At 70.7% G+C, this 57,671-nt stretch carries 38 protein-coding genes, 1 pseudogene and 1 riboswitch (1 of these 40 running past the window's edge); of the genes and pseudogenes, 23 read left to right on the top strand and 16 right to left on the bottom strand.

What is annotated here, in order from left to right:
- On the bottom strand, positions 1 to 360 hold the 5' end (the start) of the coding sequence (locus CFN78_RS17210; RefSeq protein ID WP_205660546.1) for a zinc-dependent alcohol dehydrogenase family protein. It extends 645 nt beyond the left edge of the window; only the first 360 of its 1,005 coding nucleotides appear in the window; the start codon lies at positions 358 to 360; the stop codon falls past the left edge of the window.
- Positions 361 to 678: 318 nt separating this feature from the next.
- Between CFN78_RS17210 and CFN78_RS17205 the strand changes: the two genes are divergently transcribed.
- The 5 genes from CFN78_RS17205 (at position 679) to CFN78_RS17185 (ending at position 6,458) form a co-directional block, all read left to right on the top strand.
- The gene (locus CFN78_RS17205) at positions 679 to 2,064 is read left to right on the top strand and encodes a nucleotide disphospho-sugar-binding domain-containing protein (protein WP_094863846.1); all 1,386 of its coding nucleotides are present in this window, start codon (positions 679 to 681) and stop codon (positions 2,062 to 2,064) included.
- Between the two features lie 57 nt (positions 2,065 to 2,121).
- On the top strand, positions 2,122 to 3,117 hold the full coding sequence (gene rfbB / locus CFN78_RS17200) for a dTDP-glucose 4,6-dehydratase (protein WP_094863845.1): 996 nt from the start codon (positions 2,122 to 2,124) through the stop codon (positions 3,115 to 3,117).
- Positions 3,118 to 3,211: 94 nt separating this feature from the next.
- Complete coding sequence (locus CFN78_RS17195) at positions 3,212 to 4,483, top strand: class I SAM-dependent methyltransferase (protein ID WP_094863844.1); 1,272 nt, start codon at positions 3,212 to 3,214, stop codon at positions 4,481 to 4,483.
- A gap of 51 nt (positions 4,484 to 4,534) precedes the next feature.
- Positions 4,535 to 5,698, top strand: a complete 1,164-nt coding sequence (locus tag CFN78_RS17190; protein WP_094863843.1) for a DegT/DnrJ/EryC1/StrS family aminotransferase — start codon at positions 4,535 to 4,537, stop codon at positions 5,696 to 5,698.
- A gap of 25 nt (positions 5,699 to 5,723) precedes the next feature.
- Complete coding sequence (locus tag CFN78_RS17185) at positions 5,724 to 6,458, top strand: class I SAM-dependent methyltransferase (protein ID WP_094863842.1); 735 nt, start codon at positions 5,724 to 5,726, stop codon at positions 6,456 to 6,458.
- 122 nt (positions 6,459 to 6,580) lie between these two features.
- On the opposite strand, the gene CFN78_RS17180 is transcribed toward CFN78_RS17185, so the two are convergent.
- The gene (locus CFN78_RS17180) at positions 6,581 to 7,732 is read right to left on the bottom strand and encodes a nucleotide disphospho-sugar-binding domain-containing protein (RefSeq protein WP_165777592.1); all 1,152 of its coding nucleotides are present in this window, start codon (positions 7,730 to 7,732) and stop codon (positions 6,581 to 6,583) included.
- A 320-nt stretch (positions 7,733 to 8,052) separates the two neighbouring features.
- Between CFN78_RS17180 and CFN78_RS17175 the strand changes: the two genes are divergently transcribed.
- From CFN78_RS17175 to CFN78_RS17125, 11 genes are all read left to right on the top strand, one after another.
- The gene (locus CFN78_RS17175; protein WP_094863840.1) at positions 8,053 to 8,805 is read left to right on the top strand and encodes a helix-turn-helix transcriptional regulator; all 753 of its coding nucleotides are present in this window, start codon (positions 8,053 to 8,055) and stop codon (positions 8,803 to 8,805) included.
- 499 nt (positions 8,806 to 9,304) lie between these two features.
- Positions 9,305 to 15,190 (top strand): type I polyketide synthase, encoded by a 5,886-nt coding sequence (locus CFN78_RS17170; protein WP_094863988.1) that lies wholly within the window; start codon positions 9,305 to 9,307, stop codon positions 15,188 to 15,190.
- 1 nt (position 15,191) lies between these two features.
- Positions 15,192 to 15,668, top strand: coding sequence for an acyl-CoA thioesterase (locus tag CFN78_RS17165; RefSeq protein ID WP_094863839.1), 477 nt, complete (start codon positions 15,192 to 15,194; stop codon positions 15,666 to 15,668).
- A gap of 106 nt (positions 15,669 to 15,774) precedes the next feature.
- On the top strand, positions 15,775 to 16,248 hold the full coding sequence (locus CFN78_RS17160) for a flavin reductase family protein (protein WP_240519523.1): 474 nt from the start codon (positions 15,775 to 15,777) through the stop codon (positions 16,246 to 16,248).
- 130 nt (positions 16,249 to 16,378) lie between these two features.
- The gene (locus CFN78_RS17155) at positions 16,379 to 16,651 is read left to right on the top strand and encodes a DUF6222 family protein (RefSeq protein WP_094863837.1); all 273 of its coding nucleotides are present in this window, start codon (positions 16,379 to 16,381) and stop codon (positions 16,649 to 16,651) included.
- A 509-nt stretch (positions 16,652 to 17,160) separates the two neighbouring features.
- Positions 17,161 to 17,967 (top strand): SGNH/GDSL hydrolase family protein, encoded by an 807-nt coding sequence (locus CFN78_RS17150; RefSeq protein WP_094863836.1) that lies wholly within the window; start codon positions 17,161 to 17,163, stop codon positions 17,965 to 17,967.
- A gap of 259 nt (positions 17,968 to 18,226) precedes the next feature.
- Complete coding sequence (locus CFN78_RS17145; protein ID WP_165777591.1) at positions 18,227 to 20,281, top strand: DNA gyrase/topoisomerase IV subunit B; 2,055 nt, start codon at positions 18,227 to 18,229, stop codon at positions 20,279 to 20,281.
- 46 nt (positions 20,282 to 20,327) lie between these two features.
- Positions 20,328 to 22,814 (top strand): DNA gyrase/topoisomerase IV subunit A, encoded by a 2,487-nt coding sequence (locus CFN78_RS17140; RefSeq protein ID WP_094863834.1) that lies wholly within the window; start codon positions 20,328 to 20,330, stop codon positions 22,812 to 22,814.
- A gap of 715 nt (positions 22,815 to 23,529) precedes the next feature.
- A complete protein-coding gene (locus CFN78_RS17135) occupies positions 23,530 to 24,708 on the top strand; it encodes an HNH endonuclease signature motif containing protein (protein WP_420807898.1) in 1,179 nt (392 codons plus the stop codon).
- Between the two features lie 461 nt (positions 24,709 to 25,169).
- A riboswitch (cobalamin riboswitch) is annotated at positions 25,170 to 25,408 on the top strand.
- A gap of 124 nt (positions 25,409 to 25,532) precedes the next feature.
- Positions 25,533 to 27,812 (top strand): 5-methyltetrahydropteroyltriglutamate--homocysteine S-methyltransferase, encoded by a 2,280-nt coding sequence (gene metE / locus CFN78_RS17130; RefSeq protein ID WP_094863832.1) that lies wholly within the window; start codon positions 25,533 to 25,535, stop codon positions 27,810 to 27,812.
- Between the two features lie 65 nt (positions 27,813 to 27,877).
- Positions 27,878 to 28,708: an alpha/beta fold hydrolase gene (locus CFN78_RS17125; protein WP_094863987.1), complete on the top strand. Its 831-nt coding sequence runs from the start codon at positions 27,878 to 27,880 to the stop codon at positions 28,706 to 28,708.
- A gap of 24 nt (positions 28,709 to 28,732) precedes the next feature.
- Here the strand turns inward: CFN78_RS17125 and CFN78_RS17120 are convergent, their stop codons facing one another.
- The 3 genes from CFN78_RS17120 to CFN78_RS17110 form a co-directional block, all read right to left on the bottom strand.
- Complete coding sequence (locus tag CFN78_RS17120) at positions 28,733 to 29,323, bottom strand: pentapeptide repeat-containing protein (protein ID WP_240519510.1); 591 nt, start codon at positions 29,321 to 29,323, stop codon at positions 28,733 to 28,735.
- Positions 29,324 to 29,334: 11 nt separating this feature from the next.
- Positions 29,335 to 29,748, bottom strand: coding sequence for a cold-shock protein (locus tag CFN78_RS17115; RefSeq protein WP_094863830.1), 414 nt, complete (start codon positions 29,746 to 29,748; stop codon positions 29,335 to 29,337).
- 105 nt (positions 29,749 to 29,853) lie between these two features.
- Entirely contained in the window at positions 29,854 to 30,585 is a 732-nt protein-coding gene (locus tag CFN78_RS17110; protein ID WP_094863829.1) for an ArsR/SmtB family transcription factor, read from the bottom strand.
- 65 nt (positions 30,586 to 30,650) lie between these two features.
- Between CFN78_RS17110 and CFN78_RS17105 the strand changes: the two genes are divergently transcribed.
- Complete coding sequence (locus tag CFN78_RS17105) at positions 30,651 to 31,349, top strand: hypothetical protein (protein ID WP_240519509.1); 699 nt, start codon at positions 30,651 to 30,653, stop codon at positions 31,347 to 31,349.
- Positions 31,346 to 32,122 carry an isocitrate lyase/PEP mutase family protein gene (locus CFN78_RS17100; RefSeq protein WP_094863828.1) on the top strand — a complete coding sequence of 259 codons (777 nt, stop codon included), beginning with the start codon at positions 31,346 to 31,348 and terminating at the stop codon, positions 32,120 to 32,122. Before CFN78_RS17105 ends, CFN78_RS17100 begins: the two co-directional genes overlap by 4 nt.
- Before the next feature lie 96 nt (positions 32,123 to 32,218).
- Here the strand turns inward: CFN78_RS17100 and CFN78_RS17095 are convergent, their stop codons facing one another.
- Both CFN78_RS17095 and CFN78_RS17090 read right to left on the bottom strand, forming a co-directional pair.
- Positions 32,219 to 32,680, bottom strand: a complete 462-nt coding sequence (locus tag CFN78_RS17095) for a GreA/GreB family elongation factor (RefSeq protein ID WP_094863827.1) — start codon at positions 32,678 to 32,680, stop codon at positions 32,219 to 32,221.
- A 45-nt stretch (positions 32,681 to 32,725) separates the two neighbouring features.
- A complete protein-coding gene (locus CFN78_RS17090) occupies positions 32,726 to 35,191 on the bottom strand; it encodes a Tex family protein (RefSeq protein ID WP_420807897.1) in 2,466 nt (821 codons plus the stop codon).
- Positions 35,192 to 35,341: 150 nt separating this feature from the next.
- On the opposite strand from CFN78_RS17090, the gene ilvD reads away from it, so the two are divergent.
- Entirely contained in the window at positions 35,342 to 37,039 is a 1,698-nt protein-coding gene (gene ilvD, locus CFN78_RS17085) for a dihydroxy-acid dehydratase (protein WP_094863825.1), read from the top strand.
- A 120-nt stretch (positions 37,040 to 37,159) separates the two neighbouring features.
- Positions 37,160 to 37,606 carry an SRPBCC family protein gene (locus CFN78_RS17080; protein ID WP_094863824.1) on the top strand — a complete coding sequence of 149 codons (447 nt, stop codon included), beginning with the start codon at positions 37,160 to 37,162 and terminating at the stop codon, positions 37,604 to 37,606.
- Positions 37,607 to 37,625: 19 nt separating this feature from the next.
- On the opposite strand, the gene CFN78_RS17075 is transcribed toward CFN78_RS17080, so the two are convergent.
- The 5 genes from CFN78_RS17075 to CFN78_RS17055 form a co-directional block, all read right to left on the bottom strand.
- Positions 37,626 to 37,835, bottom strand: a complete 210-nt coding sequence (locus CFN78_RS17075; RefSeq protein WP_094863985.1) for a helix-turn-helix transcriptional regulator — start codon at positions 37,833 to 37,835, stop codon at positions 37,626 to 37,628.
- A 22-nt stretch (positions 37,836 to 37,857) separates the two neighbouring features.
- Positions 37,858 to 38,709 (bottom strand): ABC transporter permease, encoded by an 852-nt coding sequence (locus tag CFN78_RS17070; RefSeq protein ID WP_094863823.1) that lies wholly within the window; start codon positions 38,707 to 38,709, stop codon positions 37,858 to 37,860.
- Entirely contained in the window at positions 38,706 to 39,587 is an 882-nt protein-coding gene (locus tag CFN78_RS17065) for an ABC transporter ATP-binding protein (RefSeq protein ID WP_205660552.1), read from the bottom strand. The genes CFN78_RS17070 and CFN78_RS17065 overlap by 4 nt, the downstream gene beginning before the upstream one ends.
- A 424-nt stretch (positions 39,588 to 40,011) precedes the next feature.
- Positions 40,012 to 43,137, bottom strand: a complete 3,126-nt coding sequence (locus tag CFN78_RS17060) for an arabinosyltransferase domain-containing protein (RefSeq protein ID WP_094863821.1) — start codon at positions 43,135 to 43,137, stop codon at positions 40,012 to 40,014.
- Between the two features lie 198 nt (positions 43,138 to 43,335).
- Positions 43,336 to 43,953, bottom strand: a complete 618-nt coding sequence (locus CFN78_RS17055; RefSeq protein ID WP_094863820.1) for a bifunctional adenosylcobinamide kinase/adenosylcobinamide-phosphate guanylyltransferase — start codon at positions 43,951 to 43,953, stop codon at positions 43,336 to 43,338.
- A gap of 220 nt (positions 43,954 to 44,173) precedes the next feature.
- Between CFN78_RS17055 and CFN78_RS17050 the strand changes: the two genes are divergently transcribed.
- Positions 44,174 to 44,674 (top strand): PASTA domain-containing protein, encoded by a 501-nt coding sequence (locus tag CFN78_RS17050; protein ID WP_094863819.1) that lies wholly within the window; start codon positions 44,174 to 44,176, stop codon positions 44,672 to 44,674.
- Between the two features lie 140 nt (positions 44,675 to 44,814).
- Here the strand turns inward: CFN78_RS17050 and CFN78_RS17045 are convergent, their stop codons facing one another.
- Both CFN78_RS17045 and gltB read right to left on the bottom strand, forming a co-directional pair.
- The gene (locus tag CFN78_RS17045) at positions 44,815 to 46,266 is read right to left on the bottom strand and encodes a glutamate synthase subunit beta (protein WP_094863818.1); all 1,452 of its coding nucleotides are present in this window, start codon (positions 46,264 to 46,266) and stop codon (positions 44,815 to 44,817) included.
- On the bottom strand, positions 46,259 to 50,794 hold the full coding sequence (gene gltB, locus CFN78_RS17040; RefSeq protein WP_165777590.1) for a glutamate synthase large subunit: 4,536 nt from the start codon (positions 50,792 to 50,794) through the stop codon (positions 46,259 to 46,261). The genes CFN78_RS17045 and gltB overlap by 8 nt, the downstream gene beginning before the upstream one ends.
- Positions 50,795 to 51,509: 715 nt before the next feature.
- On the opposite strand from gltB, the gene CFN78_RS17035 reads away from it, so the two are divergent.
- Positions 51,510 to 54,365: an FAD-binding and (Fe-S)-binding domain-containing protein gene (locus tag CFN78_RS17035; protein WP_420807900.1), complete on the top strand. Its 2,856-nt coding sequence runs from the start codon at positions 51,510 to 51,512 to the stop codon at positions 54,363 to 54,365.
- Between the two features lie 317 nt (positions 54,366 to 54,682).
- Here CFN78_RS17035 and CFN78_RS17030 read toward each other — a convergent pair whose 3' ends face one another.
- Positions 54,683 to 55,645, bottom strand: coding sequence for a phosphotransferase family protein (locus tag CFN78_RS17030; protein WP_240519507.1), 963 nt, complete (start codon positions 55,643 to 55,645; stop codon positions 54,683 to 54,685).
- 127 nt (positions 55,646 to 55,772) lie between these two features.
- On the opposite strand from CFN78_RS17030, the gene CFN78_RS17025 reads away from it, so the two are divergent.
- A complete protein-coding gene (locus CFN78_RS17025) occupies positions 55,773 to 57,521 on the top strand; it encodes a pyruvate dehydrogenase (RefSeq protein WP_094863816.1) in 1,749 nt (582 codons plus the stop codon).
- A gap of 48 nt (positions 57,522 to 57,569) precedes the next feature.
- Here the strand turns inward: CFN78_RS17025 and CFN78_RS17020 are convergent.
- Positions 57,570 to 57,671, bottom strand: a pseudogene (locus CFN78_RS17020) (IS5/IS1182 family transposase); the annotation flags it as partial.

Genomic DNA, 57,671 nt, shown 5'->3' with positions numbered 1-57,671 from the left:
CACGACGTACTCCGCGAGCACCCCGTCGACCGGCCCGCCGAGCGCTCCCGCGGCGCTGCGCTCGTCGATCGGGCCGCTCTGCCAGTTCGGCATGAACACGCTCAGCACCCGGTCACCGGTGGTCCACCGGGTCGTCCCCTGCCCCGTCGCGACGACCTCGCCCGCGCCGTCGGACAGCGGGACCACGTTCGCCCGCATGCCGCGCCCGTAGCGGCCGCTCGCGATCAGCAGATCGCGGTGGTTGACCGACCAGGCGCGCATCCGCACCAGGATCTGCCCCGGGCCGGGTGCGGGCTCGTCCCGTTCGGCGACCCGCAGCGCGTCGGCACCGGTGAAGCTCGGCAGGTGGTGGTACCTCACGGCGTCCCCGTCTCTCGTCGCGGGCGTCTGCGTCCCCGCCGGAAGGCGGAAAGTGTTTCCCCGCGCGACGTTCGCACGGATTCGCCGGGCCGCTCGTCTCCCCGCGTGCGCCGTGCCCCGTCCGCGAACGTGCTGGTGTGCGGAGCCTCGCACGCTGGGAGATGTGCCCCGGCGACCGGGAGCCGAGCATGGACGGCGGTGGTGCCGGGGCCGGCGCGGTCGCGGCCACCCGGCCATCCCGGCGAACGACAACCAGACGTCACGTCCCGGCGGATCCCCGCGAGGCGCGGAGTGCGACGAGACGCGGAAGGAGCGTCCATGCGGGTCCTGTTCACCGTTTTCCCCGCCCCCGCGCACTTCCTGCCGCTCGTGCCCTATGCCTGGGCACTGCAGGCGGCGGGTCACGAGGTCTGCGTCGCCGCACCGGCCGGAATCGGCACCGGCATCGCGGACCCGGATTTCCAGCGGTCGGTACGGGCCGCCGGGCTCAGCGGCGTGTCCTGTGGCGAGCCCGAACTCCTGGCGGTGCACGACCGCGGCTACCCGGAGTTCGAATCACTGCTCCCGACGGCCGCCGAGACCGGCGTCTTCTCCCGGGCGCTGGGATTCGGCAGGGACGAACTCGCCACCTGGGAGATGTTCCACTGTTTCCAGGTGCTCGCCGCCAGGGACTTCCACCCGCCCAAACCACGGCAGGACATCGACGCGCTCATCGACTTCGCCCGGCGCTGGCGACCCGACCTGGTCGTCTGGGACCCGTGGTTGCCCAGCGGTGCCGTAGCGGCGCGGGCGTGCGGGGCGGCGCACGCCAGGGCGCTGAACGCACCCGACTACTCGGGCTGGGTGCACGAACGCCTCGCGGCGGCGCCCGCGGACGTGCTCGCCGCGCTGCCGGAGGACCCACTGACGCGGACCGTGCGCCCCCTCGCCGAACGGTACGGACTGGACGTCGACACCGAACTGCTGCTCGGCCAGTGGACCATCGATCCGTTCCCGGCGGACCTGCGGCTCACCGGCGGCCTGCCGACCGTCGACGTGCGATACGTGCCATACAACGGATCCGGGGAGATTCCCGAGTGGCTGCACGGCACGCCGGACATTCCGCGCGTCGCCGTCTCACTCGGGGTCTCGGCCCGCAACTTCCTCACCGGCGACTGGGGCCGCACCGCCACCCTGATCGAGGCGGTGGCAGACCTGGACATCGAGGTCGTCGCCACCCTGAACGCCAATCAGCTGATGGATGTCGAGGGCGCGCTGCCGCCGAACGTGCGCGCCGTCGACTACATCCCGCTCACGCAGTTGCTGCCGACCTGCTCGGCCCTGATCCACCACGGATCTATCGGCACCTTCGGCGCCGCCTCCGCGATGGGCGTGCCCCAGCTCGTCTGCGACACCGACGAGGCCGTGCACTGCTACGGAACGGTGCGCGGAGACGGAATCGACTGGAACTTCGACTGCCAGAAACAGGTGACGGCCACGGAGACCTCGCGGATGGTCGTCCGCCGCGGGGCCGGGGTACGGCTCGACCACCAGACGCAGCCGGTGAAACACATCCGTGAGCAGATCGTCCGAGTGCTCGGTGAGCCCTCGTTCCGCGAGGGCGCCGCCGCGATCCGGCGGGAATGGGCGGCGACACCGAGCCCCGCGGACATCGTCGGCGAACTGGAAACCCTGACGGAGCTGCACCGCGACCGTCACCGATGACCCAGCCGCCCCGGTCGTGCGCCGGGGATGGGACCGGGGTCGTGGAAGGAGAAGCAGATGAGGGTTCTGGTGACCGGCGGCGCCGGGTTCATCGGTTCGGAGTTCGTCCGGGCGACGCTGGAAGGGCGGCTGCCCGGGGCGTCCGGCGCGAGCGTCACGGTGCTCGACAAACTGACCTACTCCGGCAACCCGATGAACCTGGCACCGGTCGCGGACCATCCGGGTTTCCGGTTCGTGCGGGGCGACACCTGCGACCCGCACCTGGTGGACGAGGTCGTCGCCGGGCACGACGTGATCGTGCACTTCGCCGCCGAGACCCATGTGGACAGATCGATCGTGAGTGCCGCGCAGTTCGTGAAGACGAACGTGGTGGGCACCCAGGTTCTGCTGGAGGCCGCGGACCGGCACCGGGTGGGCCGCTTCGTGCACGTCTCCACCGACGAGGTCTACGGCTCCATCGACACGGGTTCGTGGACCGAGGAGACACCACTGGACCCCAACGTGCCCTACGCGGCGGCGAAGGCGGGATCCGACCTGATCGTGCAGGCTTTCCACCGCACCCGCGGCCTGGACGTGGTGATCACCCGCTGTACCAACAACTACGGTCACTACCAGTACCCGGAGAAGGTCATCCCGTTGTTCGTGACGAACCTGCTCGACGGCCGGCGGGTGCCGCTGTACGGCGACGGGCGCAACGTGCGCGACTGGCTGCACGTCTCCGATCACTGCCGCGCGATCCAGCTCGTGCTCGACGGCGGGCGGGCCGGCGAGGTCTACCACATCGGTGGCGGCACCGAGCTGACCAACAACGAGCTCACCGGCCGCCTCCTGGACGCCTGCGGGGCGGATTGGAGCGTGGTCGACCACGTACCGGACCGGCTCGGCCACGACCGCCGCTACTCGCTCGACATCACCAAGATCCGTGCGGAACTCGGCTACACACCACGGGTCCGGCTGGAGGACGGGCTCGCCGCGACGGTCGACTGGTACCGCGCCAACCGCGCGTGGTGGGAACCGCTGAGTTCCCCGGCCGCCGTCGCCGAGGCCGCGTGAGACCGCCCCGTTCCTTCCCGTGGTACCCCGTTCCGCTCCTGAAGTGCTCCGTATCTCTCGTGCTCCGTCCCTTTCGTGAATGCAAGGAGGCGTCATGAACGACATCGTCCGGCGGGTCGACCACTGCCGGGTCTGCGACGCGGACGACTGGATCGAGGTCATCTCGTTCGGGTCGCATCCGCTCGCCAACGGCTTCCAGCCGCCCGCGGACTCCTACGAGGAGACCGCCTACCCGCTCGACGTCATCGTGTGCCGCCGGTGCCGGCTCATGTCGATCCGGCACGTCATCGACCCCGAGGTGCTGTTCGGGCACTACGTCTACCTCACCTCCGACTCGGCGCAGATCACCGGCCACATGCGACACGTCGCCGAGGTCGCCGCGGAACGGTCCGGGATGGCTCCGGGTGACCTGGTCGTCGAACTGGGCAGCAACATCGGTACACAGCTCGGGATCTTCCAGGAGGCCGGAATGCGCGCCGTGGGCGTCGACCCGGCGAGGAACCTGGCGGAGGTCGCGAACCGCAACGGCGTCCCGACCTTCGCCACGTTCTTCGGTGCCGAGGTGGCCCTGCGCATCGAGGAGGAACACGGGCGGGCGAAGTTCGTGTTGGGGCGGCAGTGTTTCGCGCACATCGACGACGTACAGGGGGTGCTCGACGGCGTCAACGCGGTGATCGCCCCGGACGGCGTGCTGGCCATCGAGGTGCCGTACCTGCTCGACCTGCTCGACGACAACCAGTTCGACACGATCTTCCACGAGCACCTGTCGTACTACTCGCTGTCCACTCTGACCACCCTGTTCGCCCGCAAGGGACTGCGGGTCATCGACGTGGAACGCGCGCCGGTGCACGGTGGCTCGATCATCGTCTTCGCCACCCCGGAGTCCTCCCCGCACGGGGTCCGGCCGTCGGTGGCGGAACTGCGTGCGCTGGAGACCACGCGGGGTATCGGCACCGACGCGCCGTACCTCGCGTTCGCCGAGCGCACCGAGCGGGCGATCGGCCGGATCCGTTCCACCGTCCGGGAACTCGTCGGCGAGGGAAAGCGGGTGGCGGGTTACGGCGCGCCTTCCAAGGGCTGCGCACTGCTGCAGTTCTGCGGCCTCACCGCCGCCGACATCGACTTCTGCACCGACACGACCGTACGCAAGCAGGGCACGGTGACCCCCGGTACGCACATTCCGGTGCTCTCGCCCGCCGACGCGCGCCGGGACCCGCCGGACTACTACCTGTTGCTGGCGTGGAACTACGCCGAGGAGATCCTCGCTAAGGAGAGCGAGTTCCTGCGCGCGGGCGGCGGTTTCATCGTGCCGATCCCGCTGCCTGCCGTGGTGACCGCGGAAACGGTGAACGATGCCGCCGCCTGAGACCCGGCACGCGCCGGCACCGCCGAACCCCTTCACGGCCGGGAGGCTGACGTGATCAACGTATTCCAGCCGAGTCTCGGGGACGAGGAACTGGCCGCCGTCCAGGAGGTGTTCCAGACCTCCTGGGTGGGCAGGGGCAGCAAAGTGGACGCCTTCGAGCGGACGTTCGCCGAGCACCTGGGCGTGGACCGGAAACAGGTGACGTCGAGCAACTCCTGCACCGAGGCGACGTTCCTGGCGATGGAACTGATCGGACTCGGCCCCGGCGACGAGGTCGTGCTGCCCTCGGTGAGCTTCGTCGGCGCCGCGAACGCCGTCGCCGCCCGTGGAGCGCGGCCGGTGTTCTGCGATGTCGACCCGCGGACCCTCAATCCCACGGTCGCCGACGTCGAGGCCTGCCTGACGCCGTCGACGAAAGCCGTGCTGCCCCTGCACTACGGCGGCAGGCCCGGGCAGATCGCCGGGATCGCCGAGCTGTGCCGTGACCGCGGCGTCTGGCTGGTCGAGGACGCCGCGAACGCGCAAGCGTCCAGTGTGGACGGCCGAGCGTGCGGAACGTTCGGCGACATCGGACTGTGGAGCTTCGACTGGGGCAAGATCGCGGTCGCCGTGGACGGTGGAATCCTGTACGCCCGCGATCCCGAACTGGCCGCGCGAGCGGTGCAGCTCGCGTACTTCGGCATGGAGCAGACGAGCGGGTACTCCGAGGCGTTCAAGGCGCACACGCGGTGGTGGGAGTTCGAGGTGAACTCGTTCTCCCGGCGGTCGATCATGAACGACATGCAGGCCGCCGTCGGGGTGGTGCAGCTCGGCAGGCTCGGCGACTTCCTCCGCCGCCGCGCCCGGATCGCCGAACTGTACGAGGAGGCGCTCGGCACCGTCGCCGGGATCGGCACACCGCCGCCGCTGCCCGCGGGACACGAGAGCTCCCACTACATGTACTGGGTGCAGCTCGACCCTGCGATCCGCGACCTGGTCGCCAGGGACATGTTCGACCGCGGCATCTACACGACGTTCCGCTACCCGTTGCTGCACCAGGTCGTGGCGTACGGGTCGAGCGCCAGGCTGCCGGGCGCCGAGCGGGCGGCGGCCAGGACGCTGCTGCTGCCGATGCACCAGGCGCTCACCGACGACGACGTCGCGTTCGTCGCCGCCGCGCTGGAGAAGTCCGTGACGTCACGTACCGCCCAGAGCTCGGCCCCGGCCAGGGGCTGACGCCGAAGCACCACGAGGAGATCCCATGGAGTACGGGCATGACCACGCCGAGCTGTACGACCTCGTCTTCCGCGGCCGCGGCAAGGATTTCGGCGCGGAGGCCGAGGACATCGCCTCGATGATCACCGCGCGCAGGCCCGGTGCGAGGACGCTGGTGGACCTCGCGTGCGGCACGGGCGCGCACCTGGAGCGGTTCGCGGACCTGTTCGACCACGTCGAGGGGGTGGAGATCGCCCCGGCGATGCGTGCGGTGGCGCAGCGGCGCCTGCCGTCGGTTCCGGTGCGTCCCGGTGACATGCGGGACTTCGACCTCGGCCGGACCTTCGACGCGCTGGTCTGCATCGGCAACGCGGTGGCCTGCATGGGTTCCAGCACGGATCTCGACCTGGCCGTCTCCCGGATGGCCGCGCACGTGGAGCCCGGCGGGGTGCTGGTCGTCGAACCGTGGTGGTTCCCGCACAACTTCATCGACGGCTACGTCGGCGGGCACATGCTGAAGGAGGACGGCCGGGTCGTCTCCCGGATCACCCGTTCGGTCCGGCAGGGCCTCACCACCCGGATGGAGATCAAGTTCGTGGTGGCGGAGGCAGGTGGGATCACCGAGTTCACCGACGTTCTCGTCACCAGTCTGTTCACCCCGGACGAGTACGTGGCCGCCTTCGAACAGGCCGACTGCACGGTCGAGTTCATCGAGGAGCCGTTGCGGCTCGCCGACGGTAGGCACAACGCGCCTGGTATGTACGTCGGCGTCCGCAAGTAACCCGAACCCGCAGACCGCAATACGTCGACATATTGCGCCGCGACAGGCCGCAATTCGTCGACGTATTGCGGTCTGGGTAGGCCGTTCGAGTGGTTGCCGGGGGTGATGGGCCGGGTGGAGAGTCAGGCGACGAGGGTTTCGAGCCGCCGGCAGGCGACGACCGGAGAGGGCTGTGCGGCGATCTCGGCGGCGATGCCGCGCGCGGCCGTGCGATACGCCTCGTCCTCCAGCAGTTCCGCGCACCGCCGCGCCACGATGGTCGCGGTGATCTCCTCGGGCAGCAGCCGCAGCCCGGCACCGGACTTCACCACGGCGTCGGCGTTGTCGAACTGGTCGTCGAACCGGGGGAGCAGGAGCTGCGGCGTGCCCGCGGCGAGCGAGGTGAGCGCGGTGCCCTGCCCACCGTGGTTGATCGAGAGCGCGCACGTGCTCAGCGCGTGCGACATCGGCAGCCTTCCTGCGAAGCGAACCGCGTCCGGCAGCCGGGGCCAGGTCGCGGCGATCTCGTCGTCGACGGCGATCACGATCTCCAGGCCGAGCCCGGCAAGCCGGTCCAGCAGCGGCAGCAGGAACTCGGCGCCGCCGTGCCTGCCGAGCCGGGGCAGCACCGTGCCCAGGGTCAGGCACACCCGGGGCCGGTCCGCCGCCGACAGCATCCACGCCGGGACACGGGCCTCGCCGTTGTACGGGACGGCGCGCAGCGTGTAGTGCCGGTCGGCATAGGTACCGCGCACGCTCGGCGGCCACGGGTTGAGCAGCAGTCCCGGGTCCGGCAGGTCGTCGAGTCCCAGATCGCCGAGTTCTCCAGCCAGCTCGGCCGCCGCCGCCGAGCGGTACTCGGGCAGCGGCGCCGCACCCCAGTGCAGTTCGGCGGACGGCACGCCGAGGGCCGCGGCCGCGATCGGCCCCGCCAGCTCGGCACGTTCACTGACGACGACGTCCGGCCGCCAGGTCCCGGTCAGCGCGCGCAGACCGTCGAGGCTCCGCCGGGCGATCCGGGCGAAGGCGAGTCCGTGCGCGTATCGCTGATCCGACATGGACAGAGCGGGGTGACGGTCACCGTCGAGGGCGACCGCGGCGGCGGATCGCAGGTCCCGCAGGCCCGACTCCGGTCCGCAGGACGTGACGGGCAGTCCGGCGCGTGCCACCTCGGCCAGGAAGTTGTCCGTGGTGGCGACCATGACCTCGTGCCCGAGCGCACGGCAGGCCCAGGCGAGCGGAACCAGCGGGAACAGATGGCCGGGCAGCGCCACGGTGGTGAACAGGATCCGCACGTGCCCTCCAAGATCGGCTGCGCAGTCGGTGCGGGCCCGCGTCCCGCGCACGTGACCCATCCGGGCAGTCAGCATCCATCGCGGCCGCCTCCGGCGTCTTCTTCCCGCATGCCAAGGAGAACCTGGTGGACGACCGGGTCCGCCGGAGATGCGCACGGTGCGCGTATGAGTTTTTCATACGGTGCACCGGAGAATGTTCACGTCAATCGGTGACGGCGGCACTTACGCCCCTTCCCGCTCGCGAATGAGAATGCGGGGAAACAAATTCCATCGGCAGGCGCGTCTCGATCACGACGCTCTTCCGGCGAAAGGAATGGGCGATGGACACGATGCTCGTACGGGCCGTCGAGCGGTCGATCGGCACCATGCGCCTGTCACTGGCCGACAAGATAACCATGGACGATCTCGCCCAGTCGGCGATGTTCAGTAAGTTCCACTTCTCCCGAGTCTTCCGGCAGGTCACCGGTATCTCCCCGGGCAGATACCTGTCGGCGATGCGCATCGAGGAGGCGAAACGGCTGCTCACCTCGACCTCGCTGAGCATCGTCGACATCAGTCACCAGGTGGGCTACAACAGCGTCGGCACGTTCAGCTCCCGCTTCCACAACGGCGTGGGCGTATCACCGAGTACCTATCGCCGCCGCGAGGGTGCCGCCCCGGACGAGCACGGCGGGACGGAACCGCGACGGGCGGCGACGGTGGTGCGCGGCCAGGTCGTCGTGCCCTCCGGGGAGTCCGTCGAACGGATCTTCGTGGGCCTGTTCGGCACGCCGATGCTGCATGGCTCTCCGGTCCGCCGCACGGTGCTGGAACGGCCCGGCCAGTACAGCCTGCAGGACGTTCCTCCCGGAACCTGGTACGTGGCCGCCTGTTCCGGCCCTCCGCGGCCGGCGGACGCCGACGCTCCGGCGCGCCACATCGGCCTGCACGGTCCGGTCGGCATCCAGGACGGACTGGCCGCGCGCATCGCCGACGTGCGGCTGCGCCCGATGCGCACCGTCGACCCGCCCGTGCTCACGGCGCTGCCCTCGTTCCGCCCGGTGGCCGACGCTCCCGCGCGCCGGGCGGGCTGATCCCGGCACGGCCGGATTTCCTGTTTCCGTTGCCGCGGGCGAATATCACCGCGCCCGATTCGAGGTGTTCCCTTCTTTTCCGGCGTGCATCGGAGAATCGCTCGAACAATGGCCGGTTTCTCCTCCGGCCCGTCGTCTTCCGACCTCGGGTACCGCCCCGCGACCGTTGCCCGGGTGAGCCCCGATCCGGCAGGCATGATGGAAGAAGACACAGGTACGCCACGGGGGCAAGCTGGAGTCGGCCGCGGAGAACGCCACTTTCCCAGTTCACCAGCGATGTCCACAGTCGTCGGCCCATCGGACCAACGGCCGATCGGTGATCGGCCTGCAGATGGAAGGCAGCCATGAGCGACCTCGACGTTACCGAGAAATCGGAAACTGCCGCCGAATCCGGTACGGCGGGAAGCGTCCCGTCACTGCCGGGAATTCGCCGGAATGGGGAAAACGTGATCGCGAACGAGTCTGGTCCAGTGTCTATCCGTGGATTGTGGTGGTCGATGTGAACAACGAGCGGATCGCGATCGTCGGTATCGGGCTCAGCTACCCGGACGCCGGATCACCGGACGAGCTCTGGGACAACGTGCTCGCTGGCCGCCGCGCCTTCCGGCAGCTCCCCGACGTCCGGATGAACCGCGAGGACTACTTCTCGGCGGACCCCAAGGCGCCGGACCGCTTCTACTCGGCCAAGGCGGCCGTGCTGCGGGACTTCGAGTTCGACCGGGTCAAGTACAAGGTCGCCGGCAGCACGTTCCGCTCGACCGACATGACCCACTGGCTGGCGCTCGACGTGGCCACCCGCGCCCTCGCCGACGCCGGCTTCGCCGAGGGCGAGGGCCTGCCGAGGGAGACCACGGGCGTGGTTCTCGGCAACAGCCTCACCGGGGAGTTCTCCCGCGCCAACGTGCTGCGCCTGCGCTGGCCGTACGTGCGCCGCACCGTCGCCGCCGCCTTGACGGGCAAGGGCTGGGGCGAGGAGGAGACGGCAGGGTTCCTCGCCGAACTGGAGACCCAGTACAAGGCGCCGTTCCCGGAGATCAACGAGGACACCCTCGCCGGCGGCCTGGCCAACACGATCGCCGGCCGGATCTGCAACTACTTCGACCTCGCCGGTGGTGGCTACACCGTCGACGGCGCCTGCTCGTCCTCGCTGCTCTCGGTCGTCACCGCGGCCAACGCGCTCGCCGAGGGTGACCTCGACGTCGCCATCGCCGGTGGCGTCGACCTCTCCATCGACCCCTTCGAGGTCATCGGTTTCGCGAAGACCGGGGCGCTGGCGACCGGCGAGATGAAGGTCTACGACAAGGACTCCAACGGTTTCTGGCCCGGCGAGGGGTCCGGCGTGATCGTGCTGATGCGCGAGAGCGACGCGGTGGCCAGGGGCGCCCGTATCTACGCCTCGATCACCGGCTGGGGCGTGTCCTCCGACGGCAAGGGCGGCATCACCCGGCCGGAGGCGGGCGGGCACCGGCTCGCCCTGCGGCGCGCGTACGGACGTGCGGGTTACGGCGTGGAGACCGTGTCCTACTTCGAGGGGCACGGCACCGGCACGGCGCTCGGCGACGCCACGGAGATCGAGGCGCTGTCCACCGCGCGCCGATCGGCGGACGCCACCGCCGGACCCGCCGCGCTGAGCACCATCAAGGGCAACTTCGGGCACACCAAGGCAGCGGCGGGGGTCGCCGGGTTGATCAAGGCGGCCCTCGCCGTGCACCACCAGGTGATCCCGCCCGGCACCGGGCATCGGGACCCGCATCCGCTGCTCACCGGGGAATCCGCGGCGCTGTACGTGCCCGGCGAGGCGGAGCTCTGGCCAGCAGGCCAGCAGGTCCGGGCCGGGGTGTCGGCGATGGGTTTCGGCGGCATCAACTCGCACATCGCCGTCGAGCAGGCCCCCGACGTCGAACGCCGCACCGAACTGGACGAACGCACCCGCGCGCTCGTCTCCGGCAGGCAGGACGCCGAGCTCCTGGTCGTCGACGCCGCCGATCCGGCGGCACTGCGGGTCCGGATCGCGCGGCTCGCCGCGGTCACGCCGACGCTGTCGACGGCCGAGCTCACCGACCTCGCCGCGACCCTCGCCGGGGAACGCACCGGTGGGCAGGCGCGGGCCGCTGTCGTCGCCGCGGACCCGGACGAGGCGGCCCGCAAACTGGCCCGGCTGCTCGAACTCGTCGACGGAGGGCAGGACTCCGTGTTCGCGGCCACCGAGGGCATCTTCCTCGACCACCGCGGTGCGGCCCCGCGAATAGCATTCCTGTTCCCCGGCCAGGGTTCCGGGCGCGGCGCCGCGGGTGCGCTGCGCCGCCGCTTCGCCACCGCCGAGGACGTCTTCGACACGGCCGGACTGCCGGCGGGCGGCGACCAGGTCGCCACCGAGGTCGCGCAGCCGCGCATCGTCACCGGGTCACTGGCCGCCCTGCGGGTGCTGCGGGACCTCGGTATCGACGCGGACACCGCCGTCGGGCACAGCCTGGGCGAACTGACCGCCCTGCACTGGGGCGGGGCGCTGGACGAGGCCGAGCTCCTGCGGCTGGCCGCCGTCCGCGGCACCGTGATGGCCACCGCGAGCGACGGCGGCGGGGCGATGGCCGGACTCGCCGCCGACCCGAACCGCGTGGAACAGCTCGCCGCGGGCGAGGACGTGGTGATCGCCGGATACAACGCCCCGGGCCAGACGGTGATCTCCGGGCCAGCGGACGCGGTGGACCGGGTCTGCGAACGGTCCCGGGCCCAGGGCGTCACGGCCACCCGGCTGAACGTCTCGCACGCCTTCCACTCGCCCTCGGTCGAGCCCGCGGCCGAGGCGATGACCGAACGGCTCGGCGAGTTCGACTTCGCCCGGCTCACCCGGCCGGTGGTCTCCACGGTCACCGGCGACGTGCTGCACGGCGCCGAGGACCTGCGGACGCTGCTGCGCGACCAGGTCGTGCTCCCGGTGCGTTTCCGCGAGGCCGCCGCCAAGGTCGCGGAACGCTGCGACCTCGCCGTCGAGGTCGGCCCCGGCCGCGTGCTGGCCGGCCTCCTCGGCGAGATCGCCCCCACCACCCCCGTGCTCTCCGTCGACACCGACAGCGGTTCCCTCGGCGCGCTGCTGCGCGTGGTCGGTGCGGCCTTCGTGCTCGGTGCCCCGGTGGACGTCGCCCCGCTGTTCGCCGGCCGGGCCGTGCGCCCGCTCGCCGTCGACGGTGAGATGACCTTCCTGGAGAGCCCGTGTGAGGCGGCTCCCGCCATCGACGCCGACCTGGCCCGGTACGGCGTCGACGGCGGTATCGCCGCGACCGCGGGGGGCGCATCCCCTCGCCACCCCGCGGTCGCGGCACCCCCTGCGGAGGTCACGGGGGAGGGCCAGGGGGACGGCGCCGACAGTGGCGGCACGACGTTCGAACTGCTGCGCGCGCTCGCGGCCGAGCGTGTCGAACTGCCGCTGGAGACCGTCACCCCGGACACGCACCCGCTCGACGACCTGCACCTGAGCTCCATCACCGTGGGCCAGATCGTCAACGACGTCACCCGCGCCCTGGGACGCCCCGCGCTGGAGGGGATGCCCAACTTCGCCACCGTCTGCCTCGGCGACCTGGCCGAGATGATCGACGAGCTGGCGGAGACCGCGCAGCCCGCGGACAACACCGCCGACGGCGAGGTCCAGGGCGTCGCGCCCTGGGTGCGCCCGTTCGCGGTTCAGTACCTGCCCGCGGAGCGGCCCATCGTCGACACCGGGCGCGGCGACTCGACCAGCCAGTGGGCGGTGTACGCCCCGGGAGGCCACCCGCTGGCCGACCGGCTCCAGCTCGGGCTGTCCAGGGCGGGCGTCGGTGACGGCGTCCTGCTGTGCCTGCCCGCGGACTGCGACGAGACCCACTTCGGCCTGTTCCTCGACGCGGGACGGGCCGTCATGGCCGCGCCGAACGGCACCCGCTTCGTCGTCGTCCAGCACGGGCTCGGTGCCTCCGGGCTGGCGAAGACCCTGCGCCTGGAGGACCCGTCGGCGCGGACCACCATCGTCGATCTCGCCGACGTCACCCCCGACGACGAGGAGGCAATCGATCAGGCGGTGGCCAGGGTCGTCATCGAGACCGCCGCGACCACCGACTTCGCCGAGGTGCGCTACGACGCCGCAGGCACCCGGACGGTGCCGGCGCTGCGCCCGGTCCCCGCGGCCTCGGGCGAGCACGGACCGGTACCGCTGGGCCGCGAGGACGTCCTGCTGGTGACCGGCGGTGGCAAGGGCATCACCGCCGAGAGCGCGCTGGCGATGGCACGTGACTCGCACGCCTCGCTCGCTCTGCTCGGCCGCAGCGATCCCGCCGAGGACACCGAACTCGCGGAGAACCTGGCCCGGATGGACGCGTCCGGGGTGACCTACCGGTACGAGCGTGCCGACGTCACCTCCGCCGAGCAGGTCCGCGCCGCCGTGGAACGGTTCCAGGCCGCACTCGGCCCGGTGACCGCGGTGCTGCACGGCGCGGGACGCAACGAGCCGGCCGCCCTGTTCAGCCTCACCGAGGACGCGTTCCGGCAGACCGTGGCGCCGAAGATCACCGGCCTGCGGGCCGTGCTCGGCGCCGTCGACGAGAGCCGGGTCAAGCTACTGGTCACCTTCGGCAGCATCATCGGCCGCGCCGGCCTGCGCGGCGAGGCGCACTACGCCACCGCCAACGACTGGATGACCGAGGAGACGCTGCGGTTCGGTGCCCGCAACCCGCAGGCGCGGGTGCTCGCCCTGGAATGGTCCGTCTGGTCCGGCGCGGGCATGGGCGAACGCCTCGGCGTGGTCGGGGCACTGATGCGCGACGGCATCACGCCAATCCCCACCGAGGACGGCATCGACGTACTGCGTCAGGTGCTCGCCGATCCGGCCGCGCCACCGGTACTCGTCGTCTGCGGCCGCACGGCCGGGCTGGCCACCCTGCCGGTGCAGCGAAGGGAACTGCCGCTCACCCGTTTCGTCGACCGGGCCGTCGTGCACTACCCGGGCATCGAACTGGTCACCGAGGCCGACCTGTCCGCGGGCAGTGACCCGTACCTCGGCGACCACCTGCTCGACGGCGACCTGCTCTTCCCCGCGGTGATGGGCATGGAGGCGATGACGCAGGTCGCCGCCGCGGTCACCGGGCAGGACGGGGTGCCGCTGCTGGAGAACGTCGAGTTCCTGCGGCCGATCGTCGTCTCGCCGGGCGGATCCACGACGATCCGGCTGGCCGCGCTCGCCCGGGACACCGGGACGGTGGACGTGGTGCTGCGCAGCGGGGAGACGGCCTTCAGTGCCGACCACTTCCGGGCCAGGCTGCGGTTCCCGCGCGGCGCCGTTCCCGGTGGCAGCGTCCCAGCCGCCCCGGAGATTCCCGTGGTGCCGGTCGACCCGGTCACCGAGTTGTACGGCAGCGTTCTGTTCCAGGGCAAGCGGTTCCAGCAGCTCACCGGTTACCGGCGGGCCTCCGCCCGGCACGCCGTCGCCGAGGTCGCCGCCGGTTCGGACTCGACCTGGTTCGCACCTTTCCTTCCGCAGCAACGGATTCTGGCCGACCCGGGAACGCGGGACACGATGATGCACGCGATCCAGTGCTGTGTCCCGGACGCGATCCTGCTGCCACAGGGGATCGAGCGGCTGTACCTGTCCGACTCGCCCTCGGGCGCCGCGGAGTACGTGGTGCTCGACGCGCGGGAACGGTCGCAGGACGGGGACAGCTACGTCTACGACCTGGAGATCCGCGATCCGGACGGCGCGATGGTCGAGCGCTGGGAGGGTCTCGCCCTGCGAGCGGTCCGTACCCGGCGCGGCGCGGGCCCATGGGTGCCCTCGATGCTCGGCTCCTACCTGGAACGTGCGCTCGAGCGGGTACTCGGCGGAAACCGTGCCGTGGTGGTGGAACCCGACCCGGCCGGTGTGGAGGTCGCGACCACGGCGCAGCGCCGCGCCCAGACGCGGCTCGCCGCGAGCCGCGCACTGGACCGGCCGGTGCTGGTGCGTTACCGGGCGGACGGCAAGCCGGAGATCGGCGGCGCCGAGGTGTCCGCCTCGCACACCGCGGGCCTCACCCTCGTCGTCGCCGGTGCCGGGGCACTGGCCTGCGATGCGGAGACGGCGGTGGAACGGACGGAGGAGGACTGGGCGGGACTGCTCGGCGCGGACCTGCTCGCCGTGCGCGACCTGCTCGTAGCCGACACCGGCGAATCGGTGACCGTGGCCGGAACCCGGATCTGGAGCGCGATCGAGTGCATCCGCAAGACCGGCCTGATGACGCAGGCACTGACCGTGCACGGGGTACACGACGACGGCTGGGTGCTGCTCTCCGGCGGCCGGGCGCGGATCGCGACCTGGGCGACCACGGTCGACGACCGACCCGATCCCGTGGTGTTCGCCGTACTCGAGGGAGATGAGGACTGACATGTCGGGCTACTACGAGATCCGCCACACCGTGGGCTTCGAGGAGACCAACCTCGTCGGGAACGTCTACTACGTCAACTACCTGCGCTGGCAGGGCCGTTGCCGGGAGATGTTCCTCAAGGAGAAGGCTCCGGCCGTGCTGGAGGAGGTGCGCGCGGACCTGAAACTGTTCACGCTGAAGGTCGACTGCGAGTTCTTCGCCGAGATCACCGCCTTCGACGAACTGTCCATCCGGATGCGGCTGGAGGAGCTGACCCAGACGCAGATCCAGTTCACCTTCGACTACGTCCAGGTGACCGACGGCCGGGAGAACCTGGTCGCCAGGGGCAGGCAGCGGATCGCGTGCATGCGCGGGCCGAACACCGCCACGGTGCCCGCACGGGTGCCCGAACAGCTCCGGTCGGCGCTGGCCCCCTATGCCGAAGGCGCGAAGGGTTTCGCCGCCGACACCGTCGCCGCCTCGGCCAAGGCGGTGTGACGTGCGCGCTGTCGGCCAGCCGTCGTCCGGGCAGAGGCCCCGTGGCCTGCCCGCACCGGTACAGCGACGCCCCCGGCTGTCGGAGCAGTCCACGCTGCGGGAGGTGATGTCGCAGTTCGCCACCGGCATCACCGTTCTCACCGCGGGAGGGGAGAACGGGCACGGGATGACGGCGAACGCGTTCAGCTCGGTGTCGCTGGACCCGCCGATGGTGCTGTGCTGCGTGTCGAGGGCGGCCCGGATGCACGAGGCGATCGTCTCCGCACAGTCGTTCGCCGTCTCCATCCTCGGCGCGGGACAACGGGAACAGGCCCGCTACTTCGCCGACTGGCGCAGGCCCCGCGGGCTCGCCCAGTTCGACGAGGTCGACTGGACACCGGGGCCGTCCACCGGCGCGCCCCTGCTGACAGGTTCGCTGGCCTGGCTGGAATGCCGCCTCGCGCAGACTCACGAGGGCGGGGACCACTCGATCTTCGTCGGCGAGGTACTCGGTTCCGGCCGAGGCACCAGCCGGCAGGCGCTGTTGTTCTACGGCGGCGGTTACCACCAGGTCGGTGCCCCCACGAAAGCGACGGCCTGAGCGCGATGGTTCAGGCACAGCGGCCCCGGCATACCCGCGCCGGCACAGCGATTCCGGTACAGCGGTTTCGGTACAGCGGTCCCGGTACAGCGGTCCCGGTACACCACGGATACGAACAGGCAGGACGGTCATGACGGACGACCCCGACCCCCAGCACCCCGCTTCCCCGTACTCCGTGCGCCCGGCCGCGAGCAGGCGGCTCGGCCTCGTCCCGGACGCCACCCCCGTCCCGGAAACCGCCCCTGGTGCCGAGTCCCGGCTCGACGCGCGAGCCGGTACGCCGGTCGCCGAGGTGACCGAACTGCCGATGCGCCCCACGCCCCGGCTCGGCCGGGGTATCCGGTGGAGTGACCTGGTCGCGGAGATGCACCGGGAACGGGTCGACCGGGAAGCGGCCGCCTGACCGAACCGTCCACAAAGGACCGTCCCGTCACCCCACCCGTGTCGCGCGCCCGGGCACCCCGTGCGTGCGCTCCGGCACGCCGTGTCGCGCGCCCGGGCACCCCGTGTCGCGCGCTCCGGCACGCCGTGTCGCGCGTTCAAGACGCATACGTCGGCGCTCCCGCGTGTCCGGACATGATCGATCCGTACGCGATACGGTCAACGATTCCGGAGGGTTCGTTTTCCCGTCCGTCGATCAATTCCGGCGGAATGTTCATCCGCGACGCCCCCCACGGTTTCCCGGCGTTCGGGAATCACGGCACCGCCCCGACGGCACCCGGGCCCATCGCCGCGCAGCCGCCGACTCCGGGAATGCCGCGGTACTCCGGTGGACGCGCCGACCCGCGATTGTGATTAACCCAGATGGCCGCAGTTTCGGGAATTTTTCGCGCCCGTACTTCCGGTCGCGGGCGGAGATTGCTATTCCTAAGTGCGTTCATCCTCCCCTGCGTCCCCCCGCGGAGAACCAACATGCGCGTGAAACGCGTTCTCGCTCCCGTCCTCCTCATGCTCGCCGTCGTCGCGAGCGGCGCCGTCGCTGCTCCCGGCGCGACCGCGGCCGAAGGCAAGTACGTCGCGCTCGGTGACTCCTACACCGTGGCGGTCGGCACCCGGACCTACGACGACCCGAACGACGACTGCCGCCGCGGTCCGCTCGCGTACCCGCGTCTGTGGGCCGAGGCGCACCCGTCGACGACCTTCGTCGAGGCCTCGTGCTCCGGCGCGATCACCGACGACATCATCAACTCCCAGGTCCCGCAGATCACCGCGGACACCACGCTGGTGACCGTTCAGGTCGGCGGCAACGACGCCGGCTTCGTCGACGTCCTCAAGGACTGCATCCTCAGCCTCGACGACGCCGCCTGCGTGGCCCGCGCCGAGGAGGCGAAGGCGCTGGCCCAGGGCACCGTCGCCGGGAAGCTCGCCTCGACGTACTCCGCGGTCAAGGCCGCCGCGCCCTCGGCGAAGGTGGTCTCCATCGGTTACCCGCGGTTGTACAAGGTCGGCGGCGACTGCGGCATCCTCGGGCTCAGCGACACCGAGCGCGCCGCGCTGAACTCGGCCGCCGACGTGCTCGCCGAGGTCACCGCCGCCCAGTCGTCGGCGGCGGGCGTCACCTTCCTCGACGCGCGCACGGTCTTCGACGGCCACGGCATCTGCTCCGGCAGCGAGTGGGTCACCAGCCTGGAGTGGGACAAGCTCGACGAGTCGTACCACCCGAACACGACCGGTCACCGGGACGGTTACCTCGCGGCGCTGAACGCCATCGCCGGCTGACGGCCGCACCGCCTGCCCGAGCAGGGGAGGGTTCCGTACGGAACCCTCCCCTTTCTCGTGCGCGGATTCGGCGCAGGTTGCTGACTCTTCGTGTTCCTTCGGACTCAGGGTGCGGCGTAGCCTGCCCCGGACCGTCATACGGCGCACGATGTGTCGTGGGCGGGTTATACGGTTCCAGTACGGTAGGTCGCCGCCTCGGCGACGCACCGGGCACGCGCCCGGCGCCTGTCCGCACGTCACTATCTGGGAGAGCGACCCTGTGCCTGCTTCTGCTGAACCCCTGTACGGGGCGGACGACCTCACGCACCTGGAGGGTCTGGAAGCGGTCCGCAAACGACCCGGGATGTACATCGGTTCCACCGACAGCCGGGGTATCAACCACCTGTTCACCGAGGTCGTGGACAACTCGACGGACGAGGGTGTCGCAGGTCACGCCACCCGGGTCGTGGTGACCCTGCACGCCGACAGCAGCGTGCAGGTGGACGACGACGGCCGTGGCATCCCCACCGGACTGCACGCGAAGTCCGGGATCTCCGGCGTCGAACTGGTGCTCACCAGGCTGCACGCCGGCGGCAAGTTCGGCGGGTCCGGCTACAAGACCTCCGGTGGCCTGCACGGGGTCGGCGCCTCGGCGGTGAACGCGCTCTCGCACCGTTTCGACGTCACGGTGAAGCGGGATCGCGCCGTGCACGAGATGTCGTTCGCCCACGGCGTCCCCGGCACCTTCGACGGCCCGGGTCCCAAGGCGCGGTTCACCCCAGCCTCCGGGCTGACCGTCGCCAGGAAGATGAAGCGCGGCGAGTCGACCGGCACCTCGATCCGTTACTGGTACGACAGTCGCTACTTCGAGTCCGGCGCGGCGCTCGACGTCGAAGCCGTGCGGGCGAAGTTGCGGCACACCGCGTTCCTGGTGCCCGGCGTGACCTACGTGCTCCGGACGGCGACCGAGGGAGCGATCGAGGAGGAGACATTCCACTACCCGAACGGGCTGGCCGACATGGTCGACTTCCTCGCCCCGTCCAGTGAGAAAGCGGTCTCCGGCATCATCTCCATCACCGGTGACGGCACGTACAAGGAGAACGCCGCCGACGAGAACGGCGTGATGAAGTCCAATGTGGAGCGTCGCGCCGAGGTGGAGATCTCGATGCGCTGGGGCACCGGGTACGAGCGCACCGTCGAGTCCTTCACCAACACGATTCGCAACGTGCACGGCGGAACACACCGCAAGGGTTTCGACCGGGCCGCGCTGAAAGCCTTACAGGAAGCCATTTCCAAGTCGCGGGGCCTGCTCAAGCCCAAGGAGGACCCGCCCACCCTGGACGACGTGCTGGAGGGGATGACCGCCGTCATCCACGTCCGCATCCCGGAGCCGCAGTTCACCTCGCAGACCAAGGACGAACTCTCCACGGCCGGCATCACCAAGGTGATCGGCGGGATCGTCGAACGTCAGCTCAAGGCCTGGACCGAGGACCGCAGGACCAAGTCCGAAGCGAAAACGGTGCTGCAGAAGATCGTCGACGCCGGGCGTGTCCGGATCGCGCAGAAGCAGCAGAAGGACGCCGCCCGGCGCAAGACGGCACTCGAAGGTGCCGCCATGCCACCGAAACTCGTCGACTGCCGGGCCACCGGAGTGGCCCGTAGCGAACTGTTCCTCGTCGAGGGGGACAGCGCGCTCGGTTCCGCGCGAATGGCCAGAGTCTCCGAGTATCAGGCGCTGCTGCCCCTGCGCGGCAAGATCCTGAACGTGCAGAAGGCCAGTCTCGGCGACACGCTGAAGAACGCCGAGATCGCCTCCATCGTGCAGGTGCTCGGCGCGGGCACCGGACGCACCTTCGACATGAGCACCATGCGCTACGGCAGGGTGATCCTGATGGCGGACGCGGACGTCGACGGCTCGCACATCCGGACACTGCTGATCACCCTGTTCGCCAAGTACATGCGGCCCGTCATCGAGCACGGCAGGCTGTACGCGGCCATGCCGCCCCTGCACAAGGTCACCACCAAGGGGCGCAACCCGGAGACCAGGTTCACCTTTAACCAGCGGGAAATGGAGAACACGGTCGCCGAGTTCGAGAAGGCGGGCAAGAGCGTGGCACCGGTCTCCCGCTTCAAGGGGCTCGGCGAGATGAACGCCGAGGAACTGTGGGACACCACGATGAACCCGGCCAGCCGTTCGGTCCGCCGGATCACCCTGGACGACGCCGAGGCCGCCGAAGGGGCGCTCGAACTCCTGATGGGGGAGAAGGTCGAGCCGCGCCGCCGCTGGCTGGTGTCCTCGTCCGAGCGCGTGGATCGCGCCGCCATCGACATCTAGGCCGCACCACCGTCGATTTCCGTTACACCCGAGGAGATTGCTCGCAATGGCACGCCGAAAAGGCACGCAGACCAAGGTCGACCCGTCCGCCTTCGACCAGGCTGGGGCGCACGTCTTCGACAATCCCGTGAAGACCGAGATCGAGGACTCGTATCTCGAGTACGCCTACTCGGTCATCCACTCCCGCGCGCTGCCCGACGCCCGGGACGGGCTCAAGCCGGTGCACCGCCGGATCCTGTACTCGATGAACGAGCAGGGCTACCGGCCCACCCACGCCTATGTGAAGTCCTCCCGGGTCGTCGGCGACGTGATGGGCAAGTACCACCCGCACGGCGACTCCGCGATCTACGACGCGATGGTCCGCCTGGCGCAGGACTTCTCGATGAACGTGCCGCTGGTGGACGGGCACGGCAACTTCGGCTCGCCCGACGACGGCCCGGCCGCCTCCCGGTACACCGAGGCGCGGATGTCGCCGGAGGCGATGCAACTCGTCGGCGAACTCGGTGAGGAGACCGTCGACTTTCGGCCCAACTACGACGGTTCCGAGCAGGAGCCGACAGTGCTGCCCGCCGCGTTCCCGAACCTGCTCGTCAACGGGACGTCCGGCATCGCGGTCGGCATGGCCACCAACATGATCCCGCACAACCTCAGCGAGGTCGTCGGTGCGGCGCGGTGGCTCATCAATCATCCGAACGCCTCGCTGGACAAGTTGATGGAGTTCGTGCCCGGCCCGGACCTGCCCACCGGCGGCATACTGCTCGGCCTGGACGAGGTGCGCCGGGCGTACGAGACCGGTCGCGGAGTCGTGCGGATGCGGGCGAAGGTGGAGACCGGTCCACTGGAGGGAAGCCGGGGGCGGCAGGCGATCACCGTCACCGAGCTGCCCTACGGTGTCGGTCCGGAGAAGATCATCGAGAAGATCACCGACGAGGTGAACAAGTCCAAGCGCCTCACCGGGATCGCCGACGTCAAGGACCTCACCGACCGGGAGAACGGCACCCGCCTGGTCATCGAGTGCAAGGTCGGGGTGAACCCGCAGGCACTGCTCGCCGACCTGTACCGGCTGACACCGCTGGAGCAGTCCTTCGGCATCAACAACCTCGTCCTGGTCGACGGCCAGCCGCAGACGCTCGGACTCAAGGCGCTGCTGGACGTCTTCCTCGCCCACCGCTACGAGGTGGTCACCCGCCGGACCCGCTACCGCAGGCGCAAGCGCGAGGAACGCCTGCACTTGGTCGAGGGCCTGCTCAAGGCGCTGCTGGACATCGACAAGGTGATCAAGCTGATCCGCGGCAGCGACAACGCCCAGGCCGCGAAGGACGGCCTGATGAAGCAGTTCGCGCTCTCGGAGATCCAGGCCACCTACATCCTGGACACGCCGCTGCGCCGCCTCACCAAGTTCGACAAGATCGAACTGGAAGCCGAGCAGGACCGGCTGCGCGAGGAGATCGCGGAACTGTCGAAGATCCTCGACGACGAGTCCGTGCTGAAGAAGCTGGTGTCCGCCGAACTCGCCAAGATCGTCAAGGACTTCCCCACGGAACGCCGTACCGCGCTCGTCGACGGTGACCTCAAAGAGGTGCTGGCGGCCTCGAAACCGTCCGGTCCGCTGGAGATCGCCGACGACCCCTGCCAGGTGATCCTCTCCGCGACCGGGCTGGTCGCCCGCACCGCCGCCGAGTCGGAGGAGGCATCCGAGGTACGGCGGCGCAACGGCCGGGTCAAGCACGACGCCGTGTCGGCCGTGGTGCACTCGACCGCGCGCGGGCAGGTCCTGCTGGTGACCAGTGCCGGACGGGCGTTCAAGACCGATGTGCTGCCGCTACCGGTATTGCCGGAGCAGGCGGGCACCGTCTCCCTGCGTGGCGGCATGGCGGCACGGGAACTCGTGCCGCTCGCGAAGGGGGAGCGGGTGGTCGGGATCGCCCCGCTCGGCGACAAGGCCGCGGGCTCACCCGGTCTTGCGCTGGGTACCCGTCGCGGGGTGGTCAAGGTCTGCGCCCCGGACTGGCCGGTGCGCGCCGACGAGTTCGAGGTCATCTCGCTCAAGGACGGTGACGAGGTGGTCGGCGCGACCTGGCTCACCGACGGGGCCGAGACCCTGGCCTTCGTCTCCACGGAAGCGACCCTGCTGCGATACGCCGCCTCGCTCGTCCGTCCGCAGGGACTGCGCAGCGGTGGAATGGCGGGGATGAACGTCGGAGCCGGCGGGCACGTGGTGTTCTTCGGCGCCGTCCGCACCGACGACACAGAGCACGGCGAGCCGATGGTGGTGACCTGCTCCGGGGAGAGCGTGAAGGTGACCCCCTTCGCGGAGTACCCGGCGAAGGGACGCAACACCGGAGGGGTCCGGGCACAGCGTTTCCTCAAGGGGGAGAACGCGCTGTCCGTCGCCTGGATCGGACCGCGTCCGGCGGGCGCGACGCGGACCGGGGAACCGGTGGAACTGCCGGAGATCGTGCTGCGGCGCGACGGCTCCGGTTCCGCGCATCCCGGTCCGGACGTGATCGGCCACGTGATCGAACGCGACTGATCGGTCTGGCCTTTGTGGAGGGTTGGCTCGGCCGAGTCAGGTCGGCCTGGTCGGTCTGACTCGTGTGGCCGGGGCTGGCGGGCTCGGATCGGTTTGCCTTGTCGGGCTGTCGCGTACGGTGCGGGGGGGGGGCGTATCGGGGTGGGTTTCTCGGGTTTACGGCACGCCTTCGGTGGGCCGTGTGAAACTGTCGCTCCTCGGGGCGTTTGCCGTTGTTGGTCGCTAGCGACAGTTCCCCACGGGACGGGTTTCTCGGTGTCGTTTTTTCTCGGTGCGGGTTGGTTGTCGCGTTTGTTTAGTGCGTCGCGTTCGGGCTTTTTCCCCTGCTGTTGCGTTCGGTTGTCCTTCGGTGAGTGCATTGGTGGCGTGGGTGGCTTGGGCGGCATTGGCCGTCCGGGTTTCTGACTGCACAGCGGCGCTGGTCGCGTTCGGGTGTTGTGAGGTCGGCGAAGGCCTGGCGCTGGGGGATTCGTCGACGTGTTGATATTGCGTCGCGCGCGTAGTGGCTCGATCTGTCGACTCCTCGTGGATACGACGTCAATACCGGAAGCGTTTCTCTGGTTCTCCTCGTTTCGGTCGACGGGTCTACGTATGAATGGACCGTTCGTTGTTAGGGGTGCTCGATGGTGTGATGGGAATTGTTCGTGGGTGTCGGTAGAATGGGTTCATGATCGATGGGGGATCTGTTGAGGTTCGGTTGGCTGCGATTCTTGATATGGATTCGCGGGAAACGGTGCGGGTTGATCACGGGGGTCTGACTGGTGTTGGGTTGCCGTCGTCGCTGCGTGGGCTTCTTCGGGTGATGCGCGATGCCGAGGTCGCCCGATCGCGTGCCGAGGCTGTGCAGGTGCGGGCGGTGGCTCGGTTCGCCGCGTTGTCGGAGGATGCTCGCGGTGTGGCGGCGGAGGTCGCGTTGACCCTGGCCACCACCGAGCACCGTGCACAGCGGATGGTGGCGCACGCCCAGGCGTTGACTTCTCGACTACCGGAAACGTTGGCCGCTCTGGACACCGGCGTCGTCGACAGCTACAAGGCATCCAAGATCGTCGATGCCACCAACCCGCTATCGGACGAGCACGCCACTGCCGTGGACGCGGCGATGGTGGGTCGGCTCGACGGGCGGAATCCGTCCAGCATTCGCCGCGCCGCCGTGCGGCAAGTCGTGGCCGTCGATCCGGACGGGCATGCTGAGCGGGCGCGGAAACGGCGTCTGGAACGCAGCGTGCAGTTGGTGCACCAGGACGACGCCATGAGCACCCTGATCGCCGATCTGCCTGCCGACACCGCCACGGCGGTCTACGCACGCGTGGACCGGATCGCGAAGACCCTGCGTGGTGGTGGCGAAACCCGCACCCTGGAACAGCTACGTGCCGATGTGTTCGCCGAACTCTGCCTCGGCCACCGCACCGCCGAGACACGTACCGAAGTGTTCGTGCACGTCGCCGCGACCACCCTGGCCGGGGTCGACGACCATCCCGCCGAGCTGCCTGGTCATGGGCCGGTACCGGCCTGGCTGGCCCGCCACCTCGCCACCAACTCGGGTTCGGTGCTGCGCAAGGTGGTCACCGGGACGGTGCGCGACCTCGGACGTACCCGCTACCGGCCGCCCGCCGCACTGGCCGAGTGGGTGAAGGTGCGGGACCGGGAATGCCGGATGCCCGGCTGCCACCGGCCGTCCCACGTATCCGATATCGACCACACAGACGACTGGGCACGAGGGGGCAGTACCAGCGCCGACAACCTGACCGGGCTCTGCCGGCGACACCACCGCCTCAAAGACCTCCCCGGCTGGCACTTCGCCACCGACGACGCTGGCGCCCTGCACATCAGGACCCCCACCGGCCAGCACCACCACCGCCGACCCGAGCCCCTCCACCCCGCGCCACCCTTCTGATCGGCTTGCCGGAACGTCACGCCGGGAGAAGCCCCTGCCTGGCTGTGAAGTGGGACCCGTCAAACGACACAGTGGAACCGAGACCAGCGGGCGGTCTCCTCGGGCGACCATGTAGCTCGGATCTGCCGGGACGAAGCGCGCCACCTCGAGGACGGATCGCCGAGGCTCGCGCGCCGGACGGGCTCCGTCCCCGCCATCGCGTGCCGTGCAGGTCGCATCGCCCCGACGGCCGCAACGCCGCCCGGCCGTCGGGCCGCGGCGTCCGGGCACACCGGTCGACACCGGCCCGCCTGTAGGCGCCCGACGGCCCCAGTTGGCGCCCCTGCCCGCCGAGACCGGGCCTGCCGCACCTGCGGACCAGGCTCCAGTCCGGGTGGCCGTGGGCCCCGCTGCCACGCGACTCTCCCAGAGAGTGGAACGGCACGTGCCGGGAAGGTGGGCTCGGGAGGCCGTAGTCGCCTATGCTCGCCCATGCCGATGGTTCGGCCGGGTGAGTGTCGAGCGGCCCGGCCGAGGCAAGAGGGAATCCGGTGAGAATCCGGAACTGTCCCGCAGCGGTGAGTGGGAACGACCGCCGTCACCACGAGAGCGTGGTTCAGCACTGGATGCCCAGCATCTGGGAAGCGACGGCCAGTAGGTCCGCCGGTGACACCGGCGGGTGCCCGCGAGTCCGAATACCTGCCACCGGTGCGCACGCCGCCGGCGTGCGCCGGTCCCGGGCCTCGCGGAGGGCGGACGCGGACGACTTCGCCGGCGCGCCCGGCCTCCTCGTCGGCCCTCCCGCACGCCCGGGAGCACAACGTCGAGCTCACGAGGAGCGAGCTATGCACGGCAACCCCGTACCCACCCCCATCGGCGCCACCGTCCTCGGCTACCCCCGCATCGGTGCGCGCCGGGAACTCAAACGCGCCGTCGAAAGCTACTGGGCAGGCCGAATCGACGCCGGCGCCCTGCAGGAAACCGCCAGGGACCTGCGCGCGCAGACCTGGGCCGAACTCCGTGACGGCGGGCTCGACTCCATCCCCGGCAACACCTTCTCCTTCTACGACCAGGTACTCGACACGGCCACGCTCTTCGACGCCGTACCGGACCGATACCGCGCCCTCGAACTGTCCGAACTGGACACCTACTTCGCCATGGCGCGCGGACGGGACGGCGTCGAACCGCTCGAACTGACGAAGTGGTTCGACACCAACTACCACTACCTGGTGCCCGAGATCTCGCCCGGCACCCGCTTCCGCCTCGCCGGCGACAAGCCCGTGGCCGAGTATCGGGAAGCCGCCGCCCTCGGGGTGCGCACCCGGCCGGTACTCCTCGGCCCGGTGACATTCCTGCTGCTGGCCAAGCGCGCCGCCGGCGCCCCCGCGGGCTTCCGGCCGCTCGACACGATCGACCAGCTCGTCGAACGCTACGCCGAACTGCTCGCCAGGCTGGCCGACGAGGGCGCGGACTGGGTGCAGCTCGACGAACCGGCGTTCGCCGCCGACCGCACCGACGAGGAACTCGCCACCCTCGGCCGCGTCTACGACCGGCTCACCGGGCTGCCGTCCCGGCCCCGCCTGCTCGTCACCGGCTACTACGGCGAACTCGGCGCGGCCCTGCCGGTGCTCGCCCGCACCGGCATCGAAGCGCTCGGCGTCGACCTCGTGGCCGGTGCCTCCGCCGCCGGCCAACTCGCCGAGACCGGCGGACTGCTCGACAAGATCCTCGTCCTCGGCGTCGTCGACGGACGCAACGTGTGGCGCACCGACCTGCGTGCGGCCCTGCGCGCGTGTACCGCGCTGACCGAAGTGGGCCGGGAACTCGCCGTGTCGTCCTCCTGTTCGCTGCTGCACGTCCCCTACGACCTCGACGCCGAGACCGACCTGCCCGGCGAGGTGCGCGCCCGGCTCGCCTTCGCACGGCAGAAGGTGGCCGAGATCGTGCTGCTGCGACGCGCCCTGACCGAAGGGGAGGCCGCGCTCGACGCCCACGGCGACACCACCCTGCCCGCCCCCGGCCGCGACGAGACCGTCCGCTCCCGCGTCGGCGCACTGAACCACGCCGACTACGACCGCGGCGCCTACCCGGACCGTGCACAGGCACAGCGCGACACGCTCGACCTGCCCGCCTTCCCCACCACGACCATCGGATCCTTCCCGCAGACCGGGGAGATCCGCCGCGCCCGCGCCGACCTGCGCGCCGGACGGATCGACGCCACCGCCTACGAATCGGCGATGCGCTCGGAGATCTCGGCCGTCGTCGCACGGCAGGAGGACTACGGGCTCGACGTGCTGGTACACGGCGAACCCGAACGCAACGACATGGTGCAGTACTTCGCCGAACAACTCGACGGCTTCGCCGCCACCGAGTTCGGCTGGGTCCAGTCCTACGGCTCCCGCTGCGTCCGCCCGCCGATCCTGCACGGCGACGTCTCCCGGCCCGCACCCATCACCGTCGAGTGGAGCCGCTACGCTCAGTCGCTCACCGAACGCCCCGTCAAGGGCATGCTGACCGGGCCGGTGACGATCCTCGCCTGGTCGTTCGTCCGCGACGACCAGCCACTGGGCGACACCGCGACGCAGGTCGCCCTGGCGTTGCGTGACGAGGTCGCCGACCTGGAACGCGCCGGCATCCGGATCGTGCAGGTGGACGAACCGGCGCTGCGCGAACTGCTGCCGCTGCGGCAACGTGACCGCGCGTCCTATGTGGACTGGTCGGTGGCGGCGTTCCGGCTGGCCACGGCCGGAGCCGCCGACGCGACCCAGGTGCACACGCACCTGTGCTACTCCGAGTTCGCCGACGTCATCCAGGCGATCGACGGCCTCGACGCCGACGTCACCACCATCGAGGCCGCACGTTCCCGGATGGAGGTCCTCGCCGACCTGCGGGAAGCCGGATTCGCGCGGGGCGTCGGCCCCGGCGTCTACGACATCCACTCACCACTCGTGCCCAGCACCGCCGACATCGCCGAACTGCTCCAGTCCGCGGCCGGAGCCGTCCCCGCCGACCGGCTGTGGGTCAACCCCGACTGCGGCCTGAAGACACGGGGCTACGGGGAGGTCGAACCGGCGTTGCGTTCGCTGGTCGCCGCCGCACGCTCGCTGCGCGAACAGCACGGCTGACGAGGCGGCGCGGTTCGCCGCCGCACCCCACCGGGGTGCGCGGCGAACCGCGCTACCCTTCGACGGTGATCGAACATCTGGGCATCCCGACCGAGGCAGGCACGTTCGACGCGATCGCCGCCGGGCCCGTCGACGGCAGGCCGGTGCTGCTGCTGCACGGTTTCCCGCAGGCCGCCGTGGCGTGGGAACACACCGTCGCCACCCTCGGCGCGCACGGATTCCGCGCCGTGGCACCGGATCAGCGCGGCTACTCGCCCGGCGTCCGCCCGGAACGTGCCGCCGAGTACGGCATCGACAGCCTCGTCGGCGACGTGCTCGCCATGGCGGACGCGCAGGGTTGGGCGCGCTTCGACCTGGTCGGCCACGACTGGGGCGGCGCGGTGGCGTGGTGGGCGGCGGCCGAGCACCCCGCCCGCCTCCGCACGCTCGGCGTCGTCTCCACCCCGCACCCCGGTGCGCTCGGCGAAGCCCTGCACGACGACGAGGACCAGCAGCTCCGTTCCGCGTACATGACCGAATGGCGATCCACCGGGACCGAGAAGCGCATGCTGGAGAACGACTCCGCCGCACTGCGGCGCATGTACGAATGGAAGGTGCCGCCGAGCAAGGTCGAGGAGTACGTACGCAGGCTCACCGAACCGGGCGCACTGACGGCCGCGCTGAACTGGTACCGCGCGGGCAGGCCCGGCGGGAAGATCGGCACCGTCGAGGTGCCCACCATGTACGTGTGGAGCAGTGAGGACGTGGCCTTCGGCTCCACCGCGGCACTGGCGACCGAGAACTGGGTCACCGGGCCGTACCGGTTCCACCTGATCGAGGACGTGACGCACTGGGTGCCCGAGGAGGTTCCGGAGGTGCTCACCGCCATGGTGCTCGAACACCTGCGCGCCCACTGAGGACCGCCCGCACGCCGGCGGCGATCAGCGGACGTCGGCACCGAGCGCGCGGGCGAGGGCGACGGCCTGTTCGGCGTCGATGATCGCCCCGGCCACACCGGTGCGCAAGGGGTCCAGGTCGCCGAGGTCGCTGCCGCGCAGGTCCGCGCCGGCGAACCGGACGCCGTCGAGCTGTGCACCCGACAGGTCGCACCCGGTCAGCGCCGCCTTCGTGCAGTTCGCGTCCGTCAGGTCCGTCTCGCGCAACCGCACGTCCTGGAACGAGCCGCCACGCAGGTCCGCCTCGCGCAGGATGGTCAGTGACCAGTCCCCGCCGAGCACCCGCACCGGACGCAACTCGCAGTCCGCGAACTCGCTGCCGACCAGCTTGCAGCCGGTGAATTCGGCGTCGAAAAGATTGCACGCCGTGAAGACACACCCGGTGAACGCCGACTCGACGTGCTCGGAGGCGTTGAACCGCACCCGCGTGAAACGGCAGTCGGAGAAGACCGCGCCCCTGCTGGAGCACTCGGTCAGATCGATATCGTCGAAGACGCACCGCACGTACGTCCGGGCGCCGAGATTCTCGGCGTACCAGTCGGTACGGCGGTACGTCGCGTCCTCGACCGTGTCCACTCGGGACCGGGTCAGCTCACGACCCAGCCGTGGTCCCGTGCCACGATCACCAGACGCTGCCGGATCTGCACGATCTGGGCGGCGGTGAGCGAGGGGACGCCGTCGAGCAGCACCTCGGTCAACTCGTGCTGGTACTCGTCGGTGTCCAGCACGTCGCCGGGTTCGTCGCCGTCACGCGCCGGACGTGCCGGGCGCGCCGGTGCCCGGGAACCACCACGCGGATCGTCCAGCACCCGCACCGAGGTGGCCTTCAGGCCGCGGTTGCCGTCCTCGACGTCGAACGAGACGCGGGCACCGGGGCGCACGCTGTTCTTGTCGTCGAGCAGATCGTTGGCGTGGACGAACACGTCCTCCCCGCCGTCGTCGGGTGCGATGAAACCGAACCCGCGCGTGTCATCGAACCGCAGAACCTCACCCGTAGTCACCAGGAATCCACCTTCGCCTCGCCGTGAGCGCCACCACCGGCGCCCGCACGCACCATATATAACGCCGGGCGGAGGGTTCACCCCCGCTCACACGACCGGTGCTTCTCAGCCGCGCAGTGCGGCCACGTCCAGCGGCAGCCGTTCGCCCAGCGCGCGCTCTCCGGCGCCGGTCAACCGCACCGCCCGGCCGCTGCCGGCGCGTACCGTCCATCCGCGCGCCAGCAGCGTCTCGCACAGCCGGGCACCCGCGGCACCGGCCAGGTGCGAACGTCGTTCCGTCCAGTCCAGACAGTCCCGCGCCACCGGCCGCCGGGTGGCCCGCAACGACGTCGGATCGACCCCCAGATCCGTTGCGTACCAATCGATTCCGGCCGCGGTCAGGGACAGGCCCGCGCTCCTGTCCAGAAATCCGGCCGTGGTCATCGCCTCGGTGATCGTGACACCCAGCCTGCCGGCGAGGTGGTCGTAACAAGTGCGTCCACGGGCGAGCGCGGCCGCGACGGTGGACGCCCGCAGCGACCGTCCGCGTCCGGGAACCGGACCGAGCCGCGCGACCAGGTCCTCCAGCAACTCGGCCACATCCGGGCCGGCGAGCTGGACGTAGCGGTGCCTGCCCTGCCTGCGCTGCACCAGCAAACCGGCCTCGGTGAGCCGGTCGAGGTGGGAGGTGGTCGTCGGTGCCCCGACGCCCGCGTACGCGGCCAGTTCCCCCGCCGTCCACGCCCGGCCGTCCAGCAGCGCCAGGCACAACGTGGCCCTTGTCCGGTCGGCGAGCAGCCCGGCGAAGGCGGCCAGCCGTTCGCCACTCGCGTCTCCCGTCGTCCGGCCACCAGGCATACGCCTCATTGTGCATCCGGAACGCTTCGCCGGCCGTCGAAGCGTTCCGGCCATACGGTCGGGTCATGACAGTCACGGAACAGAGCGTCGCCGGCCAGGCCGCGCGGGCGGTACTGGACGACCCGCGATCCCAGGTCCCGCCGGCCCCGACCGGCATGGAATGGCTGCGTGCCTGCGTTTCCCGGTTCGCCGGAGGCGGGACGCATGCCCGCCGCCGTGCGCTCGCCGTCGCCGAGCTCGCCGCCGTCGAGCCGGCGTCGCTGCGCGTGGCCGCGGCCGCGGAGACGTGCCGCGACCTCGCCGTACGTGTGCTCGCCGACGCGCTCGGGCTGCCCGGAGTGTCCACCGAGGACGTCCGGCTGATCGCGTCGGTCTACCACCCGGGCAGCGGCGGAGGGCCCGCCCAGGACGCCGCCGTCGCCCGCCTCGTCGCCGCCTGCGGAGGGGCGCCCGACGAGCGGACGGCCGCCCGGATCTGCCTGCTCGTCCAGGCATGCGACGCGACGGCGGCGCTGATCGCCTCCACCCGGGAGCGTGCCGGGGACGCGGGCGATGCGGACGCGGTGCTGGCCGCCGTCCTGCACGACGATCCACCGGTCCGGCACACCCGCCGCGTCACGGCCGGGGGAGCGTCCGTCCGGGTGGAACTCGGCACCGTCGACGGGGTGTCCACGGCATTCGGCTCCGGGCCCCGGGCCTGCCCAGGGAAGGAACACGCGCTCGCCATCGCCGCCGGCGCCCTCGACGCGGCGCGTGCGCGATGACCGCGGAACGCTTCCACGCGCTGCACCACGGATCCGCACCGCTGCTGCTGCCGAACGCATGGGACCAGGTCACCGCCACCGCTCTCCTCGACGCCGGTTTCCTCGCCGTCGGGACCACCAGTCTCGGCGTCGCGCTGGCAGCGGGTCTGCCCGACGCCGAGGGTCTCGCCCGCGAGGCCACTCTGGCTCTCGCCCGCGGGCTCGTCCGCCTGCCGTGTCCGGTCAGCGTGGACATCGAGGGCGGGTTCAGCGAGGACCCCGCCGAGGTCGCGGCCCTGTGCGCGGAACTCGCCGACCTCGGCGTGGCAGGGGTGAACCTGGAGGACGGCCGTTCCGGGGGCACGCTCGTCCCCGTGGACCGGCAGGAGCGGGTGCTCGAGGCCGTGCGGCGGGCGGCACCTCGGCTGTTCCTCAACGCCCGCACCGACACCTGCTGGCTCGGCGTCGAACCGGAGTCCACTTCGGACCGTCTGCGGGCCTACGCCGGGGCGGGCGCCGATGGCGTTTTCGTTCCGGGACTGTCCGGCGACGCTCGGATCGCCGAGATCGTGGACGCCGTGGACGTGCCGGTGAACCTGCTCTACCGGCCGGGCGCCGGCACCGTGGAACGGCTGGGCGAACTCGGTGTACGGAGAGTCAGCACCGGCTCCCTGCTGTTCCGCGCCTCGCTCGGGGCGACCGTCGCCACCGCGCTCGCCGTCCGCGCGGGAGCGGAGCCACCGCTGACCCCGCCCAGCTACGCCGAGGCGCAGGCCCTGATCCCCGGCGGCTGACCCAGCGCCTGACACGGGGTGCCGTACCGCCCGACTCGGGGTGCCCAGGCGCGTGACACGGGGTGCCGTACCGCCCGACACGGGTGCCGGGGTGGGTCAGGACGGTGGGGTGAGGGACACGATCTCGGCGGAGACCTCGCCGCCCGGGGTGCGGTAGGTGACCGTGTCTCCCGCGGACCGTCCGGCGATCGCCTTGCCCGCGGGACTGTCCGCGGTCACGGTGGGAACGCCGTCCTCGGCCTCCTCGGCGATCGCGATGACGCGCAGCTTCTCCGTGTCGCCGTCGTCGTAGCGCAGCTCCACCACCGTGCCGGGGGCGAGCCCGTCCTGGCCGACCGAAGGCGCCTTGCCGGTCAGCAGATCGCTGATCTCCGTGGCGCGCCGGTCGAGCCAGGCGGCGTTCTCCGCCCGCTCGAGCACGTCCGCCTGGTCGGCGGCGTCACCCATCGACTCCTCGCTCAGCCTCGGCGCGAGCGCGTCCCGTTGCTGCTGCACCTGGGCGAGCTCCTGCTCCAGCCTGGTGCGGGCGGACTCGCTCAAACCACTCGTGGACGTCATGGCAGCCATTGTCCAGCGGAGTCCGCCCGCTCGCCAGCGCTCGCGTCAGCCTTTCCCGAAACCGGCGCGCCGCAGCGCGTCCGCCATGGCCCCGCCGTCGCCCGAACCGCCGCCCTGACCGCCGCCCTGACCGCCCTGGACTCCACCGCCCTTGCGCTGCCCGCCGCCCCGCTGCCCGCCGCCGCGCTGACCGTCACCGCGCTGGCCGCCGCCGCGCGGACCGCCCTGCGGACCGCCCTGCGGACCGCCCTGGCCGCGCCGTCCGCCGCCCCGGGAGGTGTTCTCGCCGCCCTCGCCGTTCGCCTTCACCTCGTCGTCGAGGCGCAGCGTGAGCGAGATGCGCTTGCGGTCGACGTCGACGCCGAGAACCTTGACCTTCACCACGTCGCCCGGCTTGACGACCTCGCGCGGGTCCGAGACGTAGTCGTACGACATCGCCGAGACGTGCACGAGACCGTCCTGGTGCACGCCGACGTCGACGAACGCGCCGAAGGCGGCGACGTTGGTGACCACGCCCTCCAGCCGCATGCCGGGCTTGAGGTCGGTGACCTTCTCGACGCCGTCGGCGAAGGTCGCGGTGGTGAACTCGGGCCGCGGGTCGCGGCCCGGCTTCTCCAGTTCGGTCAGGATGTCGGTGACCGTCGGCAGGCCGAAGGTGTCGTCGACGAAGTCGGTCGGCTTCAGGTCGCGCAGCGCCCTGGCGTTGCCCAGCAGGGACTTGGTGTCCACACCGGCCGCCCGCACGATCCGCCGCACCACCGGGTACGCCTCCGGGTGCACGCTGGACGCGTCGAGCGGATCGTCACCGTTGATCCGCAGGAAGCCCGCGCACTGCTCGAACGCCTTCGGGCCGAGCCGCGCGACCTCCTTCAGCGCGGTACGGGTGCGGAACGGGCCGTTGTCGTCCCGGTGCAGCACGATGTTCTCGGCCAGCCCCGAGCCGATCCCGGAGACGCGGGTGAGCAGGGGAGCGGACGCGGTGTTCACGTCCACGCCGACCGCGTTCACGCAGTCCTCGACGACGGCGTCGAGCGAACGGGACAGCTTGAACTCCGCGAGGTCGTGCTGGTACTGGCCGACGCCGATGGACTTCGGGTCGATCTTCACCAGCTCCGCCAGCGGGTCCTGCAGCCGCCGCGCGATCGACACGGCGCCGCGCAGCGAGACGTCCAGCTCGGGCAGTTCCTGGGAGGCGAACGCCGAGGCCGAGTACACCGAGGCGCCCGCCTCGGAGACCATCACCTTCGTCAGCTTCAGCTCGGGGCGCAGCTTCACCAGTTCCGCGGCGAGCTTGTCGGTCTCCCGGGACGCCGTGCCGTTGCCGATCGCGATGAGCTGCACGTCGTGCGCGCGGGCCAGCCGCTCGATGCTGACCAGGGCCTCGTCCCAGCGGCCCTGCGGCTTGTGCGGGTAGATGGTGTCGGTGGCGACGACCTTGCCGGTCGCGTCGACGACGGCGACCTTCACCCCGGTGCGGTAACCGGGATCGAGGCCCATCGTGGCGCGCGTCCCGGCGGGCGCGGCGAGCAGCAGGTCCCGCAGGTTCGAGGCGAACACGCGCACCGCCTCGTCCTCCGCGCCCTGCCGGAGCTGCATCCGGACGTCGATGCCGAGGTGCAGCAGGATCTTCGTGCGCCACGCCCAGCGCACCGTGTCGCCCAGCCACCTGTCGGCGGGCCTGCCGTGGTCGGCGATGCCGAAGCGGGCGGCGATCCGCGTCTCGTACTCGGTCGGGCCCTGCGCGGCGGCCGAGTCCTCGGGCGGGGCGGGCAGCGGCTCGACGGTCAGGTCGAGCACCTCCTCCTTCTCCCCGCGGAACATCGCCAGCACCCGGTGCGAGGGCAGCTTCGGGAAGGGCTCGTCGAACTCGAAGTAGTCGGCGAACTTCGTGCCCTCGGTCTCCTTGCCCGCGCGCACCTTCGACGCGAGCCTGCCCTTCTTCCACATGGTCTCGCGCAGTTCACCGATCAGGTCGGCGTCCTCGGCGAAGCGTTCGACCAGGATCGCCCTGGCCCCGGTGAGCGCGGCCTCGGCGTCGGCGACCGCCAGGTCACCTTCGGCCCCGGGGTTGACGAACGCGGCGGCGGCCGCCTTCGGCTCCACGGACGGGTCGCCGAGCAGGCCGTCGGCGAGCGGTTCCAGCCCTGCCTCGCGGGCGATCTGCGCCTTCGTCCGCCGCTTCTGCTTGAACGGCAGGTAGATGTCCTCGAGGCGGGCCTTCGAGTCGGCGGCCCTGATCCGGGCCTCAAGTGCGTCGTCGAGCTTGCCCTGTTCGCGGATGGACTCCAGGATCGCGGTGCGCCGCTCGTCCAGTTCACGCAGGTAGCGCAGGCGTTCCTCCAGCGCGCGGAGCTGGGCGTCGTCGAGTGTGCCGGTCACTTCCTTGCGGTAGCGGGCGATGAACGGCACCGTCGACCCGCCGTCCAGCAACTCCACCGCGGCGCGTACCTGACCCTCGCGTACGCCGAGTTCCTCGGCGATGCGCTGGTTCACCGACTGTGCGACCGACACCGTCAACCACCCTCCGTCCGCGTCCCGCCACCCCTGGTGGGACGCCGCGTTCCACACTGTTCCCCCGCCGCGCAGGGCTCGTTCCGGAATGCGCATTCTCCCTGGCCGCGCCGGGCCGCGGACTCCGGGTATGTGGTGCATCATCGGGACATGACGGGCCACGGAGAAACGCCAGGTAACTCCCACGACCTCAAGCCGCGCAGCCGTGAGGTCACCGACGGCCTGGAACGGGCGGCGGCACGGGGGATGCTGCGCGCGGTCGGCATGGGCGACGAGGACTTCGCCAAGCCGCAGATCGGCATCGCGTCCTCGTGGAACGAGATCACCCCGTGCAACCTGTCCCTGCAGCGTCTCGCGCAGGCGAGCAAGCAGGGGGTCGCGGCGGGCGGCGGCTTCGGCATGGAGTTCGGCACCATCTCCGTTTCGGACGGCATCTCCATGGGCCACGAGGGCATGCATTTCTCGCTGGTCTCCCGGGAGGTGATCGCGGACTCCGTGGAAACGGTCATGCAGGCCGAGCGCCTGGACGGCTCGATCCTGCTGGCCGGCTGCGACAAGAGCCTGCCCGGCATGCTGATGGCCGCCGCGCGCCTGGACGTGGCCTCGGTGTTCCTCTACGCGGGCTCGATCATGCCGGGCACCGTCGACGGCCGCGAGGTGACGATCATCGATGCCTTCGAGGCCGTCGGGGCGTGCGCCCGCGGACTGATCTCCCGTGAGCAGGTGGACAAGATCGAACGCGCGATCTGTCCCGGCGAGGGCGCCTGCGGCGGCATGTACACGGCCAACACGATGGCCTGCGCCGCCGAGGCGCTGGGCATGTCGCTGCCCGGTTCGGCCAGCCCGCCCTCGGCCGACCGCCGCCGCGACGGCTACGCCCGTGCCAGTGGCGAGGCGGTGATCGGCTTGCTGCGCAAGGGAATCACCGCGCGCGACATCCTGACCCGCGAGGCGTTCGAGAACGCGATCGCCGTCGTGATGGCACTGGGCGGCTCCACGAACGCGGTCCTGCACCTGCTGGCGATCGCGCACGAGGCGGAGGTGGAGCTGACCCTGGACGACTTCACCCGGATCGGCGAGCGGGTGCCGCACCTCGCCGACGTGAAACCGTTCGGCAGGCACGTGATGACCGCCGTCGACCGCGTCGGCGGCGTGCCGGTGGTGCTGAAAGCGTTGCTGGACGCCGGTTTGCTGCACGGCGACTGTCTCACCGTCACCGGTCGCACCCTCGCCGAGAACCTCGACGAACTGGCACCGCCCGGGCTGGACGGTGAGGTGGTGCGCACGCTGGCCGACCCCATCCACCCGACGGGCGGGATCACCATCCTGCACGGCTCGCTCGCCCCGGAGGGGGCCGTGGTGAAGAGCGCGGGCTTCGACTCCACCCGCTTCGAGGGAACCGCCCGGGTCTTCGACGGGGAGCAGGCGGCGATGGACGCGCTGTCCTCGCTGCGGCAGGGGGACGTCGTGGTGATCCGCTACGAGGGACCGCGTGGCGGTCCGGGGATGCGGGAGATGCTGGCGGTCACCGGGGCGATCAAGGGCGCGGGCCTCGGCAAGGACGTCCTGCTGCTCACCGACGGCCGCTTCTCCGGTGGCACCACGGGCCTGTGCATCGGTCACGTGGCGCCGGAGGCCGCCCACGGCGGCCCGATCGCGTTCGTCCGCGACGGCGACCGGATCGTCCTGGACATGGAGGCGAGCACCCTCGACGTGCTCGTCGACGAGGCGGAATTGCGGCGCAGGGCGGACGGCTGGACGCCGCCCGAGCTCACCCGCCGCACCGGGGTGCTGAGCAAGTACGCCCGGCTGGTGGGTTCGGCCGCTCAGGGCGCGGTCTGCTCCTGACCGCCGCCGGGCGTGACCTGGAGGAAATAGGGCCGGTCGGATCTTGCTCACTGTGGTGACGGTTTGACAGAGTGCACCATGCACCATGACGGCGCACGTGCAGATGCGTCGTGCAGGGGCATGAGCCAACGGGGGAGGGCAGGCGTGGAGCACGAGGTGTCGCGGCAGGTCGAGGCCGCGGCCGGCGTCGTCTGGCAGGTGATGATCGACGTCGAACGCTGGCCGGAGTGGACCGACTCGGTCACCGCGGTACGGCGTCTGGACGACGGCCCGTTCGGTCTCGGTTCCCAGGTGCGGATCAAGCAGCCCGGCCTGCCCGCCACCGTCTGGCGGGTCACCGACTTCCAGCGGCACAAGTCGTTCACCTGGTTCACCCACAGCCCCGGGGTGCGCACCTTCGGCTTCCACCGGCTGGTCGCCGAGTCGGACGGCGGGGTCACCGTCCGGCTCGGGATCGAGCAACGTGGCCTACTGGCGCCACTCGCCGGGATGTTCCTCACCGGCCTGACGCGCAGGCACGTCGAGACCGAGGCGCGATCACTCAAACGCCGCTGCGAACGACGCTGACCACGAACGCCCCGGCGGGTCAGGCCGAACGCTCGGCCGCGCCGATGCGGGGGAAGGGCGCGGTGGAGAAGATGACCTCCACCGCGACCTCGAAGTACTCCGCGATCCGCAGCGCCAGGTGCAGGCTGGGGCTGTACTCGCCACGTTCCAGGTAACCGATCGTCTGGTAGTGCACTCCCAGCGCTTCGGCGAGCTGCCGCCGCGAGATGCCCCGCTCGGAGCGGAGCATCGCGATGCGGTTGTAGATCGCCTCACCCGACACGTTGCAGGGCCTTCTCGCGGCGCGCCGCCACGCTCGAACCGGACTCCCGCCGTGCCATCCTGCGCAGCACCATCGGTGCCAGCGTCAGTCCGACGATCGCCCAGACACCCAGCACGCCCAGGGTCTCCAGGTGCCGCCAGGACTCGCCGATCTCGATCATCACGGCCTGGTCGGGCAGCATCGCCGAGCGCATACCGAGGCCGAGCCAGTAGATCGGCAGGATCTGCGCCACGATCTGCAGCCACTCCGGCAGCGAGGAGAGCGGGAAGAAGATGCCCGAGACTCCCACCAGCCCCATCAGCGGCAGCATGATCAGCCCCAGCGAGCGTGGACTCTTCATCAGCGAACCGATCACCGCGCCGATCGGCAGGGTGGCGACCAGGCCGAGCAACGTCACCCAGGCGAAGGTCAGCCAGGAGCCGACGCTGTTCAGCGCCAGACCGTCGAACAGGATCACCCCCGGGATGAGGATGATCAGGACACCGATCAGCGTGATGCCCGAGACGGTGACGATCTTGCCGATCAGGTACCCGGACATGCCGTTCGGCACGGCCTTCGCCCGCAGCAGCGTGCCGTCCTCGCGTTCCACCGTCAGCAACTGCGCCAGGTAGGTCAGGCCGGTGAAGCCGATGTTCATGCCCAGCACGCTCGGCAGGGCGAAACTCGCGACGTTCAGCGGTACGCCCTCGAACTGGTTGTCCCGCAGGAAAAGCATCACGACGATCATGATCGCCGGCCAGAAGAACTGACCGAACAGGTCCTGACCGTTGGTGAACGTCTGACGCAGTTCGATCATGCCCCGCCGGAATCCCGGACGCAGGGCCGTCATGGTGGAGTTCATCCGCCGACCTCCTCGAACTCGCGCGCGGCGGCCTCGGTGTCGCCGGCCTCGTGCTGCTGCACCATCGCCATGTACGTGTCCTCCAGGCTGGCGCGCCGGACCTCCAGATCCTCGATACCGTCGCCGTGCTGGGCGAACAGCTCCCGGACGAACGGTGTGGCCTCGGTGGTGGTGTGCACGAACCGCTGCCCGTCCCGGGCCCAGCGCACCTCGGCGCCGGTGGACATCTTCCGGGAGAGCTCGTCCGCCGAACCGTCGGCGATGATCCGCCCGCCGGCGAGGATCAGGATCCGATCGGCCAGCTTCTCCGCCTCGTCGAGGTCGTGCGTCGTGAGCAGGATCGTGGTGCGCTCGTCGGCGAGACGGTGCACCAGATCGTGGAACTCCCGGCGTGCCTCCGGGTCGAAGCCGACCGTCGGCTCGTCCAGGAACAGCACCTCCGGCCTGCCGACGATGCCGATCGCCACGTCGAGCCGCCTGCGCTGACCGCCGGACAGGCTCATCACCTTCTTGTTCGCGTGCGCGGTCAGCCCCACCGCGGCGACCAGTTCGTCGGCGTCCCACGGTCGCGGCGACTGCTCGGTGGCGTAGGGCGTGTAGAAGGTGCCGAGGTGGTGCAGCAGTTCGCGCACCCGCCACTTGGCGTGGTCGCGCCACGACTGCAGCACCACGCCGAGTCCGGCCCGCCACTCCTCCCCGCCCTGCGCCGGATCGGTCCCGAGTACCCGTGCCTCGCCTGCCGAGCGCATCCGGAATCCTTCGAGGATCTCGATCGTCGTCGTTTTGCCCGCGCCGTTCGGCCCCAGCAGGGCCAGGATCTCGCCCCGTCGTGCGGTGAAGCTGACCCCGTTGAGCACGTCGTTGGTGCCGTACCGCATGCGGAGATCGTTGACGTCGATCACCGGGCCGTCCGTCGACGGGCTCCCGGACGTCGCGGCCGGACCGCTCCTGCCGTCGGCGTCTGCCGTATGGACCGTCATGTGTCACCCCCATCTTCGATGTGCTGCCGAATGTAGCAATTGTGCTACATCGTGCCGCAGGGATACATCAAAGAGGACGGTGATTTCGTTATCGGATGCCCGGCTTGGTCGCTGTCCGCCGGGTGTGGCGATGTGCGGTTCGACGGCCCGCGCCGGGTCGTGCGGAGCCGCCGAACCGTCGGACGGGGACGGCAGCGGTGCTCGGCCTGGCGTAGCGCCCGACACGGCCTGCCGTTGCGCGTGACACGGCCTGCCGTAGCGCCCGACACGGCCTGCCGTTGCGCCCGACACGGGGTGCCGTAGCGCGTGACACGGGGTGGGGTCAGCGGGTGGGGTTCTTGCCGTCGGCCTGGGACGGTCCGGGGCCGGGTGACCACCAGCCGGGACGGACCACGCGATCGCGCACGACCGTGGGTTCCTCTCCCTCGGTGTACGGGTCGATCTCCAGCAGCTTGCCCCACGGCTGGCTCGGTGCGCCCTGCAGGAAGCTGGGCACCTCCGGCTGGTCGGCGACCTCCTCCAGCCAGCCGTTCGGCCCGCCGCCCTTGTTGCTGGCGACGTCACCCTCGTTGGCCAGGTCCCCGGCCGTCACGCGATAGGCGGGCACCTCGGAGATCCCGTCCCTGGTGGAGGCGGGCTGCATGCAGGGGTAGACGAACGACGCGGGCCAGTCCGTGTAGACGGGCTTGTTGCCGACCTTCTGGGTGAGCGAAGTGAACGTCGGCACGCGGGGTGCGGTGGCGGCCACCCAGCCGTCCTCGGTGAGATCGTTGTCGACGCCGGTCACCCGGACCATGGTGACGCCCTTCGGCAGGTCGCCCAGGTTGAACCGGGCATCGCTCCAGGAACCGGAACCGCCGCCGTCGCGCAGCACCGGCACGCTGCGCTCGATCGCGATGCCGTCCTCGGTCTGGCTGCCGAATTCCAGGTTCACGCTCGTCGCCTTGCCGGGCAGGGTGTTCGTCGCGATGACGACCTGACCGCCGTACAGGTCGGCGGGCAGCCCGTACCAGCCCGATCGCAAACGTCCGGTGGGCGTCTCCGAGTCGAGGTAGCTGCTCCACATCGGGACGGCGTCGGTGGTGAATCCGTGCGGCGGCTTGTCCAGCGGGTCGCCGTTCGTGGACGCCGAGGTGTGGAAGCCGCTCAGCGCGGCGCCGTCACCGACGTCGGGCAGTTCCGCCAGCACACTGGCCAGCGGGTCGCGCTCCACCATCACGTGATCGGAGAGGTTGCAACTGCTGCCGGTGAGGTGTTCCAGGTTGGCGGCGCCGAGGCTGTAGCTGCCGCGCTGCTTGTGGATCGCCTTGGCCATGCTCGCGAACTCGGCCAGCGCCACCATGCCGCAGACGATCACCAGGGACAACGAGCCGAGCTTCAGTGCCCGGTTGCGCCGTTCGTGCGGATCGGGCGGCGGACCGGGCCGGTGCATCCGGACGTTCTCGACGAACGCGATGATCCCGGCGATCGCCGCGCCGATCAACAGCACGGTCGACACGCCGATGCCACCGATCGAGGGGGCCTTGTCGAACCACGGGACGCCGATGTCGGAGACGAACCAGTACGCGTTCGGGCCGGTTGCCGCGAACGCGGCCACCACGAGCAGCCCCGACACGAACCCCGCCTGGTTGCGTTTCGACCGCAGCACGGTCGAACTGACGGCCAGTGCCGTCAACGCCGCCATCGCGGCCCCGACCGCGGCGAACGCGCCGAAGTGGTGCGTCCACTTCGTCGGGGTCAGCGCCAGCAGCAGGAAGAACAGCGCGACCGTGCCGATCAGCCTGCGGCTCGGTCCGAGTGCCGCACCCTGGATCCGGCCGCGGCGCAGCAGCACCACCATGCAGGCGCCGGTGCACAGGATCAGCAGCAGCACCGGGAAGCGGCGGGTGAGCGAGCCGTCGGCGGAGTTCTCGAACAGGAGCTGGTAGCGGGCCAGCTCCTCGAACCATGCCAGGTTCGGGCCGACCTGGGTGCGCAGGCGGGTGGCCTCGGTGACGGTGGCGAAGGTCTGGTCGGCGAACACGACGAGCAGCACGGTCAGCCCGGCGCCGAGGATCGGCCCGAGCACCGGCAGCCAGCCCTCCCGTGCCCGCTGGCGCAGGAGCTGAAACAGCGGTTTCGCGGCGACCAGGAAGGGGGCGACGGCGATCAGCCCGGTCGGCGTCGCGGCCAGCGTCAGCGCGGCCGCCAGCAGGCCGAGGCACAGCGGCAGCATTCGCCGGGTCACCAGCGTCCGCTCCACCGCGCAGATCGCGATCAGCGAGCCGACGGCGGCGACGGGCTCCGGCCGGGTGCCGTTGTTGAACGGCATCCACCAGACGAGGAAGACCACCGCGGCGGCCCAGCCCGCTGCCCGGCTGCTGCGGATGTCCTTGCCCAGCCGGGGCATCACCTCGCGGCTGATCAGCAGCCAGCTCAGTACGCCGAGCAGGAACGACGGCAGCCTGATCCACGGCGGGACCGTGCTGACGTGCGCCATCATCTCGTAGACGTGGTAGAACCAGCCGAACGGCGCCTCGGCCACCCCGAACCAGCGGTGGTAGTTCGGCAGGTAACCGGTGTCCTCGGTGGCCCTGGCCATGGTGAGGATGTAGCCGTCGTCCGAGGTGACCGGGCCGATGAACACCCAGGCACCCAGTGCGGCAATGACCGTGACGTCGCGGCCGGTGAGCCGCCACCAGCCGATCGGCGCCCAGCGCGGCGCGCGGCGGGCCACCCCCGAGTCGAGCCGGTACACCGAGATCAGGCAGCCGACCAGGGCGAGCAGGCCGATGATCGCGACCGCGATCTTCCAGCCGGTCGGTGAGGACTGGTAGCGCGTGTCCGGGGTGATCGAGACGTCGAGGCCGTCCACCTCCGCGTCGACCGCGGTGATCTCGGAGTAGATGCCGATCACCCGGGGCCGGACGTCGCCGTCCTGGTCCGACACGGGGACGCCGCCGACGTTGACGGTGGTGCGTTTCGCGTCCGAGGCGACGGTGATGTCACAGCCCTGTGCGGGCAGGGGAGCGCGGACGATCTGCTCGCCGCGGCTGAAGGCGAAGATCATCCCGTCGTCCACGCGGATCTGCATGCCCGCGCCCTCTTCGGACCGGGCGGCCGGGATCGTGGAGAACAACTGTGCCGAGCCGGTGGACCGTGAGTCCAGGGACTGCGTTGTGGCGCAGGGGATCCGCACCTGCATGTCCTGTGCCCAGTACGAGGTCAGCGGCGCGTTGACCGGCTTGATCTCGCCGCCGTTCGGCCAGACGATCTTGGCCGTGTCCTGGACTACGGGCAGGAATGGGAAGGCGACGGCGCACGCGGCGGCCACGAGTCCCAGCACGGTGGCGAGTCGGCGCCAGAACTGGTTTCGAGACCGCGGGGTGTCGTCGTCTCCCGGTGTGGTGTCGGACGGCTCGTCACCCTGATCACGGGTGTCCGTCCGGGAAGAGGTCGCTAACCGCATCGCCGACCACGCTAGCCTGTTCGTGAAAGCGGCCTTGCGCAGGGCTCCCGCAAGTCGCGGGTGCCCGCGTGGGAACGTCCGGCGCGGGCACCGTCGCGCGCGCGGGCCCGCCGCCACCTCGTCGGCCGCGAGCCCCGCTCACCCGTCCGGACCAGCCAGGGAAACTCGCCGGCCAGGTTTCGCGGGCGTGCGGCAGGCTCAGTTCAGGGCGAGCGTGCGTCCGGCGACCACCAGCAGGACCGACTCCGAGCCGGCGGCGACGCTGGTGTTGAGGGCGCCGAGTACGTCGCGGAACACCCGGCCGGACGCCGTCCCCGGCACCACCCCGCTGCCCACCTCGTTGCTGACCGCCACCACCGGCACGGTCACCTGGGCCCAGGCGTCCAGGAAGTCGGTGAGCCGTTCGTCGAGCCGGTGCTCCCAGCCGCGACGCCGGTCCCAGGCGCCGACATCGTCGAGTACCCGGCTCACCCAGGTGCCGAGACAGTCGACCAGCAGCGGGCCCTCCGCCTCGCGCAGGGACGAGGCCAGGTCGGCGGTCTCCACCGTGCGCCAGGTGGGCGGCCGGTCCGCCTGAAGAGCGGCGACCCGCGCGGCCCACTCCGGATCGCCCGCCGTCGCCGGCACGCCGGTGGCCACGTAGACGACGTCGCGGCGGTCGGCCAGCAGCAGCTCCGCGTGCCGGGACTTTCCGGACCGGACACCGCCGAGGACCAGGGTGCGGTCGGCCGTGGCGGGCCCGTCGGCGTATCGGCGGAGCAGCCGGGCTCCGGCGTCGAGCCTGTTGGCGGCCAGTTCGGCGAGTCGCTTGCTCATACGCGCATTGTCGCGCAGTACCGAACGTGTCGCGTCGATGGGCGACGCGTCTGTGTCCGGCCCCGCCGGCCGCACGCCCGTCCAGGCCCGAACGGGTGATAGTCGGAGCGGTATGACGGCGCCGCGTAACGATGCGGGACGCGCCGACGAGAGGTAGGCATCCAGAGCCCGGGTACCGCGACCGGGCACCGCTGTTCGGACCAGTCGGAAGAGTCTCGCGATGAGCATGCAGACCGTGACACCGCCAGCGCAGTCCTCGCGGAGCGTGCGGGGACGGTGGCCGTGGCTCGCCGTGACGACCACGATGGCCCTGCTGCTGATCGCCGGGTTCTCCGGTGGACGGGTGGACGCCGGGCACGCGGGCTCCCCGCCCCCGCCGCCTGCGCCCGTGGCGGCGAGCACCCTGCCCACGGCGGTACCCGCCGGACAGGCGGCCACGGCCGGCCCCGCGGCGACCGCGTCCGCCAGGCCCGCGCCGCGAGAACCGCTGCCGGCCAGCGGAATCGTCCCTGACGTGGTGGGCATGAACTACCGGGCGGCCCAGGAAACGCTGTGGGAGGCCGGTTTCCGCCGGCTCGTCTCCGAGGACGTGACCGGGCAGCGCAGACTGCTCGTCTGGAGCGACGGCTGGCGGGTGGTCGCCCAGTCCGCCGAAGCCGGCAGTGCCATGGACACCACGACGCCCGTCACGCTGAGCGCGGACCGTGCGGACCTCCGCTAGAACGTCCCCATCGGACGTCCCCATCGGACGTCCCCATCGGACGTCCCCATCGGACGTCCACAGTGGAATCCGGCAGTGGATTCTCACTGCGGACGCCCGTCGTGGACTCCCGTCGCGCGATACGCCCCGGCGACGGAACCTCAGTTCAGCGGACGGTCCGTCGGCCCGATCGGGGCCGGAAGCACGGTACGCCCGGTCAGCCGCGCGTCCACCCCCGCCGCCGCGGCACGGCCCTCGGCGATCGCCCACACGATCAGCGACTGGCCCCGGCCCATGTCACCCGCCACGAACACGTTGTCCACGGTGGTGCGGAACGTCTCGTCCCGCACCACATTGCCGCGCTCGTCGAGCTCCACGCCGAGCGAGTCCAGCAGGCCCTCACGCTGCGGCCCGACGAAACCCATCGCCAGCAGCACGAGCTGCGCCGGGATCTCCTGCTCGGTGCCCTCGACCGGAACGAACTTCCCGTCCTCGTTGCGTACCTCGACCAGGCGCAGTGCGCGCAGGTCGCCGTTCTCGTCGGCGAGGAACTCCTGGGTGTTCACCGAGAACAGCCGCTCGCCGCCCTCCTCGTGGGCCGAGGACACGCGGTAGAGCATCGGGTACGTCGGCCACGGATGCGCCGATGCCCGCGACTCCGGCGGCTGCGGCATGATCTCGAGCTGTGTCACCGATCTGGCACCCTGCCGGTGCGCGGTGCCGAGGCAGTCGGCCCCGGTGTCACCGCCACCGATCACCACCACATCCTTGCCGGAGGCGTCGATCGGGCTGCTGTCCTCGTCACCCGAGGCGACCCGGTTCGCCGGCGGCAGGTACTCCATCGCCTGGTACACACCGGGAATGTCGCGGCCCTGGATCGGCAGATCCCGCCACGCGGTCGCCCCGCCCGCCAGCACCACCGCGTCGTAGTCGGTGCGCAACCGCTCCACCGTCACGTCCACGCCGACATCGACGCCCGCCCGGAACTCCGTTCCCTCGGCACGCATCTGTTCCAGCCGGCGATCCAGCCGGTGCTTCTCCATCTTGAACTCGGGGATGCCGTACCGCAGCAGGCCACCGATCTTGTCCGCCCGCTCGAACACCACCACCTCGTGACCGGCGCGGGTCAACTGCTGTGCGGCCGCCAGTCCAGACGGACCGGAACCGACGACGGCGACCTTCCGGCCCGTCTTCGCCTCCGGAATCTGCGGGGTCACCCAGCCCTCGTCCCAGGCGCGGTCGATGATCGAGATCTCCACCCGCTTGATCGTCACCGGGTCGTCGTTGATGCCGAGCACGCACGCCGTCTCACACGGGGCCGGGCACAGGGTGCCGGTGAACTCCGGGAAATTGTTGGTGGCGTGCAGACGTTCGCTGGCCTCCTGCCAGTCGTCCCGCCACACCAGCGTGTTCCACTCCGGGATCAGGTTGCCCAGCGGACACCCCTGATGGCAGAACGGGATCCCGCAGTCCATGCACCGCCCGGCCTGCTTCTCCAGCTTCTCCGTGGCGAAGTCCTCGTAGACCTCACGCCAGTCGAGCAGCCGCAGATCGACCGGACGCCGGGCAGGCAGTTCCTGCTTCGTGGTCAGAAAACCCTTGGGATCAGCCATGTGCGGCCTCCATGATCGCCTCGTTCACGTCCCTGCCCTCGCGTTCCGCCGCGGCCTGCGCCGCCAGCACGCGCTTGTAGTCCTTCGGCATCACCTTGGTGAACCTGTCCACCGCCACGTCCCAGTCCGCGAGCAGGGAGTGCGCCACGGCGGAATCGGTCTCCGTGTAGTGCGCTTCCACGGCGTCGCGGAGGAACTCCACGTCCTCGTCGTCGAGCGGATCGCTGTCCACCATCTCGTGGTTGACCCGCACCGCCGCCAGATCGAGCACGTAGGCGATGCCGCCGGACATGCCGGCCGCGAAGTTGCGCCCCGTCGGCCCGAGCACGACCACGCGCCCACCGGTCATGTACTCGCAGCCGTGGTCACCGACGCCCTCCACGACGGCCAGTGCACCCGAGTTGCGGACGCAGAACCGCTCGCCGACCTTGCCGCGCAGGAACAACTCCCCGCTGGTGGCGCCGTAACCGATCACGTTGCCGGCGATGATGTGCTGCTCGGCGGCGAACCGCGCCTCCGGATCCGGCCGCACGGTGATCCGTCCGCCGGACAGGCCCTTGCCGACGTAGTCGTTGCCGTCACCGATCAGCCGCATCGTGATGCCCTTGGGCAGGAACGCCCCGAAGGACTGCCCGGCCGTACCGGTGAACGTGATGTCGATCGTGTCGTCCGGCAGACCGTCACCGCCCCAGCGCTTCGTCAGCTCGGAACCCAGCATGGTGCCGACGGTCCGGTTCACGTTGCGCACCGGCAGTTCCAGCCGCACCTTGTCACCCGAGGACAGCGAGCCCTCGGCGAGCTGGATCAGGGTGTTGTCCAGCGCCTTCTCCAGGCCGTGGTCCTGCAGGGTCTGCTGGTGCCGCAGGGTCCGCGGCGCGAGCTCGGGCACGTGGAAGATCGCCGACAGGTCGAGCCCGGCACCCTTCCAGTGCTCGATGGCCCTGCGCTTGTCCAGCAGCTCCGCATGCCCGACCGCCTCCGCGATCGACCGGAAACCCAGCTCCGCCAGGTACTCCCGCACCTCCTGGGCGATGAACTCGAAGAAGTTCACCACGTACTCGGCCTTGCCACTGAACTTCTCGCGCAGCTTCGGGTTCTGCGTGGCCACCCCGACCGGGCAGGTGTCGAGATGACACACCCGCATCATGATGCAGCCGGAGACCACCAGGGGCGCGGTGGCGAAACCGAACTCCTCGGCGCCCAGCAGCGCCGCGATCACCACGTCCCGCCCGGTCTTGAGCTGCCCGTCGGTCTGCACCACGATCCGGTCCCGCAACCTGTTCGCCAGCAGGGTCTGCTGCGTCTCCGCGAGGCCCAGCTCCCACGGGCCGCCCGCGTGCTTGATCGACGACAACGGGGAGGCGCCCGTGCCGCCGTCGTGCCCGGAGATGAGCACGACGTCGGCGTGCGCCTTGGACACGCCCGCCGCGACCGTGCCCACGCCTACCTCGGACACCAGCTTCACGTGGATGCGTGCCGCGGGGTTGGCGTTCTTCAGATCGTGGATGAGCTGTGCCAGGTCCTCGATCGAATAGATGTCGTGGTGCGGCGGCGGCGAGATCAGCCCGACGCCGGCCGTGGAGTACCGCGTCTTCGCGATCCACGGGTACACCTTCGCGCCGGGGAGCTGGCCGCCCTCACCGGGTTTCGCGCCCTGCGCCATCTTGATCTGGATGTCGTCCGCGTTGACCAGGTACTCGCTCGTGACGCCGAACCGGCCGCTGGCGACCTGTTTCACCGCCGAACGCCGTTCCGGATCGTAGAGCCGCTCGGCGTCCTCGCCGCCCTCGCCGGTGTTCGACTTGCCGCCGAGGCGGTTCATCGCGATCGCCAGCGTCTGGTGCATCTCCATCGAGATCGATCCGTAGGAGATGGCACCGGTGGCGAACCGCTTGACGATCTCGGAGACCGGCTCGACCTCCTCGATCGGCACCGGTGCCCGCTCGCCGGGCGCGAACTCGAACAGGCCGCGCAGGGTGTAGAGCCGCTGCGCCTGGTCGTCGACGGCCTTGGTGTACTCCTTGAACACCTCGTACTTCCCGGAACGGGTGGAGTGCTGGAGCTTGAACACCGTCTGCGGGTTGAACAGGTGCGGTTCGCCCTCGCGACGCCACTGGTAGTCGGCGCCGGTGGACAGCTCACGGTGGCTGGCACGGACGCCGTCCGCCGGGAACGCCGTGCGGTGCCGGATCCGCACCTCCTCGGCGATGGTGTCGAAACCGATCCCGCCGAGCCGGGAGGTGGTGCCGGTGAAGCAGTTCTCCACCACCTCGTGGCCCAGTCCGATCGCCTCGAAGATCTGCGCACCGGTGTAGGAGGCCACTGTGGACACTCCCATCTTGGACATGGTCTTGCGCACGCCCTTGCCCAGCGCCTTGATCAGGTTGCGCATCGCCTGCTTCGGCGTGGTGTCGCCGATGACGCCCTGGCGGGCCATCTCCTCGACGGTCGCCATCGCCAGGTAGGGGTTGACCGCGGCGGCGCCGTAGCCGATGAGCAGCGCGATGTGGTGGACCTCGCGGGCGTCGCCCGACTCGACGATCAGGCCCACCTGCGTGCGGGTCTTCTCCCGCACCAGGTGGTGGTGCACCGCGCCGGTCAGCAGCAGCGAGGGGATCGGCGCGTGGGTCTCGTCGACACCCCGGTCGGAGAGCACGATCAGCCGCGCCCCGTCCTCGATCGCCTCGGACACCTCCGAGCGGATCTCGTCGAGCCTGCGCACCAGCGCCTCGCCGCCCCCGCCGACCTCGTACCGGCCGAGCACGGTCACCGCCTGGTACTCCGGCAGGTCGCCGTCGTCGTTGATGTGCACCAGTTTGGCGAGGTCGTCGTTGTCCAGCACCGGGAACGGCAGCACGATCCGTCGGCAGGAGTCCGGTCCCGCGTCGAGCAGGTTCGGCTCCGACCCGAGCTGGGCCCCGAGCGCGGTCACCAGTTCCTCGCGGATCGCGTCCAGCGGCGGGTTCGTCACCTGCGCGAAAAGCTGGGTGAAGTAGTCGAACAACGGGCGGGAGCCCGAGGACAGCGGGGCGAGTGGCGAGTCGTTGCCCATCGAGCCGATCGGCTCGGCCCCGGTCCTGGCCATCGGCTCCAGCAGGACGTCGAGTTCCTCCTCGGTGTAGCCGAAGGACTGCTGCCTGCGCAGCAGCGCGGCGTGCACCGGAACCTCCCGGTCCCGCTCGGGCAGATCGTCCAGCGAGGTCAGCCCGGACGCGATCCAGTCTGCGTAGGGATGCTCGGCGGCCAGGCCACCCTTGATCTCCTCGTCGTCGATGATGCGGCCCTCGGCCGTGTCCACCAGGAACATCCGGCCCGGTTCGAGCCTGCCCTTCTGGATGATCGCGGAGGGTTCGATGTCCAGTACGCCGACCTCACTGGCCAGCACCACCAGGCCGTCCTCGGTCACCCAGTATCGGGCGGGACGGAGACCGTTGCGGTCCAGCACGGCACCGATCTGGGTGCCGTCGGTGAACGAGACCAGGGCGGGCCCGTCCCACGGTTCCATCAGCGTGGAGTGGAACTCGTAGAACGCCCTCCGGGCCGCGTCCATCTCCTCGTGGTTCTCCCACGCCTCCGGGATCATCATCAGCACCGCGTGCGGCAGCGAACGGCCACCGAGGTGCAGCAGTTCCAGCACCTCGTCGAAGGAGGCGGAGTCGCTGGCGCCGCGGGTGATGATCGGGTAGACCCGCCGCAGCTCGCCGGGTACGAGGTCGGTGTCGAGTATCGACTCCCGGGCGTCCATCCAGTTCCGGTTGCCGCGCAGGGTGTTGATCTCGCCGTTGTGCGCCACGTAGCGGTACGGGTGCGCCAGCGGCCAGGAGGGGAACGTGTTGGTGGAGAAGCGGGAGTGCACCAGGCCGATCGCGCTGGTCACCCGTTCGTCGGTGAGGTCGTCGAAGAACTTCGCCACCTGCGGCTCGGTGAGCATGCCCTTGTACACGATCGTCCGGGCGGAGAGGCTGGGGAAGTAGACCTCCTCGGCCACCAGTTCGTGCTCGGCGCGCTTGCGCACGCAGAACGCGGCGCGCTCCAGCGCCAGGCCGGTGACCTCCTCCCGGCGGGGCGCGAGGAAGAGCTGCTGGAAGTGCGGCATCGTCTTCCTCGCGGTGGGGCCGACGTGCTCGGTCCGCACCGGCAGCTCACGCCAGCCGAGTACGCGCAGGTTCTCCTCGGCGGCGATCCGTTCGATCGCGCTCATCGCCCGGCCGCGGTTCTTCTCGTCCACCGGAAGGAAAGCCGTGCCGACGGCGTAGGTGCCCGGCTCGGGCAGGGCGAAGTCCACGGCCTCGCGGTAGAAGGCGTCCGGGACCTGGATGAGGATGCCCGCGCCGTCACCGGTCTCCGGCTCGGCGCCACGGGCCCCGCGGTGTTCCAGGTTGCGCAGCGCGACGAGCGCCTTGGCGACGATGCCGTGGTCGCGCCGGCCGGCAAGGTCGGCGACGAAGGCGACGCCGCAGGCGTCGTGCTCGTACTGCTCGTCGTAGAGGCCCGCGCTGGTGCGCGGGTGCGTCTCGTGGCGGTTCACGCTGGCCGCCCTCCTAATGGGTTCGGCGCTGCCGGGCCGGTCACCGTGCCCCGGCGCGCGCGGTGCGAGCGATCGGTTAACGGTCCGGGCCGGTGTTGCGATGGTCAGTGGAGAGGGAAGACCCGCAGGCGGGCCTCGAGGGACATCGGCGGAGAATCGCACCTCGTCGTGCGGCCTCGTGGCACGTCGTCGTGCCGCGCGCTGTCGGTACTGCGATGGTGCCCTGGGTGGTGCTGAGCCTGCTGCCTGCTGTGCTGCGTGCCGTGCCGGCCCGGACCGTGGTGGTGGAGGCCGGGTGGCACGCCTCTGCCTACTACCGGGTTCGCCGGTCTTATGACAGTAGTGTGAAATCCGGGTTATCGATATCCGTTCGGGCTTGCTCGTGGCAAACACCACGTGCTTATTGACGAACGCGCACACCCCGGTCGGGAGCCCCCCGCTGCCGCGAGGGTAGCCGCTGAGCAGCGCGAACACGAGAGAGTGACCCGGACGTGGGACACCGGCCGACGGTCGGCGGGCACCGCGGCGGGGGAGATGACCGAATTGTGCGATCCGCGGCGGCGAGGAAGCTCCGGTGCCGGAGCGGACGTTCCCGGAACCGGACCGCGCCGCCGGCGGCCGGTACGCCGCCGGGAACCGCCGTACCGGGGCTGCGGGGATCGGGGCGATCGACTTCAATGGAGCGGTGGCAGCCGCGGACACGCCGGTCGAGACGGTGACGAACAGGGATGCCGTGCGGCGCCGCCTGGCCGGGCGGACCGGGTGCGAGGTGGCGTTCGACGCGGGCACCCGCGCGGTCTACACGACCGACGCCTCCAACTACCGGCACGATCCGGTCGGCGTGGCCCTGCCACGGTCGGCGGACGAGGTGGCGGAGGTGGTCGCCGCCTGCCACGAGACCGGGGTGCCGGTGATCGTCCGCGGCGGGGGGACCAGCGTGGCGGGCAACGCCTGCGGTCCGGCCATGGTGATCGACACCTCGCGCTTCCTCACCGGCGTGCGCGATCTCGATCCGGAAGCCCGTACGGTGCGCGTCGCCCCGGGAACCGTGCTGGACGACCTGCAGGCCGTGGCCGCGCCGCACGGCCTGCGCTTCGGTCCCGACCCGTCCACGCACAGCCGGTGCACCATCGGCGGGATGATCGGCAACAACGCCTGCGGCTCCCACTCGGTCGCCTGGGGACGGACCGCCGACAACGTGACGAGTCTGGACGTGCTGCTCGCCGATGGCACCACGATGACCGTCGGCCCGACCAGTCCCTCCGAAGTGGACAGACGCGCCGCCCTGCCGGGCACCGAGGGCCGTGTCTACCGCGAACTGCGGGAGCTGGTGACGGAGAACCTGGCGCTACTGCGTACCGAACGGCCGCGGTGGTCGCGCCGTGTCTCCGGGTACGCGCTCGAACACCTGTTGCCGGAGAACGGTTTCGACCTCGCGAAGGCACTGGTGGGCAGCGAGGGAACCTGCGTGACGGTGCTGGACGCGACGCTGCGGCTGACCGAGATGCCCGCCCACCGGGTGCTCGCGGTGCTGGGTTTCGCCGACGACATCGCCGCCGCGGACGCCGTTCCCGCCATTCTGCCCTCGGCCCCGTTGACCGTGGAGGGTGTGGACGCCGAGCTGCTCGCCCTGCTGCCCGAGGGGCACGGCCGGGACCTGCCACCGGGCGGGGCCTGGCTGTTCGTCGAGTTCGACGGCCACGATCCCGCCGAGGCCTTCCGGCGGGCCGAGGCCCTTGCCGCGGAACTGGGCGGCGTGACCACCGGCCACCGGGTACTCACGGACCCGGACGCGCGGCGTGCGCTGTGGCGGATCCGCGAGGAGGGCGCCGGGCTGGCCACCCGCCGGGCCGACGGCGCGGAGGCGTGGCCGGGCTGGGAGGACGCGGCGGTCCCGCCGGAACGGCTCGGCGGCTACCTGCGCGGGCTGAAGGAGCTGATGGGCAGGCATGGCCTGCGCAGCACCGTGTACGGCCACTACGGCGAGGGCTGCCTGCACATGCGGCTGGACTTCGATCTGCTGTCCGGCGCCGGGATCGCCGCGTTCCGCGTGTTCATGGAGGAGGCCGCGGACCTGGTCGCCGCGCACGGCGGCTCGCTCTCCGGTGAGCACGGCGACGGGCAGGCCCGCTCGGAGCTGCTGCCTCGGATGTACCCGCCCGAGGGGCTGGCCCTGTTCCGGCGCTTCAAGGCGATCTTCGACCCCGCCGGGGTGCTGAACCCCGGCGTGCTGGTGGATCCGCGCCCGCTGGACGCGGATCTGCGGCCTCGCCGCGCGCCTCTGGAACTGGAGGACGTGACGGCGCTGGGTTACCCGGCCGATCACGGCAGTTTCGGTGAGGCCCTGCGGCGGTGCGTGGGTGTCGGGAAGTGCCGGGACACCTCCGGTGCGGGGGTGATGTGCCCCAGCTACCGGGTGACGCGGGAGGAGAAACACTCCACCCGCGGCCGCGCACGCCTGCTCGCCGAGATGGTCGGCGGCGAGGTGATCACCGACGGCTGGCGTTCGGCGGAGGTACGCGACGCGCTCGATCTCTGCCTGTCCTGCAAGGGTTGCCTGTCCGACTGCCCGGTCGATGTCGACATGGCGACGTACAAGTCGGAGTTCTTCCACCAGCACTACCGACGCCGGATCCGGCCCGCGGCGCACTACTCGATGGGCTGGCTGCCACTGTGGCTGCGGGCGTCGGCCGTCGCGCCGCGGAGGATCAACTCGTTGCTGCGGCGTTCCGCGATCGCCCGGCTGGTGAAGCGGATCGGTGGCATCGCGCCGGAACGCGAGCTGCCCGCGTTCGCCGCGACGCCGTTCACCGCCGCGCGGGCGGACCTCAGGGCAGCCCCGGAATCCTTGCCGGACAAGGGTTCCCAGGGAATCGTGCTCTGGCCGGACTCGTTCAACAACTACCTCACCCCGGACGTCCTGCACGCCGCGGCCGAGGTGCTCACCGCCGCCGGGTACCACGTGGTGCTGCCCGAGGAGGGCGTCTGCTGCGGGCTGACCTGGGTCTCGACCGGCCAGCTCGACCTGGCCCGGCGGGTGCTGCGCAGGACGGTGTCGGTGCTGCGGCCCTACCTGGACGCCGGGTACCGGGTCGCCGGTCTCGAACCGAGCTGCACGGCGCTGTTCCGCGGCGACCTCGGTCACCTGCTGCCCGGCGATCCCGTCGCGGCTTCGCTGGCCTCCCGCACGGCCACCTTCGCCGAGCTGATCGACGAGGCTGGGGTGCCACTGGGCGACCTGGACGTCGACGCCCTCGCCCAGGTGCACTGTCATCAGCACGCCGTGCTCGGTTTCGGCGCGGACGAACGGGCCCTCGCCTCGGCCGGGGTTCGCGGTTCCACTGTGGACTCCGGCTGTTGCGGGCTGGCCGGGAACTTCGGTTTCGAACGTGGCCACTACGAGGTCTCGGTCGCCTGCGCGGAGGACCGCCTGCTGCCCGCGCTGCGGGAGATCCCGGCGGAGACCCTCGTGGTGTCGGACGGTTTCAGTTGCCGTACCCAGATCGCGTCCCAGACAGACCGGCGCGCCCTGCACCTCGCGCAGGTCCTGCGCCGCGCCCTGCACCGCTGAACGCACCGCATCCGGTGGCGGGCACCGGATGCGCACCCCGAGGAGGACACGATGCCTGGACTGCCGCTGGACGCCGAGCACCGTCGTCGCGATCGAACAGGCCGTGGCGGCGTCGTTCGCGACCCGTCCGCTCGGTGCCCGCGTGATCAAGGTGGAACAGCCCGCGCTCTACGACCGGCGAGGGCACCGTACTCGACGTGTCCATCCTGGACGCGCTCGGCGAGTGGATGGGTTTCCCCTACCAATACGCGAACTACGGCGCCGGGACAGCATTCGACGGCGATCCGGGCCGAGCTGGGTCTCTGACCGTCCCCGCCTCACTCCGCGGTGCCGGTGCCCCACCAGGTCAGTGCCAGCGAGTCGAGCACGGGTTCCGGCGGCGCGGGCAGCACGTCGAGGTACCAGCGCAGGTTCGAGTACCGGTGCAGCAGCGTGTACGCCAGGCAGCGCCGGGAGAACTCCACGCCGAGTTCGCCCGGCGCGTACCCGTAGGACAGCAGCAGCGCGCGCAGGAAGGCGGCGTCACCACAGGAGACGAACAGGCCGACGGCGGCGAAGTCGTACTCGGGCGCCCCGCGCATCGCCGGTTCGAAGTCGAACAGCCCGCTCGCGTTCCACTCGCCGTTCTCGTACCGCATCATCACGTGCTCGCGCATGCATTCGGTGTGCAGCAGGCCGGGTACCGGGTCGCCGAGGTCGACGGAGTCGAGGAAACCGGGAATCTGCTCCACCCACGTCTCGGGCGTCCCGGCACGCCGCTGGCGTTCGGCCGCGGTGCGCCGCTGCCCGGCGATCCACTCCTGCCAGTTCGCCGGCTCCAGCGTCTCCAGCACCGGTGCCTCGGTGCGGTGCAGGGCGGCCAGGGTGCGGCCGAGCCGATCCGCCAGCCGTCCACGGTCCGAAGTGGACAGCTCGGGCCAGACGGATTCCAGCGACCGCCCGGGCAGCCGGGTCATCAGCAGAAAGCCCCAGCCGTCGCGGACGCCGCTGTCCCGCACCCGTGGGGTCGGCACGGCCAGGGTCGCGTGCAGCGCGCGCAGTACACCGCTCTCCACCGCCAGCTCCGTTCCGTGGACGGGCGGGTAGAGCTTGAGCACCAGGGTCTCGCCGACCGCGTACACCGGCAGCGAACCCTCGGTGAACCGGTCTATCCGGGCGCCGCCGTGGCCGAGGGCGGCCACCAGGCCGGTCACCGGTCCGAGCAACTGCTCCGGGGTGAGGGCGCGGAACCGTTCCTCGGTGTCCGCGCGGGGAAAGCTCGCGGTGGGTGCGGGTGTCACGACCGGGAACCTAGCCGGACCTCGTGCGCCCGCGCGACGGCTTTTCCGGATCCACCCGAGTGGCCCCGGTGGCGCCACGGGACGAGGATGGCAGGACGCGCCCACACCGCAACGCGAGGAGTACCGGATGCCGACTGTCGCCGACCAGCTCGTCGAAGTACTGATCGAATCGGGCGTGCGGCGCATCTACGGCGTCGTCGGCGACAGCCTGAACCCGGTCGTGGACGCGATCCGGCGCAGCGGTGGTTCCGCGCGTGGCGGCATCGACTGGGTGCACGTGCGCAACGAGGAGGCGGGGGCGTTCGCCGCCGCGGCCGAGGCGCAGCTCACCGGCACCCTCGCGGCCTGTGCGGGCAGTTGTGGCCCCGGCAACCTGCACCTGCTCCAAGGGCTCTACGACGCGCACCGGTCCGGCGCCCCGGTGCTGGCGATCGCCTCGCACATACCGGCCGCCCAGATCGGCACGGGATTCTTTCAGGAGACGCATCCGGAACAGCTCTTCGCCGAGTGCTCGCACTTCTGCGAGATGGTCAGCACTCCGGCGCAGCTTCCGCGGCTCGCCCGGATCGCCGCCCAGAACGCCGTCGGCAAGCACGGCGCCGCCGTACTGGTGGTACCCGGCGATCTCGCGCACGAGCAGGCGGTGAACCCGACCGGCCGCAGCAACGTCGTCGGCACCCGGCCCGCGCTGTGCCCCGCCGACGCCGACATCGATCGGCTCACCGAGCGCATCGACCGCGCCGGGAAGGTGATGATCATGGCGGGTGCCGGTTGCCGGGACGCGCACGAGCAGGTGATCGCGCTCGCCGACGCGGTGGCCGCACCGGTCGGGCATTCGTTGCGCGGCAAGGAGTTCATTCAGTACGACAACCCGTTCGACGTCGGGATGAGCGGACTGCTCGGCTACGGCGCCTGCCATACGGCCATGCACGAGGCCGATCTGGTGCTGCTGCTCGGTACCGACTTCCCGTACGACAATTTCCTGCCCCAGGCCAACACCGTGCAGGTCGACGTGGACCCGGCCCGGATCGGCAGACGCACGGTCCTGGAGTTCGGGGTGCTCGGCGACGTCGGGGCCACCATCGACGCCGTACTGCCCCGGCTGCGCAGCCGTACCGAGCGCGGTTTCCTGCACGACATGCTGCGCAAGCACGAACGCGGCCTGCAGAAGGTCGTCGACGCCTACACCCACGACGTCGGGGCGCACGCCCCGATCCATCCCGAGTACGTCGCCGACATCCTCGACGACGAGGCCGCCGATGACGCCGTGTTCACCGTGGACACCGGCATGTGCAACGTCTGGGCGGCCCGGTACGTCACGCCGAACGGGCAGCGCAGGCTGCTCGGCTCGTTCGTGCACGGCAGCATGGCCGACGCGCTGCCGCACGCCATCGGGGCGCAGGCGGCCGAACCGGGCAGGCAGGTCGTCGCCATGGCGGGCGACGGCGGACTGGCCATGCTGATGGGGGAGCTGCTGACCCTGCGCACGCACTCACTGCCGGTGAAACTGGTGGTGTTCAACAACTCCTCGCTCGGCATGGTGAAGCTGGAGATGCTGGTGGACGGGTTGCCCGAGTTCGGCACCGACCACGACCAGGTCGATTTCGCGGCGATCGCGCGGGGCGCCGGACTCCACGCGCGCCGGGTGGAGGACCCCGGCGAGGTGCGTGCCGGGATCCGCGAACTCCTCGCGCACGACGGACCGGCGGTACTCGACGTGGTCACCGACCCCAACGCGCTGTCCATCCCGCCGGACATCACCGCGGCGCAGGTGAAGGGATTCGCGCTCGCGGTGAGCCGCACGGTGCTCAGCGGTGGGGTCGGCAAGATGCTGCAGCTCGCGAAATCCAACCTGCGCAACGTTCCCCGGCCCTGACGGTGCTCGGGCCCGGCCGGCTCAGAGGGTGTGGTGAAACCTTGGTGGTCAGGGTGTGAGGTCGTCTGCTAGGCGTTGGGCTGCCTCGGTCTCGATGGGGCCGTGAGGTTCGACGTTTTCGCCTGCTAGCCGTGCGGCCATCAATCGGAT

It is taken from the genome of Amycolatopsis antarctica, from assembly GCF_002262875.1.
GTDB lineage: Bacteria > Actinomycetota > Actinomycetes > Mycobacteriales > Pseudonocardiaceae > Amycolatopsis > Amycolatopsis antarctica.
The sequence above is the reverse complement of the archived record's forward strand: the minus strand, read 5'-3'. Positions and strand labels throughout refer to the sequence as shown.

Excerpts from the sequence above, each read along its gene's own strand:
- CFN78_RS17205 (WP_094863846.1), top strand. The coding sequence starts at position 679 with ATGCGGGTCCTGTTCACCGTTTTCCCCGCCCCCGCGCACTTCCTGCCG.
- rfbB (WP_094863845.1), top strand. The coding sequence starts at position 2,122 with ATGAGGGTTCTGGTGACCGGCGGCGCCGGGTTCATCGGTTCGGAGTTC.
- CFN78_RS17195 (WP_094863844.1), top strand. The coding sequence starts at position 3,212 with ATGAACGACATCGTCCGGCGGGTCGACCACTGCCGGGTCTGCGACGCG.
- CFN78_RS17185 (WP_094863842.1), top strand. The coding sequence starts at position 5,724 with ATGGAGTACGGGCATGACCACGCCGAGCTGTACGACCTCGTCTTCCGC.
- CFN78_RS17175 (WP_094863840.1), top strand. The coding sequence starts at position 8,053 with ATGGACACGATGCTCGTACGGGCCGTCGAGCGGTCGATCGGCACCATG.
- CFN78_RS17165 (WP_094863839.1), top strand. The coding sequence starts at position 15,192 with ATGTCGGGCTACTACGAGATCCGCCACACCGTGGGCTTCGAGGAGACC.
- CFN78_RS17160 (WP_240519523.1), top strand. The coding sequence starts at position 15,775 with ATGTCGCAGTTCGCCACCGGCATCACCGTTCTCACCGCGGGAGGGGAG.
- CFN78_RS17155 (WP_094863837.1), top strand. The coding sequence starts at position 16,379 with ATGACGGACGACCCCGACCCCCAGCACCCCGCTTCCCCGTACTCCGTG.
- CFN78_RS17150 (WP_094863836.1), top strand. The coding sequence starts at position 17,161 with ATGCGCGTGAAACGCGTTCTCGCTCCCGTCCTCCTCATGCTCGCCGTC.
- CFN78_RS17140 (WP_094863834.1), top strand. The coding sequence starts at position 20,328 with ATGGCACGCCGAAAAGGCACGCAGACCAAGGTCGACCCGTCCGCCTTC.
- CFN78_RS17135 (WP_420807898.1), top strand. The coding sequence starts at position 23,530 with ATGGATTCGCGGGAAACGGTGCGGGTTGATCACGGGGGTCTGACTGGT.
- metE (WP_094863832.1), top strand. The coding sequence starts at position 25,533 with ATGCACGGCAACCCCGTACCCACCCCCATCGGCGCCACCGTCCTCGGC.
- CFN78_RS17110 (WP_094863829.1), bottom strand. The coding sequence starts at position 30,585 with ATGCCTGGTGGCCGGACGACGGGAGACGCGAGTGGCGAACGGCTGGCC.
- CFN78_RS17105 (WP_240519509.1), top strand. The coding sequence starts at position 30,651 with ATGACAGTCACGGAACAGAGCGTCGCCGGCCAGGCCGCGCGGGCGGTA.
- CFN78_RS17100 (WP_094863828.1), top strand. The coding sequence starts at position 31,346 with ATGACCGCGGAACGCTTCCACGCGCTGCACCACGGATCCGCACCGCTG.
- CFN78_RS17095 (WP_094863827.1), bottom strand. The coding sequence starts at position 32,680 with ATGACGTCCACGAGTGGTTTGAGCGAGTCCGCCCGCACCAGGCTGGAG.
- ilvD (WP_094863825.1), top strand. The coding sequence starts at position 35,342 with ATGACGGGCCACGGAGAAACGCCAGGTAACTCCCACGACCTCAAGCCG.
- CFN78_RS17080 (WP_094863824.1), top strand. The coding sequence starts at position 37,160 with ATGAGCCAACGGGGGAGGGCAGGCGTGGAGCACGAGGTGTCGCGGCAG.
- CFN78_RS17075 (WP_094863985.1), bottom strand. The coding sequence starts at position 37,835 with ATGCTCCGCTCCGAGCGGGGCATCTCGCGGCGGCAGCTCGCCGAAGCG.
- CFN78_RS17070 (WP_094863823.1), bottom strand. The coding sequence starts at position 38,709 with ATGAACTCCACCATGACGGCCCTGCGTCCGGGATTCCGGCGGGGCATG.
- CFN78_RS17065 (WP_205660552.1), bottom strand. The coding sequence starts at position 39,587 with ATGCGGTACGGCACCAACGACGTGCTCAACGGGGTCAGCTTCACCGCA.
- CFN78_RS17060 (WP_094863821.1), bottom strand. The coding sequence starts at position 43,137 with ATGCGGTTAGCGACCTCTTCCCGGACGGACACCCGTGATCAGGGTGAC.
- CFN78_RS17055 (WP_094863820.1), bottom strand. The coding sequence starts at position 43,953 with ATGAGCAAGCGACTCGCCGAACTGGCCGCCAACAGGCTCGACGCCGGA.
- CFN78_RS17050 (WP_094863819.1), top strand. The coding sequence starts at position 44,174 with ATGAGCATGCAGACCGTGACACCGCCAGCGCAGTCCTCGCGGAGCGTG.
- CFN78_RS17045 (WP_094863818.1), bottom strand. The coding sequence starts at position 46,266 with ATGGCTGATCCCAAGGGTTTTCTGACCACGAAGCAGGAACTGCCTGCC.
- CFN78_RS17025 (WP_094863816.1), top strand. The coding sequence starts at position 55,773 with ATGCCGACTGTCGCCGACCAGCTCGTCGAAGTACTGATCGAATCGGGC.